Here is a 57,671-nt window from a genome sequence, read left to right on the forward strand (position 1 = left end):
GCGGCTGACCACATCCCACGCCGACATGCGCCGGAAAAACGCCATGGCGATTACGCACCAGAGCATCATTTCCAGCGGCAAACGCCGCTTGCGCAGGGTCGCTACACCTGCCTGCTCGAGTGCCTGCTCGACCAAAGAAGGATCGAGTAAGGCATCCAGTCCCTCGATTGCGCTGGGAGTGGAGGCGATGTTGTGGGTGAGTTCCAGTGCCCGAGCGAGACGCATAAAAAAATCCGATGCCAATACTGGCATCGGATTTTGATTTCTTGCGGCCAAAGGTCAAGCAAGAGGGCTTAACTGATCGGCATTAGCCAGTGGCCGCCCGAAATACATCCCTGGAGAGGATTGCTTACTTGATCTGGATACGCTCGAGCAGGTAGGCCTTGGCGCTGTCGTCGCCGATGCGGGCGGCTTCGTCGGCCAGGCGCAGGGCGCGCTCCAGGTCCTGATTGGCCAGGGCGGCATCGATGCCCTGGCGGTAGTAGGCCTGGGTTTCCGGCAACACCGCCGGCGCAGGAACGCTGGGCAGCTGGTTGCCCATTTCCATGCCCATGCTGCGCGGTGGCACGTAGCTGTTGGCCTGCTGGCCACCAGGCTGGTCCTCGATCAGCACCAGCTTGATGATGCCTTCCGGCACGTGCTTGGCGACCAGGTCGGGAATATTCGGCGGCTGGTTGCCGCGGGCCTTGGCGTAGGCCTTGGCCGGATGCTCGATGATGGTTTTTCCAGCCATCTGCGCGGCGCTGGTATAGAGCACCAGATAGTTCTCGTTGCCGGGGTTGTCCAGGTACAGCCGGTCCACTCGCACGCGGGCATCCAGGCTGTCGCCCTTGAGGCCCTGGGCGGGTACATAGCGGAAGTCTTCCACGCCGAGCAGGCGGGTGGTGTGGAAGCGGCCGTCGAGCAGCATGGCGTTAGGCGCCAGCACGCTATCGCCGGCCTGGCTGTACAGGCGGATCTCGAAGGAGCGGCTGTTTTGCGGCAGTTTGAACGCGCGGAAGAAGCTCTTGCCGCTCTTGAACTCGAAGGCTGGGGCGTGGCGATCGATCACCACGTTGCCGCTGAAGCCGGGTTCCAGCGGGGTGTAGGGCAGGGTATCGAGACCGCTGCAGCAGTTCGGCGCCGCGGCGAGGGCTGCGACCGCCGAATCCTGGGAAATATCGAGGGGCGCGGGTGTCTGGCTCAGGGCATCGACACGGCGCAGGGAGTCGCCGGCGCAGCCTGTCAGCAGCAGTCCGAGCAGTGCGATAGCGGTTGTTCTGAAGTGCGGCATGGTTGTTCCTCTTATTCTGTTCACGCCTGTGAGTCCTGTGCACGATCAGTTACGCTCGGTTGCGCGTGCTGCGTGGGCGAACTCTTTGAAAAAGAGCCCCGGCCTGTTGCAGGTCCGGGGCAAAAACTACTGGAGCAGCGTTTGAAGCATTGACCGGCTAAAGCCCCCGGATGCAACGGGAGGTAGGGTGCGCCGTGCGCACCATTGGCTATAGGCACTTGGCCTGCGAGCACCTGGTGCGCATAGCGCACCCTACGGGACGGTCAGGATTGCGTTACCACCAGGCTTCGGCCTGTACGCCAAAGGTCAGGCCGTTGTCGTCGCCGACCTCGACCGACTCGCTGGCGGCGTTGTACTTGTCGCCGTCCCACATGGCGTAGGTGGCGAACACGCGGATCTGCGGGCGTGCCCAGAAGCTGCTGCCGGCCGACCACTGCTGGGCCAGGGTGATCTTCTTCAGGTCGACGGTGTCGGCGCCATCGGCTTGCGGGTCGATCTGGTCGTAGCCGAACTCCAGGGCGGTGCTCATCACGTTGTCCCACTTGTAGACCGGGCGCACGCCGAAGGACAACCACTCCTGGCCGGAGTCGTTGTCGAAGTCCTTGTTCTCGTAGATCTGCACATACATCATTTCGATGTTGTCGCCGAGCGCCACCACGCCCTGGTTGACCAGGCGCTGCATGTCGCCGTCGCTGTTGCCAGTAGTGTTGCGCCCGCTGGAGCCGATGATGCCGTCGGTGCCGTACTGCAGGGCCAGTTTGTTGAAGCCGCCGAACCAGTTGCCCTGGACGTGCTCCAGGGTGACCATGTGGCCCTTGTTGTCGTTGAAACCCGGGTCTTTCTCCTGCTCGTCGGTCAGGTTGGCCTTGCCGAAGTCGTAGCCGAACTCCAGCTTGCCGTCGGTGTTGAAGGCGATGTCGTTGAGACGGAAGTCGAAGGTGTCGTTGGCCACGTTGGTGCCGGCGCCGGCGCCATCGTAGACCCAGTCGCCATCGGTGTTGCGCATCCAGGCGACATGCGCCTTGGCAAAGCCCAGGTCGATGTTCTCGATACCGGCACCGGGGCCGGAGACATCCCAGTAGTAGTAGTCGTTGATGTGCACGTCATGGCGCTGGTAGTAGCGCTTGCCGGCCCACAGGGTGGAGCCGGGCAGCATGCTCAGGACGTTCTTGCCCTGCACGTTGAACTGGCGGATCGAGCTGGTGCCGTCGCCGAACGGATTGTCCTCGCTGTCGGTGGCTTCCCAGTCGTTCTCCTGGCCGGAGACGTAGGCGATCATGCTGTCGACGTAGAAGCTCTGCTCGCCTTCCTTCCAGACTTCCTGGCCCAGGCCGATCTCCGCATAGGTCTCGCACTCGTTTCCCAGGCGGTACTTGGCCGGGGCGCCGGCGGCCTGGAAGCAGGCCTGGTCGCCGCCACCGGCGGTGGCGCCGATGCCGGAACGCAGGTAGCCATGGAAGTCCACGGCCAGGGCCGGGGTCGCCAGGAGCATGGCGGCGAGCAGGGCGCTGGGGCGGAACAGTTGTGCAGGTTGGATCTTGTTCATCGTGGGACCTTTTTTTGTTGTTGGGTGTTGCCGCTGACTGGATGGCTGCATGCCGAAGGAGGCGTAAGGCGACCGGGTGCTGAGCAGCAGGACTCGGTGGCAGCTGTGCTCAAGAGTCGAGGAAGGTGTTGGGTGGCACATCCTCCCAGCCGATTTTTTTCAAGGAGGAGTGCCGGGGGCGTAGCGCGATTAGCCGGGAGTACTGCGGAAGTGACAGGTTCTACGCCGACGCCCTACGCCCCGAAAAAACCATCGCGGGGAGGTAGGACGCGCGCGCCAGGGACGGCAAGCTGGCGTTGCCGATCCGGGCCGTGCGGCCTTTCATCGCGGCACCACGGCCGCGCAATCGGATGCGCTCAACAACGACAACAATGGAGCATTACGATGAACCGATTCCTGCGCGGCGCCGGGCTGGTCCTGGCGATGACACCGCTGGCCTACCCTTGCAGCAACCTGTTCAAGGCCGCCGAAGCCGGTCCCTTATGGGCGCTCGGCATGCCCCTTCTCGTGGTGGATCTGGCACGCCTGCCTGGCGCCGCCACGTCGCCGAGTCGCCACCCGCGCGGCTGACGCTCCTCTATCCCGATTACCCCGACCGGAGCCATCCATGCCGTTCTCCACCAGGCTTGCCACCCTGCGTTGCGGCTTCCTGCCGCGGCTGTACCTGCTGATCGCTGCGCTGACCCTGTTGCTGGTGCTGCTCGGCGGCAGCAGCCTGGGCGCCATCGCCGACCTGCGGGACAACACCGAGCGCCTCGCACAGACCACCACACGCCTGCAGGCCAGCCAGAATTTCTACAGCGTGCTGCAGGGGCTGACCCAGAACCTCGCCGATGCCCTGGCCGCCGATCAGGCCGCCAGCCTGGACAAGTTCGGCGCCGAACATGGCCGCCGGGCCACCCAGGCGGCCGGCCTGCTCGCCGACCTGCGCGGTTCGGGCCCGGTCGCCGATGCCCCGGCGCTTGCGGCGCTGGAGCAACTGCTGGGGCAACTGGATGACCAGGCCCGGGGGTTGTTGCGGGCCCAGCGTGCGCTGCTGGAACGGGTCGATACGACTGCCGTGGCGCTGCGTGACCTGCAACTGCAACTGTCGCGCTTCAAGCAGGACCTGCTCAGGGTCCAGTTCACCAGCAAGGACGACTACGTGGCCTATTCGGTCAAGCAGTTCATCATTCCCCTGGAGCAGGTCGAGGCGCTGATCTTCGATGCGCTCGGCACCGCGTCGCCGCAGCGCCTGCAAGAAGCCGAGGCCAAGGTCAGGGAGCGCCTGCCGGCGTTGCGCAAGAAGCTCGGCAACGTCCTCGACGACCTCAAGCCGCATCAGGACAGCCGCACCGACTATGCCCATACCTACCTCGGCGAATTCGCCGAGATCGAGGCCAATATCCTGCTCGACGGTCAGGGCACCCTGGCGCGTTACGCTGGCTGGCTGGCCGACAAGCAGCGCAATCGCCAGCGCAAGCGTCAGTTGCAGGAGCTGCAGGAACAGCTGCGCGGGCAGGTCGGCCAGCTGATCCAGGCGGCCGAGCGCGATGCCCAGCAGCAACTGGCCCAGGCCCGCGCCACCTATCAGGACGGCTTCGAGCGCCTGCTGCTGATCGTTGCCCTGTCGCTGGGCATCGCCCTGAGCATGGGTATCTGGCTCAGCCGCACCATGCGCCAGGCGCTGCGCGCGGTGTCCGGTGCACTGAACCGGCTGGCCGAGGGTGACCTGCGCGGCCACTGCGAGTATCGCCACAACGACGAGTTCGGCCGGGTCGCCGCCGACCTCAATCGGGTTGCCGGCAACCTGCGTGACGCCCTGGCCCAGCTGGGCCGCGCCGCCGACCAACAGGACGCGATTGCCCGCGGCAACGCCGCCTCCTGCGCCGACGCGCGCCAGGGCCTGGAGCAGCAGCGCGCGAGCACCGCGACCCTGGCCGCCAGCCTGACCGAACTGGAGTCGAGCTTCGCCGAGGTCGCCCGGCATGCCGGGGACAGCGCCGAGCGGGTCGCCGCTGTCGAGGACTCGGTGAACGGCGGCAGCCGGATCATGACCGCCGCCATCGACAGCACCCAGGAGCTGGCCGAGCAGCTGCAGGGCAGCGTGCGCGAGATCGCCCAGGTCGAGGCGTTCGGCGAGCAGATCGGCCAGATTCTCGCGGTGATCCGCAGCATCGCCGAGCAGACCAACCTGCTCGCGTTGAATGCCGCGATCGAGGCCGCCCGCGCCGGCGAGCAGGGCCGTGGTTTCGCCGTGGTCGCCGACGAGGTGCGCCACCTGGCCCTGCGCACCGCCAGTTCCACCGGCGAGATCCAGCTGCGCATCGAGCGCTTGGCCCAGGGCATCCAGGCGGCGGTGCAATCGGTGGAGCTGAGCCGCCAGCGCATGCAGGCCAACCTGGCTCAGGTCAGCCAGGCCGACGGAGTGATGCAACGGATCCGCGAGCAGGTCGGCGCTATCGCCGGCATGGCCCGGCAGATCAGCCAGGCCACGGCCCAGCAGCAACTGGCGACCGAGGAGGTGGCGCGCAGCATGCACGACATCCACGGGGTGGCCGAAGGCAATATGCAGCGCATCGTCGGCATCAGCGAAACCAGCGTGCGCCAGGCCGAAATGGTCGGTGAGCAGCAGGCGCTGTGCGGGCGTTACCTGACCTGAGCGGTCAACGCTTGGTGCGCATGGCGCACCCTACGGCATCCGGCGCGACCATTATGGGGGCTGCGCTGCGCGCATCAGCAGGTGCTCTCGCGACGGCGCTCGATATGTTCACAAGCTCTGAATGTTCCCGCGTAGGGTGCGCCGTGCGCACCATGGCCTATCCTTGCGGGGCGATCAACGTTGAGGAGACAGGGAATGTCCGACTACCGCCGCGCCCGGGATGCGGGTGCCTGCTATTTCTTCACCCTGGTGACCCACCAGCGCCAGCCACTGCTGACCCAACCGCGGTTACGTGAGGCCCTGCGCCTGGCCATCGTCCAGGTGCGCCAGCGTTATCCGTTCGCCATCCGCGGCTGGGTGCTGCTGCCCGATCATCTGCATTGCCTGTGGCAGATGCCCGAGGGCGATGCCGACTTTGGGCGGCGCTGGTCGATGATCAAGCGGTTGACCAGCCAGGCTTTCCCCAGCGATGGCGCTGTCAGCCTGAGCCGCCACCTGCGCCGCGAGTCTGGGCTGTGGCAGCGGCGCTTCTGGGAACACCACATCCGCGATGACGAGGATTGCCGTCGGCACCTGGATTATCTGCACTGGAATCCGGTGCGCCACGGCCTGGTCGAACGGGTAGTCGATTGGCCCTGGTCGAGCTATCACCGCCTGGTGCGCGAGGGCGTTTATCCGGCGGATTGGGGCGGTGCGGGGGACGACGATAGGGGCGCGTTCGGCGAGTGATCGTGCAAGCCGCGGTGCGCATGGCGCATCCTACGAAATGCTGCGCCTTACAGTCCCGTAGGGTGCGCCGTGCGCACCGGGGTTAAACGCTTATCTGTCGGGCCAACTACCGATCAAGCTGTTGTCGTTGGATGGAGAGGTATGTGGCGAATAACCGCGTAAGTCGCGGTGCGCACGGCGCACCCTACGAAATGCTGCGCTGTTCTGGGATGGCGATGCTTCCGCAGGTTAACCGCCGATCTGCCAGGCCAGGGCCTGTTCCCGTGCCTGCTCAAGCTGCTGCCGCCAGGCAGCCACGGGCTTGTCTTGCAGCAGGTCCAGGCGTTGCAACTCTGTAGCCTGAGCGTCCAGGCAATCTGTCAGCCAATCCAGGCGCTGCAGGGTCAGGGGCGTGCAGGTCTGGCCCTGCAGGTCGTCGTCCAGGTCGCTCCAGTGCGAGCGCCAGGCTTCGCGCAGGTAGAGGCGGGCGAGGTCGTGGCGCAGGGCCTGTTGCCAGTCGCCGATAATGCCATCCAGCCAGGCCAATACGTTGTGACTTGCCCCGCGCCGGGCCAGGGTCTGGCGCAGGTGCTGGTAGCACTCCAGGGCGATGCGTTTTTCCAGCTCCAGGGCGCTGAGGGCGGCGGCGCTGCCCCGGCGTTGTTCCAGGTCGAGTAGGTAGGCGTAGTAGCTGCGGGTTTCGAAGCGTTCGGCGGCGTGGCACTGCGGGGTCAGCAGGCCGTTGCTGTTGCAGGCGCGCAAGGGATCGAAGCGGTACATATAACCGAAGTCGAACAGGCGGATCTGGCCGTCGTCGAGCAGGTTGCCGGGGCACAGGTCCCAGTCGAAGAAGCCCAGTTGCAGCAGCGCCGAGAGGCTGGCGAACAGCTGCAGCAGGCGGCGTTCGTCCCACTCCTGTACGGCCTCGCCGGCGATCCAGGGCGACAGCAGCAGGCCCTGGCGGTAGCTGGCGTACTGGGTGGCGACTATCCCGCTCAGGGCCGTAGTCCAGGCCGGCTGCTGTTTCAGTGCCTGCAGTTCGGCGCGGCGCTGCACTTCGTTGAGAAAGGAGGTCTGGCCGTTGAGGTTCTGCACCTTGCATTGCGCCCGCGCGCGCTTGAGCGTCCAGAGCCTGCCGCCGGCCTCGATCTGGTAGACCTCGGCGGTCAGGCCGCTGGCGAAGTGGCGACGCACCCAGGGGCTGGCAGCCGTGGTCAGCAGCAGTTGTTCGATGGGCAGCGGGCAGCCGGCGGCTTGGCCGACCTGGATGTCCGCGCCGCTGGCGGCGAAGGTCAGTTGGGCTTGCTGGCGTTGTTGTTCTGGGGTCATAGGGGTACCGAGTCGGAAGGGCGGTGCGCACAGCGCACCCTACGAGGTTCGCGTGATCGTAGGGTGCGCCGTGCGCACCAAGGTTTTCACGGGCCTTGAACGATCACCACCTTGTCGTCGCCGAGGCGGCGGGCGAAGGTGTAGGGTTGGCTGGATAACCGTTCGTGGCTGCCGGCACCGATCGCCGGGTGGCGCGCGCGGAACTGGCCGAGGGTGCGCCAGTGTTCGAGCAGGGCGGCGATCTCCGTCTGGTTGTGCGCATCCCAGTTCATCGGCGAGCGGGTGCCCTGCTGCGGGTCGGAGCCGCTCGGCCCGAGGGGGCGGGCGCTTTCGTCGCCGTAGTAGATCTGCACCGCGCCGGGGCTGAGCAGCAGGGCTGCGGCCAGACCCTGTTGGCGCGCCAGATCGTTGTTCCGTTCGGCGAAGAACAGCGAGGTGTCGTGGGACGAGGCGTAGCTCATGAAGTTGTGTCCTGGCGTGCCCTGCAGCAGCCCGGCGTATTCGTCGTAGCCGCTATCGGCCTGGCTCAGGCAGTTGCTGGCCTTGGCCGCCAGCTCGCCCTGGAAGGCGAAGTTGATCAGGGCGTCGAAGCCGTTGCTCTGGTAGACGTTGGTCTGCGGGCCGTGGCCGAACACCTCGCCGACCATCCAGAACGGGCTACCGCTCATGGGATCAAGGGGGTTGGCGGCCGACCAGTCGGCGCGGGCCTGGTCGGCGGCCTGGCGCAGCGCCGCCCAGCTGTCCAGTTCGACATGCTTGACGGTGTCGGCGCGGAAGCCGTCGACGCCGAATTCGCGCACCCAGAAGGTCAGCCATTCCACCAGGTAGTCGCGCACCCGGTAGCCCTCGCGTGGCACCGCGCGGGTATCGGCCTTGCGCAGCAGCAAGGGCGGCAGCGCCACGGCCTGCTGGCTCTCGGTCTTGAAGTCGGGCAGGAACGCCAGCGAGCCCTTGAGCGGATCGACCAGCACGCTGGGCGGCTGATCGTAGTCGGCGATGCCGGCGCGCAACCAGTCCTTGCCCCACCACTGGTTCCAGGCCGGGTGCTGGTAGTCGAGCAGGTTGTGGTAGGCGTGCAGGTTCTCGTAGCCCTCTGGCCGCCACTCGCTCCAGCGTTGCGGCAGGTACGCGGCCATGCCATTGCGCAGGGCGCCGAAGCCGAGTTGCTGCATGTCGGCCAGGGTCGAGTAGCCGGGGTGGTTGAGCACCACATCGAATAGCACGCGGATGCCGCGGGCGTGGGCCTGGGCGATCAGTTCGCGCAGGTCGTCCTCGTTGCCCATATTGGCGTCCAGGCGGGTGAAGTCCAGGGCGTAGTAGCCGTGGTAACCGTAATGGCGGAAGTCGCCCTGATCGCCGCCGCCGACCCAGCCGTGGATCTGCTCATAGGGTGCGCTGATCCACAGGGCGTTGACGCCCAGCTGCTGCAGGTAGTCGAGCCGGCCGGTCAGGCCCTTGAGGTCGCCGCCGTGGAAGGTGCCGATCTCCTGTTCGCCATCCGGCTGGCGACCGTAGCTGTGGTCGTTGCCCGGGTCGCCGTTGGCGAAGCGGTCGGTGAGGGCGAAGTAGACGGTGGCGTTGCGCCAGTCATGGACCGGCTGCACCTGCGCCGCGGCGGCTTCGAGCAACAGCAGGCCGCCGCTGTGTGGCGCCGGAGTCATCTGCACATGGCCGTCTTCGACCCTCGCCACTTGCCCGCTATAGGCATCGCGCAGCTGCTGCCCGTCGGCGAATACCCGGCTGACGTCGACGCTCAGGGGCTGGCCCTGCCAAGCTGTGCAGGTGGCCTGGCCGGCGGTTTGCGCTTTGACCGGCAGCAGACGCAGGTGCGCTTTGTCGCCGTCCTGGAACAGCAGGCGATAGCGCCCGGCTGCCGGCACCTGCAGGCTCAGGTGGCTGTCGGCCTGCCAGGCCTGACGCTGGTAGAGCGCCAGGGGTTGTGCCGGCTGCGCACCGGCGGGACCGCGCAGGGCCAGCCGACCGGCCTGCAGCTCCAGTTCGCTGCGGTAACGCCGCTCGGCTTCGCTGTGCCAGAGCAGCTGCAGTGGCTGCCGGTCGAGCCAGGCCTGCACCTGCGGGGCGGCCAGGGCGAGTGGGCTGAGCAGGCTGAGAAACAGACTGGCAAGCGGCAGTGACGAGCGGCGCATGGACTTCTCCCAGTACGGTTGAACCGCCATTGAAGTCCGTTTTTGCCTGCTGCGGCAGGCTGAGAAAGGGCGGGGCGCATACTTTATTTTCCCTGTGGCTGGCAGACTACGCCCCCGTCTCTACGCCCTCGCGAGCTGCGCCGGAGGAGGATGTGGTGCGTGCGGTTCTGCCCGACGATGCAAGGGCTGCGCGACCATCCACCGGCATGCAGTGGTTGTGGATCAACAATAAGAAGCCACGAGGATACTTCTCCATGAATAAAAAACTGTTTAGTGCTGCCGCCATCGGCCTGGCCGCCACCCTGAGCCTGCCGCTGCCGACCCAGGCGGCCATCGAGGAAGGCAAGCTGGTCATCTGGATCAATGGCGACAAGGGCTACAAAGGCCTGGCCGAGGTCGGTGAGAAGTTCACCGCGGATACCGGGATCGAAGTCGAAGTGGCGCACCCGGATAGCGCCACCGACAAGTTCCAGCAGGCCGCCGCCACCGGCAACGGCCCGGACATCTTCATCTGGGCCCACGACCGCTTCGGCGAGTGGGCGCAGAGCGGGCTGATCTCGCCGATCAATCCGAGTGCCAAGAGCAAGGAGGCCATCGAGGGTTTCGCCTGGGACGCGGTGACCTACCAGGGCAAATTGTGGGGCTACCCCATGGCCGTGGAAGCCATCGGTCTGATCTACAACAAGGCCCTGGTGCCGACCCCGCCGAAAACCTTCGACGAGGTGCTGGCGCTCAACGCCGAGCTGGCCAAGTCAGGCAAGCGCGCGATCCTCTGGGACTACAACAACACCTACTTCACCTGGCCACTGCTGGCGGCCAACGGCGGTTTTGCCTTCGCCGACGTGGACGGCGGCTACGACGTCAGCCAGACCGGGGTCAGTAACGCCGGCGCCAAGCAGGGCGCGGCCGTACTCAAGGAATTGATCGATGCCGGGGTGATGCCCAAGGGCGCCGACTACAGTGTGGCCGAGGCCGCCTTCAACAAGGGCGAGTCGGCGATGTTTATCAGCGGACCCTGGGCCTGGTCGAACATCCACAAGAGCGGTATCGAGTTTGCTGTCGCCCCCATCCCCGCAGTAGGCGAGGCGGTCAGCCGGCCGTTCACCGGGGTGATGGCCGCGACTCTGAATGCCGCCAGCCCCAACCAGGCTCTGGCCGTGGAGTTCCTCGAGAACTACCTGTTGCAGGTCGAGGGCCTGAAGACGGTCAATGCCGATGTGCCCCTGGGGGCGGTGCCGAACAAGGCCTATATGGCCGAGCTGGCCAAGGATCCGCTGATCAAGGCGACCTTCGACAACGCCGCCATGGGCCGGCCGATGCCCAACGTCCCGGAGATGGGGGCGTTCTGGTCGGCCATGGCGCCGGCCTTGACCAACATCACCTCCGGCCGTCAGACCGTGGACGCCGCACTGGATGACGCTGCCAAGCGCATCGTCAAGTAACGACCGCGCCGCCGTTGGCTGATCGCCACCGGCGGCGCGCCGCGAGGCTATAACTAGATGACCATCATGAATCTTTCTGCCGAACTGGCCAGCCCTGCCATGCCCAAGTCTTTCTCCTTGCCGGTGCTGCGCAAGACCCTGCACTGGTCCGTCTGGGGCCTGTTCAACGCTCTGGCGCTGTATCTGGTGGTGGCGCTCTATGCCCAGCAGCAGATCGCCTTCGCCTTGCTCGGGCTGGTGGTCACAGGTATCGCCAGCTACGTGTTCATCAACAAGAAGGCCTATGCCCACCGCTACATCTACCCGGCGCTGGCGGGCATGTTGGTGTTCGTGATCTTCCCGCTGCTGTACACCGTCGGCATCGGCTTTACCAATTACAGCGCGACCAACCTGCTCAGTTTCGAGCAGGTGCAGCGTTATCACCTCAATCAGACCTATCTGGCCGGCGAGCGCTTCGCCTTCAGCCTGCACCCGGATCAGGCCGGCGAGCTGCGCCTGCGGGTGGATCAGGGCGAGCAGGGCGTGTTCGTCTCGCCGCCACTGCAGGGCGATCCGCTGGTCAGCGAGCCGCTGGAACTGCTGCCGGAAAGCGCCGTGAGCCTGGCCGAAGCCCTGCCGCTGCGCGAGGTGATCCAGCGCCGCAGCGAGCTGGAGCAGTGGGTGCTGCGCGGCGCCGAGGGTGAGTTGCTGCGCCTCTATGGCCTGCGCGAGGTGGCGGCGGTCAAGCCGCTGTATCGCCTGCTGGACAATGGCGACTTGCTCAATACCCGCAGCAATGAGCGGCTGGAGGCCGATCAGGGCAGCGGCTTCTATGTCGACAGCCACGGCAGCAAGGTGGCGCCGGGCTTTACCGTGTACGCCGGCTGGAGCAACTTCGCCCGGGTGCTGAGCGAGCCGAGCATTCGCGACCCCTTCCTCGAGATCTTCGTCTGGACCGTGGCTTTCGCCGGTCTCACTGTGCTCTTCACCCTGGCGTTGGGCCTGGTCCTGGCCAGCCTGCTGCAGTGGGACCTGGTGGGCGGCAAGGCGTTCTACCGGGTCATGCTGATCCTGCCCTATGCGGTGCCGGCCTTTATCTCGATCCTGGTGTTCCGCGGTCTGTTCAACCAGAACTTCGGCGAGATCAACCTGATGCTCGACAGCCTGTTCGGCGTGCGCCCGGACTGGTTCAGCGACCCGACCCTGGCGCGCAGCATGATTCTGCTGGTCAACACCTGGCTCGGCTACCCCTACATGCTGCTGCTGTGCATGGGCCTGCTGCAGGCGATCCCGCGCGACCTCTACGAAGCCTCGGCGATGGACGGCGCAACGCCCCTGGACAACCTGCTGAAGATCACCCTGCCGCTGCTGATCAAGCCGCTGGCACCGTTGCTGATCGCCAGCTTCGCCTTCAACTTCAACAACTTCGTCCTGATCACCCTGTTGACCCGGGGCGGCCCGGACATCATCGGCGCGACCACACCGGCCGGCACCACCGACCTGCTGGTCAGCTACACCTACCGCATCGCCTTCCAGGACTCCGGGCAGAACTTCGCCCTGGCGGCGGCCATCGCCACCCTGATCTTCCTGGTGGTCGGCGGCATGGCCTGGCTAAACCTGAAACTGTCGAAAGTGAAAGTCTGAGGATCCGCAGATGGCAATGGTGCAACCCAAATCCGTGAAATACCGCCTGTGGCTGACCCACCTCGGCCTGCTCGGCTTCATCGGCCTGATCGTGTTTCCGCTGCTGATGGTGGTGTCGATCTCCTTTCGCGAGGGCAACTTCGCCACCGGCAGCCTGCTGCCGGATCAGCCGACCCTGGAACACTGGTCGCTGGCCCTGGGCATTCCCTACACCCTGGCCGACGGCAGCGTGGTCAACCCGCCGTTCCCGGTGCTGACCTGGCTGTGGAACTCGCTGAAGATCGCCTTCATCAGCTCGGCGCTGATCCTCATGCTGTCGACCACCAGCGCCTACGCCTTCGCGCGCATGCGCTTCGCCGGCAAGGGGCCGATCCTCAAGGGTATGCTGATCTTCCAGATGTTCCCGCCGGTGCTGTCGCTGGTGGCGATCTACGCCCTGTTCGACCAGCTCGGCCAGTACGCCGGCTGGCTCGGGGTGAACAGCCATGGTGCGGTGATAGTCGCCTCGTTGGGCGGTATGGCCCTGCATATCTGGACCATCAAGGGCTACTTCGAGAGCATCGACGCCTCCCTGGAGGAGGCCGCCATCGTCGACGGCGCCACCACCTGGCAGGCCTTCGTGCACATCCTGCTGCCGATGAGCGTGCCGATCCTGGCGGTGGTGTTCATCCTCGCCTTCATCACCAGCATCACCGAATACCCGATCGCCTCGGTGCTGCTGATGGACGTGGACAAGCTCACCCTGTCGGTCGGCGCCCAGCAGTACCTGTACGAGCAGAACTACCTATGGGGCGACTTCGCCGCCGCCGCGGTGCTCTCCGGCCTGCCGATCACCGCGGTGTTCCTCTACTGCCAGAAGTGGATAGTCGGCGGCCTGACCGCGGGCGGGGTGAAGGGGTAGGGTGTGTGGGGCCGGCTAGGCTGTGCGCACCATCGGGATTGGCACCCTGGCCCTGCTTGCACCCGGATTGTGGTGTCGCGGCACTAATTGGTGCGCACGGCGCACCCTACGGGTTGTGGTCTCGCGGCATCTATCGATGCGCGCCCTACGGGGTTGACCAACCGGCATACCCGCTATCGGGTTTTGCCGGTTTTGTCGTTTTATAGCGCAGGCTTGAGCCTGCAAGTTGCGTAAGATCTGCCGCTACCCGATACAAAGACAATTGACGGGAGTGATTGTATGAATGCTGCATCAGCTCAGCCGCTGCCGCTGATTCCGGCCAAGCTCTGTGCACCGGCCCTGCATCCCGGCCTGCTCGCCCGGCCGCGCTTCGATGAGTGGCTGCAACGCCTGCCCCAGGTGCGCCTGGCGGTGCTGCAGGCCCCCAGCGGTTTCGGCAAGACGGTGCTGGCCAGCCAGTGGGCGGCGGCCTTCGCCGGTGCGGTGGCCTGGGTCAATCTGGATGACAAGGACAACAATCCGCGCCAGTTCGGCCGCTACCTGCTCAACGCCCTGCATGCCCGCCTCGACGGTGGTTGTGCGCAAAGCCTGGCCTGCGCCGAGCGCGGCGAGGAGGGCCTCGACGGCCTGTTCACCCGCCTGCTCGCCGAGTTGCCGGCTGAGCATCAACCGCTGCTGCTGGTGCTCGACGAATTCGAGGTGCTGCACAACCGCGAACTGATCGCGGCACTGCGTTTCTTCCTGCGCAACAGCCCGGAGTGGCTGACCCTGCTGGTGTGCAGCCGCGGCCTGCCCGATCTCGGCGTCGCCGAACTGCGCATCAAGCAGCAATTGCTGGCGCTGGATGCCAGTCAACTGGCCTTCGAGCACGACGAGGTGCAGAGCCTGCTGGAGCTGGGCCTGCCGATCGCCATCAACCGCGAGCAGGTCGAGCGCCTCAACCGGCGCATCGGTGGCTGGCCCTGCGCCTTGCAGTTGGTTCAGCAGGAAGTGCAGACCGGGCGCGGCATGGACCTGTTCCTCGAGAGCCTGCAACTCGGCCATCCCTATATCCGCGACTACCTGCGCGAACAGGTGCTCGCGGGCCTGGACGCGGCGACCCTGGAGTTCCTCCAGGCCACCTGCCTGCTGGAACGCTTCAGCGCGGCCCTGGCCGACCGCCTGACCGAGAGCTGCAACGGCCGCGAGATGCTCGAACGCCTTGAACGTGCCGGCCTGTTTATCCAGGCGGTGGACAGCTTGCGCCAGTGGTTCACCTATCACCCGTTGTTTGCCTGTTTCCTGCAGAACGAGCTGAGCACCCACCAGCCGCAGCGCATCGCCGAGCTGCACCTGCGCGCGGCCGAGGCGTTGCTGGAAGAGCAGATGGCGGAAGAGGCCGGGCGCCATGCGGTACTCGCCCGCGACCCGCAGCGGGTCGGCCAGATCCTGCAGAGCCATGGTCGGCAGTTCTATCGCCAGGGCCGTTTGGCGCTGCTGCAGCGTTGCCTGGAAGTATTGCCGGAAAGCAGCGTGGCCGCCTCGCCGCTGTTCACCCTGCTGCAGGCCTGGGCCACGCAGAATCAGTATCAGAGCGAGCAGGTCGAGCGCTGGTTGCAGGCTGGCGAAGCGGCGCAGAAGGACCAGCACAGCCCCGAGCAGTGGCAGCGGATCGAGGCCGACTACAAGGCGGTGCGCGCCCAGGTGGCGATCTGCCAGGGCAACCAGCAGCAGGCCATGGCCCTGGCCCGCGAGGCGCTGGCCTTCGAGCCGCTGACCATGCGCACCTCGAAGGTCGTGGCGATGTCGGTGCTGGCCGAGGCGCACTTCGTCCAGGGCGAGCTGCAGCAGGCCCAGCAGCAGCACGAGGAAACCGTGCGCCGCGCGCAGCAGATCGATGCCTCGCACCCGGTGTTGTGGAGCCTCGGCCAGCTGTCGGAGATCGCCATCGCCCAGGGCCATCTGCAGAAAGCCTACAACCTGCAGGAGCGGGCGCTGCAGTACATCGAGCAGGAACAGCTGCCGGTGACCCCGATCATGGAATTCATTCACCGCGTGCGCGGCCAGGTGCTGCTCGAATGGCACCACCTCGATGCGGTGGAACAGTGCGCCCTGCAGGGCCTGGAGATCCTCGATGCGGTGGGCGATCACTGGTTCCTGCAGTGTTATGTGCTGCTCGCCCGGGTCGCCCACGCCCGCGGCCAGCAGAGCGTGTGCGCCGACTATATCGGCAAGCTGCAGAGCCTCTTGGCCGGCGACGACTACCATATCGACTGGCTGGCCAATGCCCATGCGGTAATGCTCACCTACTGGGACTCGACCCAGGACAAGGACAGCATCCAGCAGTGGTTGAGCACCGCGCCGCCGCTCAAGCCCGGGGCCAACCACTTTGCCCAGGGCAATGCGCGCAACCATGTGCGGGCTTATCTGGCGCTGAACCAGAGCGAGCGCGCCGTCCCGATCCTGCGCCAGTTGCAGGTGGATGCCGAACGTCACCAGCTGGTGATGGACCAGAACCGCAACCATATCCTCCAGGCCCAGCTGTTCTGGCAACGCGAGGAGCGCCAGACGGCCCTCGATCATCTGCACCAGGCGCTGACCCTGGCCAGCAGCACCGGGGCGATCGGCAGCTTCCTGCGTCTGGGCAAGCCGCTGATCGGCATGCTCAAGGCATTGCAGCACGAACGCCAGCTGGACGAACTGGAAAGCCAGCGCGCCGACCGCCTGATCCAGCTGGCCCAGCAGCAGCGCGATTTCAGCCGGGCGATTCGCATCACCCTGGACGAGGCGGTGATCCAGGACATCATCAATCGTCCCGACGTGCCCGAGCTGATCCGTCACTCGCCACTGACCCGGCGCGAATGGCAGGTGCTCAGCCTGATCCACGCCGGGCTGTCCAACGAGCAGATTTCCGAACATTTGAATGTGGCACCCACCACCATCAAGACCCATATCCGCAGCCTCTACCAGAAGCTCGCCATCACCCAGCGCAGCGAGGCGGTGCAGCTGGCGCGCAGCCTGTTGAGCAAGATCCAGGGCGAGTAGGGCTGATACGAGCCGTAGGGTGCGCCGTGCGCACCATTGTGGTTGGCGTGCGGCCCTCTTTTTGTGCCCGGATTGCGGCGTTGCGGCTTTATTGGTGCGCGCGGCCTGGGCGGCCCCGCGCACCCTACGCGGTCCGCTGGGTAGGGTGCGCCGTGCGCACCAGGCTCCCAGCACGCATGATCGTTGGCAAAAACTCCTCCCCCTCGGCGGGCGCCAGCTACGCCCGCGAAAACCCCGGTGGGGAGGATGTGACGGCCGTCATGCTTGCCTAGAGTGAAGCCGTCATCACGAACATATAAGGCTTTGATGTATGGCTGTTATCCGCAAGGACTGGTGGCGCGGTGGCGTCATCTATCAGGTTTACCCACGCAGTTTCTTCGACAGCAACGACGACGGTGTCGGCGATCTGCCCGGTGTACTGCTCAAGCTCGACTACATCGCCAGCCTGAATGTCGATGCCATCTGGCTGTCGCCGTTCTTCACCTCGCCGATGAAGGATTTCGGTTACGACGTCGCCGACTACCGCGGGGTCGATCCGCTGTTCGGCAGCCTGGAGGATTTCCAGGCGCTGGTCGCCGCCGCCCACGAGCGCGGCCTGCGCATCATCATCGATCAGGTGCTCAACCACTGCTCGGACCAGCATGAGTGGTTCAAGGAGAGCCGCTCCAGCCGCAGCAACGCCAAGGCCGACTGGTTCGTCTGGGCCGAACCCAACCCGGACGGCACGCCGCCGAACAACTGGCTGTCGGTGTTCGGCGGTTCGGCCTGGAGCTGGGACGGTCGGCGCAAGCAGTACTACCTGCACAACTTCCTGGCCAGCCAGCCGGACCTGAATTTCCACTGCGAGGCGGTGCAGCGGCAGTTGCTCGACGATATGCAGTTCTGGCTGGAACTGGGCGTCGACGGCTTCCGCCTGGATGCGGCCAACTTCTATTTCCATGACCAGCAGCTGCGCAGCAATCCGCCCAACCCGGATATCCGCGAAGGCGGCATCGGTGTGCGCGCCGACAACCCCTACGCCTACCAGCGTCACCTGTACGACAAGACCCAGCCGGAAAATCTCGCCTTCCTGCGCCGCCTGCGCGCGCTGATGGATGCTTATCCGGGCACCGCCACGGTGGCGGAAATCGGCTGCGACAACTCCCTGCGCACCATGGCCGCCTACACCGGCGGCGGTAACACCCTGCACATGGCCTATTCCTTCGACCTGCTGACCGCACAGTGCAGCCCGGCGTTCATCCGTCACACGGTGGAGGCCATCGAGCGCGAACTGGGCGACGGCTGGCCCTGCTGGTCGGTGGGCAACCACGACGTGGTGCGGGTGATCAGCCGCTGGGCGCTGGCCGGCGAGGAAAGCCCGGCGCGCGCGCGCATGCTGATGGCCCTGCTGCTGTCGCTGCGTGGCAGCGTCTGCCTGTACCAGGGCGAGGAGCTGGGCCTGGGCGAAGCCGAGTTGGCCTATGAAGACCTGGTCGACCCCTATGGCATCCGCTTCTGGCCGGACTTCAAGGGCCGCGATGGCTGCCGCACGCCGATGCCCTGGACCCGCGCGGGCGACTATGCCGGTTTCTCCGCCCAGCAGCCCTGGTTGCCGCTGGCCGAGAGCCATCGAGCGCTGGCGGTGGACGTGCAGGAGCAGGATGCGCAGTCGATGCTCAACAGCTACCGGCAGTTTCTCGCCTGGCGTCAGCAGCAGCCACTGCTGATCGAAGGCTCGATCGCCATGCGTCATCACGACGACGCCCTGCTGGTGTTCGAGCGACGCCTGGGCGATGACGCCTGGTTGTGTCTGTTCAATATGAGCGCCACGCCGCGCCGCTACGACCTGCCGCTGATGGTCGAGCCCCTGGATGGCGTACCGGCCAGCACTGCCGAGTTTCTCGGCAGCTGGGTAAACTTGCCGGCCCACGGCTTCGGTTTCGCCCGCCTGCTGGGGTGACGGCGATTGCTTTTGTAGGAGCCAGGGGGACGCCTAGTCCTTGCTGGCGATGTTTTTGATCTGCAAGGTTCGCCAGCAAGCTGGCTCCTACGGGTTCCGGCCTGGTCGAAGTGATTCGCCCCGGCCCTGTTCGAGAGAAATCATATGGCTAGTCTCACCCTGCGCAATATCTGCAAGAGCTACGGCGACATCGCGATCACCCGCGATATCGACCTGGACATCGAGGACGGCGAATTCGTGGTCTTTGTCGGCCCCTCCGGCTGCGGCAAGTCGACCCTGCTACGGCTGATCGCCGGCCTCGAGGACATCAGTTCCGGCGACCTGCTGATCGACGGTCAGCGGGTCAACGAGCTGCCACCGATGGAGAGATCGGTGGGCATGGTGTTCCAGTCCTACGCCCTGTATCCGCACATGACCGTGGCCGAGAACATGGCCTTCGGCCTCAAGCTGGCCAAGGTCGACAAGGGCGCGATCCAGCGCAAGGTCGCCGAGGTCTCGCGCATCCTGCAACTCGACCAGTTGCTCGAACGCAAGCCCAAGGATCTCTCCGGCGGCCAGCGCCAGCGCGTGGCCATTGGCCGCACCCTGGTGCGCGAGCCCAAGGTATTCCTGTTCGACGAACCGCTGTCCAACCTCGACGCCTCGCTGCGGGTGCAGATGCGCATCGAGATCTCGCGCCTGCACCAGCGCCTCAAGGCCACCATGGTCTACGTCACCCACGACCAGGTCGAAGCCATGACCATGGCCGACAAGATAGTGGTGCTCAACGCCGGGCAGATCGCCCAGGTCGGCCAGCCGCTGGAGCTCTACCACTACCCGCGCAACCAGTTCGTCGCCGGCTTCCTCGGCTCGCCGCAGATGAACTTCCTCAAGGTCAGGGCGCTTGGCGCCAGCAGCGAAGCGGTGCAGATCGAGATGCCTGGCGGCTACCGCATGCCGGTGCTGGTCGACGGCAGCGGCGTCGAAGTAGGCGAGGAGCTGACCCTGGGCGTGCGCCCGGAGCATTTCGTCGCGGTGGAACAGGCCGATTTTGCCTTCCACGGCGAAGTCAGCGTGGCCGAGCGTCTGGGCGACCACAACCTGATCTACCTGACCCTGGAAGGGGTCGATCACATCATCACCGTACGCAGCGACGGCAACCAGCGGGTTGCGGTCGGACAGACTTTCGCTGCCGGCCTGATGGCCAACCAATGCCACCTGTTCCGCGCCGACGGCCAAGCCTGCCCGCGGCACTACCGCGAACCGGCGATCTACGGCTGAGAGGGGGTTGTCCTCTGGCAGGCCGTTGAAAAACGTAGGTGAGGTAGGCAATAGCTGCAACTGGTCCTGCCGCCACGGGCGATGCTGACCCTGCGCCCAGTCGCCGCGCCAGCGCCCGCTGCGGCCTAGAACGGGAGCGGCTGCTGGACTGGCTCAAGGCCTGTCGAGCGCCGCCTGCTTGCGCCGGTTGCTCCGGCGCATGCGCTTGGCCCGCATCTCGAGCAGCGCATAGCCGAGCCCGGCCAGCACTAACGGCAGCAGGTAATAGATCACCCGGTAGACGATCAGCCCCGCCAGCAGCATGCCGATCGAGGCCTGCTGCTGCAGCAGGGCGATAAACACCACCTCCAGTACACCGAGACCGGCCGGTATATGGGTGATTACCCCGGCGAAGGCGCTGACCAGCAGGGCGCCAAGCACGGCCGGGTAGCCGAGCCGGGCCGGCAGCAGGATGTCCAGCAGCAGGGCCATCAGCGCCCAGTTGCTGGCGCCGAGGGCGACCTGCAGCAGGCCCATGCCCAGCGAGGGTAGATAGACCTCGTGGCTGCGGATCGTCCAGAAGCGCCGGCGCGAGAAGGCACAGAGCAGCAGATAGCCCAGCAGCAGGGTCAGCAGTCCGCCACCGAGCAGGCGCAAGCCGGGGGATGCCAAGTTCCCAGCCCACCGGCGGCACGACCAGGCCGAGGGCCAGGACCACCCCGAGCAGGCCGCTGTAGCCCAACCAGTTGGTCATCAGGCTGAGGGTGAGCACCTTGGTGATCTCGGACGGACGCAGACCAAGCTGCGAGTAGAGGCGAAAGCGCAGACCGATACTGCCGATCCAGGCGCCGAGATTGAGGCTGAATGCGTAACAGACGAAGGTGACCGGCAGGACCTGCCCGAGCGGCAAGTGGTGGCGGGTGTAGGCGCGGCCGATCAGGTCGAAGCAGCTGTATAGCGCGTAGCTGACGGAGGCGATGGCCGCGGCCAGGAGCAAGGTGCTGGTGCGATAGCCGCGCAGCGCCGCGAGCAGTTCCTGCCAGTCCAGGCGGCGGGTGAGGGCGACCAACAGGCCCAGCACCAGGATAAAGAACGCCAGGCCCAGCAGGCGTTTGCCGAGCGCCGGCCAGTCGCGTCTGGCGCTAGAGACGGTGGGCCGGCGGGGTTGCTTGCTCATTGGCGTTCGCGCCGCAGGGTGTCGTTGCGCGCCGCCTTGGCCCGTGCATGGGGCTGCAGCAGGGCGAGTTTCGCGGTGTGCGCCGGCAGCCAGCCGGTCCAGGCCGGAAAGTGGCGCAGCAAGTGGAAACCGAGGAACACCAGCGGCATCCGCCAGAAGGCTCCGCGCGCCAACTGCGCCTGACTGATCGCCTGGCAATGCTCACTGGACAATGCCTGCAGGTGCTCGAACAACTGCCGATTGAAGGTGCGGTCGCGGATGATCAGGTTGGCCTCCAGGTTCAGCGACAGGCTCAGCGGGTCCAGATTGCTGGAGCCGACGGTGGCCCACTCGTCATCGACCAGGGCCACCTTGCCGTGCAGCGGCCGGCTGTCGTACTCGAGGATGCGCACGCCGCCGCGCAGCAGGTAGTCGTAGAGGATCCGCGCGCTGAAGCGGGCGATCGGCATGTCCGGCTGGCCCTGCAGGATCAGCTCGACCCTGACCCCACGTAGCGCCGCGCGGCGAATCTCGCGCAGCAGACGGTAGCCGGGAAAGAAGTAAGCGTTGACGATCAGCAGGCGCTGGCGCGCGCTGCCGATGGCCTGCAGATATTGCCGCTCGATGTCGTTGCGGTGTTCGCGGTTATCGCGGATGACCAGTTGCGACTGGCCCGAGTCTACGCCCGCCCGGGCGGCGGCCTGACTATCCGGCTTGGCTCTGGCCCGTAGCGTCCAGCCGCGCCGCTGGCGCTCGGGCGGCGCCAGCATGGCCAGAACGAACTGCTGGATATCCTGCACCACCGGGCCTTCGACTTCGACGGCGTAATCCTGTTTGGCCTCGGGGCCAAAATCGGCCAGGTGGTCGGCGGAAAAATTGATCCCGCCGACGAAGGCCTGGCGGCCATCGATCACCACCAGTTTGCGGTGCATGCGGCGGAACAGGTTGGTGCGCATGCCCAGCAGACGGGGCTGTGGGTCGAACATATGCACGCGCACACCAGCCTCGCTCATGGCCGTGACGAACGCGCCACTGAGGTCGGCGGAGCCGTAGCCATCCACCGTCAATTCGACGCTGACCCCGCGTTCGGCAGCGGCAATCAGTTCGCCCTGCAACTGGCTGCCGACCTTGTCCTCGAAGAGGATAAAGGTCTCGATCAGCACCTCCCGTTCGGCCGCGCGAATGGCCGCGAACACCCGCGGAAAAAATGCTTCGCCGTTGATCAGCAGGCTCAGGCGGTTGCCCGCGCGCCAGGGGAAGTTCATAGGCGGATCTCCACCGCCAGCGGCAGGTGGTCGGACAGGTGCGACCAGGGACGGGTCGAGAGTATCCGGGGCTCATGGCTGCTGGCGTTGCGTACGTAGATGCGGTCCAGGCGCAGCAGCGGCCAGCGCGCCGGAAAACTCCGGGCGACCCTGCCGTGGGCCCGCTCGAATACTTCGTGTAGGCCGGCCTCGTCCGCCAGCAGGCGCGCGGCGCGCAGCCGCCAATCGTTGAAGTCCCCGGCCACCACCACCGGCGCCTGGGCCGGCAAGCTGTCGAGCAACTTGCAGAGCAGCTGCAGCTGCTGCTGGCGGTGCTGCTCGCGCAGGCCCAGGTGCACGCAGATGGCGTGCAGCTCGCGTTGCGCGGGCAACTGCAGGACGCAGTGGAGCAGGCCGCGGCACTCCGGCCCGGCGATCGAGATGTCGATGTTGCGTTCGCTGACGATGGGGAACTTCGACAGCAGGGCGTTGCCGTGCTCGCCGTCCGGGTAGACCGCATTGCGGCCATAGGCGAAGTCGTTCCACATGCTGTCGGCGAGAAACTCGTACTGCGGCGTCGGCGGCCAGTTGTGCAGGCGCCGCGAGTGGCGCTCATGGGTCCCCAGCACCTCTTGCAGGAACACCACTTCAGCCGAGACGTTGCGCACCGCATCGCGCAGCTCGTGGAGGATGAAGCGGCGGTTGAACAGGGTGAAGCCCTTGTGGGTGTTCACTGTCAAGATCCGCAGGCTGTGCACCGGCTCGGCATGCTCCAGGGGTTGCCCTGCGTTATCGGTTTTCATCTGTCTGCTCCTGGTTGCGCGTCCAGTGGGCGATTCAGTTCGAGCGGCAACAGCGTCCACTCGCCAGGTCGAAGCGGAAGCCATCCACGTGCATCTCCGCGGCCCAGTGGCGCTGCGAGCCGCGTACATTGTGGAGGCCGGCCAGGGCTCGGGGCAGGGTGGCAGAGACTTCGCCGAGGCCGCCGCTCTTGGCCCACTCGAAGGTGATGAAGAGGATATTGCGTCTGCCCGGCTGGAAGCTGTGAAGTTGCAGATTGGGCTTGCCGAGGGCCGGCAGTTCGACTCCGGCGGCTTTATTTTTGCGGCGTTCTGGCCTGGGGTTTGTCGCGAGGAATCTGCCATCGAATCCTCACGTAAACACGTGATCCAGGCAGGAAGCCGAAACGCAGGCGGTGCGCAGATGCCCTCCCGGTTTGCTGTTCGGAAAAGTACCCGAACAAGAGTGGTGGCCCCGAAACGGGACTCGGTGCGTCGTTGAAAAATACGCAAACTCTTGAGTTTCGGACCAGCAGAACAATCGAGTGTTCCCTCCTTGCGAGCAGGGGGCGCTTCATCCAGTCCTCGCTGCGGGGGAGCAATAGCTGAAACTCAACCTACTCATTGACTATAGTCAGCAGCCCGCAGGATGTGCGTCGTCCCTGGTGTGGAGGCGGCCGGCGGGCCGGCCGCAGAGGATAGTCGAGGCCGATGCGACTGCACGACGGCTGGCGAGGCAAGCGGCGTGCGCATGTCACCCGGAAACCGTCCACGGCCGCCCGGGTCTAATCTGACAGGTATAGCCTGCAAGAGGGCCTACGCGATGAAGCGGCGCTATCTGTTATACCTCGGCCTGCTGCTGCCACTGGCCGCCTGCACCCTGCATGTCGATGGGGATCGCGGGTACGCGCCCCCTCCGCACTACGCACCGCCGCCCCAGGTCGAGTGGCGCTGGGATCCCGATCTCGACGTCTATGTGGTGCTCGGTTGGCCGCATCTGTATTACCGGGATCGGGTCTATTATCGCTGGCGCGATCATGATGGCTGGTACTGGTCCGATCGCCATGATGGCGGCTGGAGCAGGGGCAGCAAGCAGTTGCCGCCGGGGCTGAGCAAGAAGTACGGCAAACAGCGGCGTTCCTATGGCGGCGGTGGCGGCTATTAGCCGGTTTGCCAACGGCCTTTGGCCGCTCTCCCGATAGGCGGCGGTGCATCGCGTCTGCAGAGGTTTGCAGTGGTGCTAGCGTTGACATGTGGACGGCGGTTGTTGCGCCGACCCGCGTGGTTCTACTTCCTGCGCCGCGTTTAGCCAGTCATGGAGGTGATCGTCATGGCCCGCACTACAGCTATCAGCCATTACCGCAACATCGGCATAGTGGCGCATGTGGATGCCGGCAAGACCACCACCACCGAGCGGATCCTGTTCTACACCGGGGTCAACTACAAGATGGGCGAGGTGCACGATGGCGCCGCGACCATGGACTGGATGGCGCAGGAGCAGGAGCGCGGCATCACCATCACCTCGGCGGCAACCACGGCGTTCTGGAGCGGCTCGCGCAAGCAGCTGGACAGCTACCGGATCAACATCATCGACACCCCCGGCCACGTCGACTTCACCATCGAGGTGGAGCGTTCGTTGCGCGTGCTGGACGGTGCGGTGGTGGTGTTCAGTGGCGCCGACGGGGTCGAGCCGCAATCGGAGACGGTCTGGCGCCAGGCCGACAAGTACCGGGTGCCGCGCATCGCCTTCGTCAACAAGATGGACCGGGCCGGCGCCGACTTCCTCCGCGTGGTCGCGCAGATCAAGCAGCGCCTGGGCCATACGCCGGTGCCGATCCAGTTGCCGATCGGCCAGGAGGAGGAATTCCGCGGGCAGATCGACCTGATCCGCATGAAGGCCATCTACTGGAGCGCCGAGGACCAGGGCATGAACGGCCGCGAGGAGGAGATTCCGGCCGAGCTGCTGGAGCAGGCGCAACACTGGCGCGCCAACCTGCTCGAGGCCGCTGCCGAGGGCAGCGAGGAACTGCTCGACAAGTACCTGGAGGGTGGCGAGCTGTCGGAGGACGAGATCAAGAACGGCCTGCGCCTGCGTACCCTGTCCTGCGAGGTGGTGCCGGCGGTGTGCGGCTCGGCATTCAAGAACAAGGGCGTGCCGCTGATGCTCGATGCGGTGGTCGAGCTGTTGCCGGCGCCCAGCGAGGTCCCGGCGATCCGCGGCACCCATCCGGACCACCCGGAGCGTGAAGACGAGCGTCATGCCGATGACGACGAGCCCTTCGCGGCGCTGGCATTCAAGATCGCCAGCGACCCCTTCGTCGGTACCCTGACCTTCATCCGCGTATATTCCGGGGTGCTCAGCTCTGGCGATGCGGTGTTCAACTCGGTCAAGGGCAAGAAGGAGCGGGTCGGCCGCATGGTGCAGATGCACGCCAACCATCGCGCCGAGATCAAGGCGGTGTGCGCCGGCGACATCGCCGCGCTGATCGGCATGAAGGACGTCACCACCGGCGATACCCTGTGCGACCTGAACAAACCGATCGTGCTCGAACGCATGGACTTCCCCGAGCCGGTGATCTCCATCGCCGTGGAGCCCAAGACCAAGGCCGACCAGGAGAAGATGGGCGTGGCCCTGGGCCGGCTGGCCCAGGAAGACCCCTCGTTCCGGGTGCGCACCGATGAGGAAACCACCCAGACCATCATCTCCGGCATGGGCGAGTTGCACCTGGACATCATCGTCGACCGCCTGCGCCGCGAGTTCGGCGTCGAGGCCAACACCGGCAAGCCGCAGGTGGCCTATCGCGAGACCATCCGCAATACCTGCGAGATCGAGGGCAAGTTCGTCCGCCAGACCGGCGGGCACGGCCAGTATGGCCACTGCTGGATCCGCTTCGCGCCGGCCGACGAGGGCCAGGAGGGGCTGCAGTTCAGCAACGAGATCGTCGGCGGGGCGATCCCGCGTGAATACATTCCAGCGATCCAGAAAGGCATCGAGGAGCAGATGAAGAACGGCGTGCTCGCCGGTTATCCGTTGCTCGGCCTCAAGGCCGCGGTGTTCGACGGCTCCAGCCATGACGTCGATTCCAGCGAACTGGCCTACAAGATCGCCGCCTCCATGGCCACCAAGCAGCTGTCGCAGCAGGGCGGGGCGGTGCTGCTGGAGCCGGTGATGCGCCTCGAGGTGGTCACGCCCGAGGAATACATGGGCGACATCATGGGCGACCTCAATCGCCGCCGCGGCCTGATCCACGGCACCGAGGAGGCCGTGACGGGACGCATCGTGCGCGCCGAAGTGCCGCTGGGCGAGATGTTCGGCTACGCCACCGATGTGCGTTCGATGTCCCAGGGGCGAGCCAGCTTTTCCATGGAGTTCGCCCGCTACGCCGAGGCGCCGGCGCATATCGCCGCGGCCATCCTCAAGAAGACGGGCTGAAGGCGCCGACAGGCTCCGGCAAGCAAAGTGGCGGGGCAAAAAAAGTCGGGGGCAGTCTGTCGATTCGCCCATGGGGCGTTCGACTACTGGGCAGACGCCACGCCACTGGCCGCGTGGCTTTGTCCCAGCGAGGAGATACGACGATGCGTTTTATGGTGATAGTCAAGGCAACCGCGGATTCCGAGGCCGGGGTGATGCCCAGCGAGGAGCTGCTGGCGGCCATGGGTCGCTACAACGAAGAACTGGCCGAGGCCGGCGTGATGCGCGCCGGCGAGGGCCTGCAGCCCAGCGCCAAGGGCGTGCGGGTGAAATTCTCCGGCGACCAGCGCAGCGTGACCGAAGGCCCTTTCAGCGAAACCAAGGAACTGATCGCCGGTTTCTGGATCTTCCAGGTAGCGTCATTGCAAGCGTGCATCGAGTGGGTCAAGCGCTGCCCCAATCCGATGCCTGGCGAGTCGGAGATCGAGATTCGTCAGATCTTCGAAGCGGAAGACTTTGGCGCCGAATTCACCCCCGAGTTGCGCGAGCAGGAAGCCCGTATTCGCGCGCGCATCGATTCTGAAGACTGAGGAGCGTTCTTATGAAGATCCATGCCTACCTGATGTTCGACGGCCAGTGCGAGGCCGCGTTCAACTTCTACGCCGAGTGCCTGGGTGGCACCCTGGAGATGATGCGCTACGCCGACAGCCCCGAGGATATGCAGGTCCCGGCGGAGTTCCAGCAGCGCATCATGCATGTCTGCCTGACGGTGGGCGACCAGTTGCTGATGGCCTCCGACACCCTGCCGCAGTCTCCGTACGAGGGCATCAAGGGCTGTTCGATCTCGCTGCAGGTGGACAACGTGCCCGAGGCCGAGCGCCTGTACGCCGCGTTGTCTGCTCAGGGTTCGGTGCAGATGGCGCTGCAACAGACCTTCTGGGCCACGCGCTTCGCCATGCTCACCGACCGTTTCGGTGTGTCCTGGATGATCAACTGCGCGGTGGATAGCCAGATGGGTTGAGTTTGCGGGCACATTGGTGCGCGCGGTGCACCCTACGGGGTACGGATCGTAGGGTGCGCCGTGCGCACCGGGCATGACCCGGTGCTGGTGCCAGCAAAGGCTTTGCCTTAGCTGACCAGGGTCAGCGTTGCTTGCGGCTGTTGTTCCGGCTCGGCTACGCCGGCGAGGAATTCATCACCCCAACGGCGGATGTCGTTGTAGCTGACGATATCGAACAGTTCGCGCAACCGTGCCTGGGCTTCGGCCTTGGGCATGTTCAGCGCCAGGTAACAGGTGCTGGCCAGGTCCGCGGTGTCGTGCGGGTTGGTCAGCAGGGCACCCTTGAGTTCGGCGGCGGCACCGGCGAACTCCGAGAGTACCAGCACCCCATGGCCCTCGAGCAGGCCCTGGACGGCGACGAACTCCTTGGCCACCAGGTTGAGACCGTCGCGCAGCGGAGTGATCCACATCACGTCGGCCATGGCGTACCAGGCCACCACCTGCTCGAAGGGGAAGGCGCGGAAGAAGAACTGCACCGGCGTCCAGCCAATGTGGGCGAAGCGCCCGTTGATACGGCCGACGGCTTGTTCGATCTGCGCTTGCAGTTCGTCGTAGACGGTCATCTCGCGCGCGGCTGGCACACAGATGCTCACCAGGGTGACCTTGCCCAGCAGTTCCGGGTTGTCCGTCAGCAGGCGTTCGTAGGCCTGGAGTTTTTCCAGGATGCCCTTGGTGTAGTCGAGGCGTTCCACCGAAAGAATCAGTTTCAGCCCGCTGAGTTCCTTGCGCAGGTTGGCCATCTGCTCCTGGATCTTCGGCTGGTCCAGGGCGCTGCTGATCCGGCCGATATCCAGGCCGACCGGGTGGGCGCCGAGTTTGACGATCCGGCTACCGGTGTCCACCGCGGTGGTCATGCGCTCCAGGCCCACGGCGCAGCCATAGGTGATGAAGCGCGGCGCACAGTTCTGCCGGCTGACGGTTTGCAGCGGGGTGACGCCGCGCGCCACGTCGACGAAATTTTCCACCTGGCGCGGGATGTGAAAGCCGATGTAGTCGCATTGCAGCAGGCTGCCGATGATCTGCTTGCGCCACGGCAGCACGTTGAACACATCCGCCGAGGGAAAGTAGGTGTGGTGGAAGAAGGCGATGCGCAGGTCCGGGCGCAACTCGCGCAGGTAGCCGGGGACCATCCACAGGTTGTAGTCGTGCAGCCAGACGATGGCGCCTTCGGCGGCTTCCAACGCGGTGCGTTCGGCGAAGTCACGGTTGACCTTGAGGAACACCTGCCAGTCGTCTTCGTTGAAGGTGGCGCGCTCCCAGAAGGTGTGCAGGGTCGGCCAGAAGGCTTCCTTGGAGAAGCGCTTGTAGAAGATGTCGACTTCTTCCTTGCTCAGCTTGACCCGCGCGGCCTTGAGCTTGGGGTAGCGCTCGGCGTCCACGCTGGTGTGGATGTCGAATGGCTCGTCGTCGTCCTCATGCACGGCCCAGGCGACCCAGGAACCGGGCCGGCCATCGCCGAAGAAGCTCAGCAGGGAAGGGATGATGCCGTTCGGCGAAGTCGGCCGGCGGCGTTGCAGCTTGCCGTCGACCCGGTGCTCTTCATAGGGCAGGCGGTGGTAGACCATCACCAACTCCGACTTGCCGGGTGCGGCGGTGACCCGTCGTTCGGCGGCGATGCCATGCTCGCCGAGGAAACCGAAGTGGGCGAACGCCTGGAGAATCCCGCCGCAACCCGGGCGGCTGGCATGCAGGGTGCGCGAGTGCTGCTCGGTGGCTTGCAGCAGGCCGGCTTCGGAGTCGCCGACGCAGACACCATTGAAGGTGCCGCTGAGCATGCTCAGGTCGTTGAGGGTGTCGCCGGCGGCCAGCACCTGGTCGTTGTCCAGCTCCAGCCAGTCGACCAGGGCTTGCAGGCTGCTGCCCTTGTTGACGCCCTGGGGCAGGAAGTCCAGGTAGCGTTCGGCCGAGTACAGCAGGTCGCAACCGAGCGCCTGGGCGGCGGCGAGCAGTGCCGAATTGGCGGCCTGCGCGGGCGTGCAGAAGTAGGAGCAGCGGCGCATCTGCGGCACGTCCTGGCGCTCCAGGCCGAAGCCCTCGATGGCGCTGGCGACCTGGCTTTCGCCGGGCCAGAGCGCATCGACCAGGCTTTGCAGCGGCTGGATCGGCTGCAGGCTGTCGCCGTGGGTAAAGCTGGCGCCGACGTCGGAAATGATGAAGTCCGGCTGGGGCAGGGTCGGGTCGGCCAGCAGTGGCAGGACCGACTCCAGGCTGCGGCCGGTGACATAGGCCAGGCGGATTTCCGGGTGGGCGGCGATGGTCTGGTAGAGGCTCAGGCGATCCTCGGGATCGCCGGCGAGAAAGGTTCCATCGAGATCGGTGGCAAGTAACATGCGCAGTCTCCTTATGCAGTTGACGCGCCGACATGGGCCGACGTGCTAAGTGTCGGGCGGACTCGCTTGGCAGCGGCCGCCTCTTCTGTGATGCGGGAGCAGATCGTTCGTTCGGCTCCTACGTTGATTCGGTAATGGGTTCCTCACCGATGTCGTCCGCTGGCGGCGCATCGGGCATCAATTCCAGCACGGTATGGCTGGTGCGCAGCATCGGCATGAAGTGCCCATGCGGCTCGCTGACCAGGTCGCTGACGTGGCGCAAACGGTACAAGGTATAAGCGGCGAGCAAACCGAGGGTGGCGGCGAAGTACAGCGGCAGCGCCTGTGCGCCCAGCTGCTGCATCAGCAGGCCGGCCAGTAGCGGGCCGCACGCAGAACCGATGCCGTTGACCATCAGCAGGCTGCTGGAACCGGCGAGAATTTCATCGCTGTGCAACTGGTCGATCAACTGCGCCACTGCAATCGGGTAGATGGCGAAGGCCAGGCCGCCCCAGACAAAGATCGCCGCGAGCAGCAGGCGTCCGCTGGGCAGCACGCTCATCAGCAGGGCCACCGCCACCGCCAGCGCCACCACCCAGAACAGCACCAGGCGCCGGTCATGCTTGTCGGAATAGATACCGATTGGCCACTGCAGCAGGGCGCCGCCGAGAATCGCACTGCTCATCAACAGGCCGACGCCAGTGGCATCGAAGCCGCTGAGGCTGGCATACACCGGCGCCATGCCCCAGAAAGCCCCCAGGGCCAGGCCGGACAGGCCGGCGGCGGCAATCGCCAAAGGCGCGATACCGACCAGCTGGCGCAGGTTGGTATGCAGGGTTTCCGGCACGCTGGGCTGCGGCTGTCGAGTCAGGGCGATCGGCATCAGCGCCGCGCTGATCAACATCGCCGCGAAGACGAACAGCACGAAATCGCTGGGGTCGGCCAGGTTGAGCAGCTGCTGCGCCGCCGCCAGGGCGCCGAGGTTGACCGCCATGTACAGGGCGAACACCTGGGCGCGTTTGTCGCTGGGCGCCCGGGCGTTGAGCCAGCTCTCGATCACCATGTACAGGCTGACCAGCGCCAGACCATAGAGCACGCGCAGACCCAGCCAGGCCCAGGGGTCGATGATCAGGACGTGGAGCAGGGAGGTGATGGCGGCCAGCGCGGCACAAAAGGCAAACGCACGGATATGCCCAACGCGACGAACCAGCGGAATCGCCAGCCAGGTGCCAAGGAGAAAACCGACGAAGTACCCGGACATGATCAGTCCGAGCATCCCGGCGGAGTAGCCTTCGGCGACGCCACGCAGGGTCAGTAGAGTGTTGAGCAGGCCATTGCCGAGGAGGAGTAAAGCAACCCCACCGAGCAATGAGCTGATAGGGGCAATCAGGGACCACATGGCGAACTACCCTAGGGGACTATGGCCTTGATAGCAAGCAGGAAGCGCGCCATGAATTTTTGGGAGTGTTGTTAATCTTTTGATTTATATGTGAAAAATAGTCTGATGGACGGTCGCTGGTTTTGCTGTTGGCAGAACCCGCACCATCCTGGTGCGTGCTCTGCTCAGAGGCTGTGAAAATATCGAGCGCTACAGTAGGCGAGAGCGCTCAGTGCTGCTCGAGCTGCAGCACTGAGAGCGCGGGCGGAGAGAGCCGGGCTGCCTTGTTGAAGCGTTCGATCATGTCATTCAACTCCTTGCGGTCGCGTCGAATGGCAATATGCCGGTCGGCTGTTTCCACGACACTGCGTGCGTGCGTGATCAACTCGGCTCGGTGATGGGCGCGAGGGTTTTGAAACATCAGGTTCTTGAACGCCTCTAGCAGGTTGGTCAGTACCTGCGGATCGCTTCTGCCATAGGTGCGTATTGGGCCGAAAATCTGCTGGAGTAGTTGGTCCAGTGATAGTTCGAAGAAAAATACACGGGGGGCTTCGCCCGCCAGCGGCGCGGAGTCCAGGTCTGGCAACTGCAGGCGCTTGCAGAACAGCACGCTGAGCATGTCGATAGCGGTGATGGCGGTGCCTGGGTCGTTGATGCCGGGGCTCAGGGCTTTCACCGCAATTTCGGAAATTTGCTGGCAGCCAAATACATAATGCGCGCTGGCGTATTGCTCGACGAAGAAGTTGAAGCAATCGAGCAGTTGCTGGCACAGTTCGTCGTCAACTTTGCGGTCGAGTTTGAGCAGCGGGTGGCCGGGCATGACGAAAAAACCGCGATGGACCAACACGGTCATGCGCAGGTCATTGTCTATCAGCAGCCGGTTGAGTATGTGGATATTGAGCGTCTTGAAATAACCGCTACGTTGCGCATTGACTACCACCCACCCCTGGTCTGCCGGCCAGGAAGGCTGCTCGTTGCCGTCGAGCAGTTCCACGCGGCTGGTGAGCTTCGCAAGCGTGGTGGCGTAGAGGTTGTTGAGGATGTATTCGACTTGGATCGATTGCGAGATGGAACGAATGAAGTGCACGAACAGACCCAGGCAGGCAATAGCCAGCCCCAGCGTGATCAGCACGCCAAGGCTGGGGGCCTGGTGTTGCTCGGTCTGCTCAATGGTGGTGATCAACAGCAGTGCGTAGAGGATGGTTCCGAGGTAAAACCCCAGGGTCTTCTGGTGACTCTTGCTGCTGATCAGGCCTGGGATTACCCGTGGCGATAGGGACGCGGAGGCATTATTGAGCACTACCATGACCATCGAAAAGCTGAACACCATCAATGACAGGATGCCGCCGACCAGGGTGCCAAGAATCAACCGGGCATTGTCGGGGTTACGCACCAGGCCAAAGTCGAACCGCTGTTTGAGCGCCATTAGCCAGGGCTGGTACTCGATGGCCATGTTCAATATGCACAGCAGTAAGAAACCCACGGCTATCAGCGTGGGAAAGAACGCCATGCTGTGAGTGACACGTTGGTAGGTGCGAAAGAGCAGGTTGGCGGGGTGGACCACAGGTTGTCTCGTGCTGACCAAGGGTGGGACAAACTATACAACTATAGCCTCCGCTCACGTGACGCCTACGCTGGCCTGAGTAGCAGGACAGCGAAACTGGTCAGTATCGTAACTATGTTCGCAGCGAGGCGGCTACCGCAGGGTAACCGCTTCGCCATCATGCCGGCGGCATTGAGCAATTAGCTTGAGCAAACTCGGGCAATTGCCTGTGCCAAGGCATCCAGCCGTTCGCTATCCAGGCCAGCGACGTTGGCCCGGCCGCTGCCGACCATATACACGCCGTATTGATCGCGCAGGCGCTGCACCTGCTGGGGCGACAAACCGGTGTAGGAGAACATTCCGCGTTGCTCGGCGATATGCGCGAAGCGCTCGGCCAGGCCGTAGGGGCGCAAGGCCTCGACCAGACCCAGGCGCAGGCCGGCGACCCGCTGGCGCATGGCCTCCAGTTCATCGCGCCACAGCTTTCTGAGTTCGCCGTCGTCGAGGATAGTGGCGACCACCGCGGCGCCGTGGGCTGGTGGCGTCGACCACAGGTTGCGGGCAATGAAGGCCAGTTGGCTGCGCACATCCAGCAGTTTTTCCGCCTCGCTGGTGCAGACGATCAGGGCGCCGGTGCGCTCGCGGTAGAGGCCGAAGTTCTTCGAGCAGGAACTGGTGATCAACAGCTCGGACAGTTCGCTGGCGAACAGGCGCACGGCCCAGGCGTCCTGTTCCAGCCCGTCGCCGAAGCCCTGGTAGGCGAAGTCGATCACCGGCAGCAGTTCGCGCGCCTTGATCACTTCCAGCACGCGGCGCCAGTCGTCCTGAGCTAGGTCGAAGCCGGTGGGGTTATGGCAACAGGCGTGCAGCAGCACCACGTCGCCCTGGGGCAGGTGGCTGAGCGCGGCGATCATCGCCTCGACGTTGAGCCGGTTGTCGGCGCCGACATAGGGGTAATGGCCAACGCGCAGTCCGGCCTCGGCAAAAATGGTTTCATGGATTGGCCAGGTCGGATCGCTCAGCCAGATCCCGCGGCCGGGCAGGCAGTGGCCGATAAAGTCGGCGGCCAGCCGCAACGCACCGGTGCCACCGGGCGTCTGGCTGGCGGCCGCGCGCTGCTCGGCGAGCAAGGGGCTGGCGGCGCCGAGCACCAGCCTGGCCAGGTGGCTGCAGAACAAGGCATCGCCGTGGCCGCCGATATAGCTTTTAGTGGTTTCGCTGTCGACCAGGCGCTGCTCGGCCAGCTTGACCGCCCGCGGGATCGGCGTCAGGCCCTGGGCGTCCTTGTACACGCCGACACCCAGGTCGAGCTTGGCCGGGTTGCGGTCGCTGCGATAGGCCTCCATCAGGCCGAGAATCGGGTCGCCGGGCACCCGGGCGATCTGGGCGAAATGACTCACTTGCGGCCCTCGGCGCCGGCAGCGAGCACATCGGTGCGCGCGGCCATGATGAAGTCGTTGCGGTGCAGACCGCGCATCTCGTGGCTCCACCAGGTCACGGTGACCTTGCCCCACTCGGTGAGCAGGGCCGGGTGGTGGCCGACTTCCTCGGCGATGGCGCCGACCGCGTTGGTGAAGGCCAGGGCGTGGCGGAAGTTCTTGAACTGGAACACCCGCTCCAGCTCCATGTGGTCGTCACGCACTTCGATGTTCCAGTCCGGGATCTCGCGGATCAGCTCGGCCAACTCCTCATCCGAGACTTTCGGGGCGTCGGCGCGGCAGGCTTCGCATTGGGCTTGGGCAAGGCTCATAGGGATTCTCCAGGGCAATGGGTTTACTAAGCGTAGGGAGGGGAAACCGCGAAGCGTTATCCACCCCTCGGGGTAATGGTGAATAAGCTGCACGTGGGTTTTCCCTACGCGGCTTTCGGCGGAAATTTCGGTGCGTGCAGGCCCATCTGCATGGCCTGGTGGACCATGCCCATGATGTCCTGCTGGGCCAGTTCGAACAGATGCTTGAGTTCCGGCAAGACGTAGTACAGCGGTTGCAGGATGTCGATGCGGTAAGGCGTGCGCATGGCCTCGATCGGATCGAATGGCAGGTGCTCGGGCTCTCCGGACAGGCTATAGACGGTCTCTTTCGGCGAGGAGAGGATGCCGCCGCCATAGATCCTGCGACCCTGGCTGGTGTCGACCAAGCCGAACTCGATGGTCAGCCAGTACAGGCGCGCCAGGTACACACGCTCCTCCTTCGTGGCCTTGAGGCCGAGCGTGCCGTAGGTGTGGGTGAACTCGGCGAACCAGGGGTTGGTCAGCAACGGACAGTGGCCGAAGATCTCGTGAAAGATGTCCGGCTCCTGCAGGTAGTCCAGTTCCTCGGGGCTGCGGATAAAGGTGGCCACCGGGAATTGCCGGCTGGCCAGCAGTTCGAAAAAGGTCTGGAAGGGGATCAGCGCCGGCACCCGGGCGACGCGCCAGCCGGTGGCTTTGTGCAACACCCGGTTCACTTCATCGAGTTGGGGAATACGCTCATGGGGCAGGCCGAGCTGTTCGATGCCGTCCAGATACTCCTGGCAGGCGCGACCGTCGACCACCTTGAGTTGCCGGGTGATCAGAGTGTTCCACACCTGATGCTCGGCTTCGCCGTAGTGGATAAAACCACTTGCATCCGGTTGCCGAGCCACATACTGCGTGCTCTTCATTGCTGCCTCCTGCTGGGGCCATTGTTGTTGTGTTGGACTATGGATAACCCAGGTTGCGTGGTTGCGCAGCGCTGAAAGTGGCCGTGTGCTAGGGGGAAGGGCGGGTATTTCGTAAAGAAAAGGTTACGTTGGCGTCGGTGCGGCCAAGTATCGTCTTGCTGCCGAGCTGGCCTGTCACATATTCTTGACGAAAAATAAGGCGGGCCCGTCGATTTTCGAGGCACTGCCGACCAGAGAATGTGCCGAGGCCTGCCATGCGTATCAAGATTCACTGCCAGAACCGGATCGGCATTCTGCGCGACATCCTCAACCTGCTGGTCGATTACGGTATCAACGTCGCCCGCGGCGAGGTCGGTGGCGAGCAGGGCAACGCCATCTATATGCTCTGCCCCAACCTGATCAACCTGCAATTTCAAGCCCTGCGGCCGAAGCTGGAGGCGATCCCCGGGGTGTTCGGGGTCAAGCGGGTCGGCCTGATGCCCAGCGAACGCCGCCATCTGGAGTTGAACGCCTTGCTCGGCGCCCTGGAGTTTCCGGTGTTGTCGATCGACATGGGCGGTTCGATAGTGGCGGCCAATCGCGCCGCCGCGCAGTTGCTTGGCGTGCGCGTCGACGAGGTGCCGGGCATCCCGCTGTCGCGTTACGCCGAAGATTTCGACCTGCCGGAACTGGTCCGCGCCAACAAGTCGCGGATCAACGGCCTGCGGGTCAAGGTCAAGGGCGATGTGTTCCTCGCCGATATCGCGCCGCTGCAGACCGAGCACGACGAGAGCGATGCCCTGGCCGGCGCTGTGCTTACCTTGCACCGCGCCGACCGGGTCGGCGAGCGCATCTACCATGTGCGCAAGCAGGAGCTGCGCGGCTTCGACAGCATCTTCCAGAGCTCGAAAGTCATGGCCGCCGTGGTGCGCGAGGCGCGGCGCATGGCGCCGCTGGATGCGCCGCTGCTGATCGAGGGTGAGACCGGCACCGGCAAGGAGCTGCTGGCGCGCGCCTGCCACCTGGCCAGCCCGCGCGGCCAGTCGCCGTTCATGGCGCTGAACTGCGCCGGGTTGCCGGAATCCATGGCCGAGACCGAGCTGTTCGGCTACGGCCCCGGCGCCTTTGAGGGCGCACGCCCGGAAGGCAAGCTCGGCCTGCTGGAATTGACTGCCGGCGGCACCCTGTTCCTCGACGGCGTCGGCGAGATGAGCCCGCGCCTGCAGGCCAAGCTGCTGCGCTTCCTGCAGGACGGCTGCTTCCGCCGGGTCGGCAGCGACGAGGAGGTGTACCTGGACGTGCGGGTGATCTGCGCCACCCAGGTCGACCTGTCCGAGCTGTGCGCCAAGGGCGAGTTCCGCCAGGACCTCTACCATCGGCTCAACGTGCTGAGCCTGCATATCCCGCCGTTACGCGAGTGCCTGGACGGGCTGGCGCCGCTGGTCGAGCACTTCCTCGACTCGGCCAGCCGGCAGATCGGCTGCCCGCTGCCCAAGCTGGCGCCGCAGGTGCTGGACAAACTCGGCCACTACCACTGGCCGGGCAACGTGCGCCAGCTGGAAAACGTGCTGTTCCAGGCCGTGTCGCTGTGCGAGGGCGGCACGGTCAAGCTCGAACACATCCGCCTGCCGGACTACGGCGCGCCGCAGCCGCTCGGAGAGTTCTCGCTGGAGGGCGGCCTGGACGACATCCTTGGGCGCTTCGAGAAGGCGGTGCTGGAGCGCCTGTATCACGAGCATCCGAGCAGCCGGCAACTGGCCAAGCGCCTCGGCGTGTCGCACACCACCATCGCCAACAAGCTGCGCCAGCATGGGCTGGGAAAGGAATAAAGGATTATCTTCGCGTAGGAGCGGGGGGACGCCTAGTTCCTACAAGTGAGGCCCGCGACTGTCCTACGACCTTGGTGCAATTGCTGACGCGCGTGGCGGAGAGCGAGACTGGTTGTGTTCGGATCCTGCGTGATTTGGATGCAAGCGTTTCTCCATTCCGTTTCGGAATGGCTGGGTAGGCGGCCTTTGGGTCGCCTTTTTTTCGCCTGCAAGCTACCCCGTCGAGCGTTTTGACGGAAGGTCAGCGCCCAGGTTGCAACGGCGCCTGGCGGTTGCTCGTGCAGCTGCTTTACTTGAGTCGCCTACTGTGGCTGCCTTCAGGTACCCGCCGCTGACCCCCGAAACTTTCACGGCCGCCGAGGCATGCTTGCAGCGCCTTTGCGGGCCGTCAGCAGTGCAAGACCATGGTTGTAGAGCGGTAATACCATGGTCGAATGGCCCAAGTAGGGGTATCTGGTTACAAAATGCCCCATAGAAAAACAACTACCCATCGAGGTCTATCCATATGAGTGCTGCGTCCCTCTATCCCGTGCGCCCAGAGGTGGCGGCTCAGTCGTTTACCGACGAAGCTACCTACAAAGCCATGTACCAGCAGTCGGTGATCAACCCCGACGGCTTCTGGCGTGAGCAGGCCCAGCGTCTCGACTGGATCAAACCGTTCAGCAAGGTCAAGCAGACCTCGTTCGACGATCACCATGTCGATATCAAGTGGTTCGCCGACGGTACCCTCAACGTCTCCTACAATTGCCTGGATCGGCACCTGGAGCAGCGCGGCGACGAGATCGCGATCATCTGGGAAGGCGACGATCCGTCCGAGCACAGGAACATCACCTACCGCGAGCTGCACGAGCAAGTATGCAAGCTCGCCAACGCCCTGCGCGGCCAGGACGTGCACCGTGGCGATGTGGTGACTATCTATATGCCGATGATTCCGGAAGCGGTAGTGGCGATGCTCGCCTGTGCCCGTATCGGTGCGATCCATTCGGTGGTGTTCGGCGGCTTCTCCCCCGAGGCGCTGGCCGGGCGCATCATCGACTGCCGATCCAAGGTGGTGATCACTGCCGACGAAGGCCTGCGTGGCGGCAAGAGTATTCCGCTCAAAGCCAACGTCGACGACGCCCTGGCCAACCCGGAAACTGCCAGCGTGCAGAAGATCATCGTGTGCAAGCGCACCGGTGGCGATATCAAGTGGCACCCGCACCGCGACATCTGGTACGAAGACCTGATGGCGGTGGCCGGCAGCGTCTGCGCGCCGAAGGAAATGGGTGCCGAGGAAGCGCTGTTTATCCTCTATACCTCCGGCTCCACCGGCAAGCCCAAGGGCGTGCAGCACACCAGCGCCGGCTACCTGCTGTATGCAGCGCTGACCCACGAGCGGGTGTTCGACTACAAGCCGGGAGAGGTTTTCTGGTGCACCGCCGACGTCGGCTGGGTCACCGGTCACAGCTACAACGTCTACGGTCCGCTGGCCAATGGCGCCACTATCGTGCTGTTCGAGGGCGTGCCGAACTACCCGGACATTACCCGTGTCGCCAAGATCGTCGACAAGCACAAGGTCAATATCCTCTACACCGCACCGACCGCGATCCGCGCCATGATGGCCCAGGGCAAGGCGGCGGTGGAGGGCTTCGACGGCTCCAGCCTGCGCCTGCTCGGTTCGGTCGGCGAGCCGATCAACCCGGAGGCCTGGCACTGGTACTACGAGACCGTCGGCCAGAGTCGCTGCCCGATCGTCGATACCTGGTGGCAAACCGAAACCGGCGCCACCCTGATGAGCCCGTTGCCAGGCGCCCATGCGCTCAAGCCCGGCTCGGCCGCTCGGCCGTTCTTCGGCGTGCAGCCAGCGCTGGTGGACAACATGGGCAACCTGATCGAAGGCGCCGCCGAAGGCAATCTGGTGATCATCGATTCCTGGCCGGGCCAGGCGCGCACCCTGTACGGTGATCACGATCGTTTCGTCGACACCTACTTCAAGACCTTCAAGGGCATGTACTTCACCGGCGACGGTGCCCGCCGCGACGAGGACGGTTACTACTGGATCACCGGCCGGGTCGACGACGTGCTCAACGTCTCCGGGCACCGCATGGGCACCGCCGAAATCGAAAGTGCCATGGTTGCCCACCCGAAAGTGGCGGAAGCCGCAGTGGTCGGCGTGCCGCACGACATCAAGGGTCAGGGCATCTACGTCTACGTCACCCTCAATGGTGGCCAGGAGCCTTCCGAGCAACTGCGTCAGGAATTGAAGAGCTGGGTGCGCAAGGAGATCGGTCCTATCGCCTCGCCGGACGTTATCCAGTGGGCACCCGGTCTGCCGAAGACCCGCTCGGGCAAGATCATGCGCCGCATCCTGCGCAAGATCGCCACCGGCGAATACGATGCGCTCGGCGATATCTCCACCCTGGCCGATCCTGGCGTGGTGCAACACCTCATCGATACTCACCGCGACATGCAGGTCGCCTAACCGGCACCGGCAAACCGCGCCCCGCCTCGGCTACCAACCGAGGCGGGGCGTTATCGTTTGTGGGGATGAGTAAAAGATCCGCGTAGGAGGACAACAGCTGCGCTGTCGCGCAGCAAGCTGAGGGTAATTGTGCCTGTCGGCTTGTGGTACCTGAAGGAGGGGGCGGGCGGCGTTCCGCTTTAGCTGCGATGTTTTTTGTAGGAACTCGAAAGCTTTCGCGGCTAAAGCCCCTCCCACAAGAAAGGTCATAATCCATGAAATCAATGACATATAGGTTGTTTGATAAGTGATCCCCCGTCGTCCAGACGCCGCGCTGTCGCGCAGCAAACTGGGGGCAATTGCGTCTATCGGCTCCTGCAGGTCCGACACTGTCACCGGGTCGGTAACGGCGCGCACGTTTTTGGGCGGCAGGGAAACACTTTGCGTCGATTTTCTGTGTCCTGGATAAACTGGAATGCCCTGCAAGGCCCGTAAGTAAAAGCTTTCGCAAGATATGGCGCGCTAATTGCGTTATTGATCGGTTACCTCTCTATCCTGTCTCGGCATGTTTGCCGGAGGCTGTCAACATGTCCGCGGCACCCGTCCGGGCCTTTTGTAATTACTTGTCGCATTGAAGAAATATCGACTTTCGCCCTGTCGCTAGAATGCCGCACACCCGGCCGGAACTGCTGGTCTCTGCCTGTTAGCCAGCAAAGACGGCGACGTTCTCTACAATTTGTCCATGGCTGGATGCATGTGCGCTCACAGATTACTGCCAGCCGCATCCATTCCCATTCGAAGGAGTCACAAGATGAAGAAGATTGCCCTTCTCGGCGCACTGGCGCTATCCATGCTGTCGCCGCTGGCCATGGCTGATGACAGCAAGCCCCTGCGCATCGGTATCGAAGCGGCTTACCCGCCGTTCGCCTACAAGACTCCCGACGGCGCTATCACCGGCTTCGACTACGACATCGGCAATGCCCTGTGCGAAGAGATGCAGGTCAAGTGCCAGTGGATCGAGCAGGAGTTCGATGGCCTGATCCCGGCGCTGAAAGTGCGCAAGTTCGACGCGGTGCTGTCGTCGATGTCGATCACCGAGGACCGCAAAAAATCCGTGGACTTCACTGGCAAGTACTACGCCACTCCGGCCAAGTTGGCGATGAAGGCCGGCACTGTGATCAAGGATCCGCTGGTCGACCTCAAGGGTAAGAAAGTCGGCGTGCAGCGCTCTTCGGTGTATGACCGCTACGCCACCGACGTGCTCGCTCCGGCCGGCGTCGAAGTGGTGCGCTATGGCTCGCAGAACGAGATCTTCCTCGACCTGACCGCCGGCCGTCTGGACGCCACCCTGGCCGATTCGGTGAACATCGACGATGGTTTTCTCAAGGCCGATGCCGGCAAGGGGTTTGCTTTCACCGGTCCCGATTTCACCGATGTCAAGTATTTCGGTGAGGGCCAGGGCATTGCCGTGCGCAAGGGCGACACGGCGCTCGCCGACAAGTTCAGCGCAGCCATTATGGCGATCCGCGCCAACGGCAAGTACAAGCAAGTGCAGGACAAGTACTTCAGCTTCGACGTCTACGGCGACTGACTGCTGGCAGGCAAGTACTTATCTCCGAGAGTGGCGGCAGCAGGCGGATAGCGCGCTTGCGCCACTTTTCCGTTGTGCTCCTCGGCGCCGCCCGGCGCCTGCATGAGGTACTTGAGCATGCTTGACGGCTACGGCTCGACCATTCTCGAAGGCGCCTGGCTCACCCTGATGCTGGCCCTGTCATCCGTGGCGGTGGCGATTTTTCTAGGCCTGGTCGGTGCGGCATTCCGTCTGTCGCCGGTCAGGTGGCTGGCGCTTCTGGGTGAAACCTACGCCACCGTGATTCGTGGCATTCCCGACCTGGTGCTGATCCTGCTGATTTTCTATGGCGGCCAGGACCTGGTGAATCGGCTGGCGCCGCTGCTGGGTTATGACGAATACATCGATATTAATCCGTTTATCGCCGGCGTCTTCACCATGGGCTTCATCTTCGGCGCCTACCTGTCGGAGACCTTTCGCGGTGCCTTCATGGCCATTCCCAAAGGCCAGAGCGAGGCGGGCGCGGCCTACGGCATGAGTGGCAGCAAGGTGTTCTTTCGCATCCTGGTGCCGCAGATGATCCGTTTCGCCATCCCCGGCTTCACCAACAACTGGCTGGTGCTGACCAAGGCCACCGCGTTGATTTCCGTGGTGGGCCTGCAGGACATGATGTTCAAGGCGAAAAGCGCAGCCGATGCCACCCGTGAGCCGTTTACCTTTTACCTGGCGGTCGGCGCCCTCTATCTGGTGCTGACCAGCGTGTCCCTGCTGGCGCTGCGCTATGTAGAAAAGCGCTACTCGGTCGGCAGCAAGGCCGCCGATCTGTGAGCATGGGAGCGAACGCATGATCTTCGACTACAACGTGATCTGGGAAAACCTGCCGCTGTACTTCGGTGGCGTACTGGTGACCCTCAAGCTGCTCCTGATTTCCCTGGCCTTCGGCCTGGCGCTGGCGATTCCGCTGGGGTTGATGCGGGTGTCCAAGTCGCCGTTGCTGAATTTTCCGGCCTGGCTCTACACCTATGTGATCCGCGGCACGCCGATGCTGGTGCAGTTGTTCCTGATCTACTACGGCCTGGCCCAGTTCGACGTGGTGCGTGAGAGCTTCCTCTGGCCGTATTTTTCCAGCGCGACTTTCTGTGCCTGCCTGGCGTTCGGCATCAACACCAGTGCCTACAGTGCGGAAATCCTTGCCGGCAGCCTCAAGTCGACCGCCCATGGCGAGATCGAGGCGGCCAAGGCCATGGGCATGTCGCGAGCCAAGCTGTACCGGCGCATTCTCCTGCCTTCGGCATTGCGCCGGGCGCTGCCGCAGTACAGCAACGAGGTGATCATGATGCTGCACACCACCAGCCTGGCGTCGATCGTTACCCTGATCGACATCACCGGTGCGGCCCGCACCGTCAGCTCCCAGCATTACCTGCCGTTCGAGGCGTTCATCACCGCCGGGCTGTTCTACCTGTGCCTGACCTTCGTCCTGGTGCGCCTGTTCAAGCACGCCGAGCGCCGCTGGCTGGCTTATCTGGCGCCGCGCAAGGCATGAAGCTTGTGGAAAAACTCCCGCCTACTGCGAACGCCTGGAGGCAGCCTCGCGACGGCGCTCGATATTTTCACAATCTCTGAGGAGGCGAATATGCAACGGATCGATCATGTGTTGCCCTGGACCTGCCCCGGCACGGAGCGGCGTCTAAGCGTATTTCGCTTTGGCAATGGCCCGTGCAAGGCCTATATCCAGGCATCCCTGCATGCCGATGAGCTGCCGGGCATGCGGGTCGCCGTGGAGCTCAAGCGGCGCCTGCGCGAACTCGAAGCCCAGGGCCGCCTGAGCGGCGTCATCGAACTGGTGCCGGTGGCCAATCCGATCGGCCTGGGGCAGTTGTTTCAGGCGACCCAGCAGGGCCGTTTCGAGTTCGCCAGCGGCAAGAATTTCAACCGCGACTTCTTCGCCCTGGCCGAGGCCATTGCCCCGGCCCTGCAAGGCTGCCTGGGCGAGGATGGGCCGGCCAATGTGCGCCTGATCCGCGCGGCGATGCTGGCCGCACTGGAGGTGCTGCCGGCGCCGACGTCCGAGTTGCAGGCCTTGCAGCGCCTGTTGCTCAAACACGCCTGCGATGCCGATGTGGTGCTGGATCTGCACTGCGACTTCGAGGCGCTGGTGCATCTGTACACCCTGCCGCAGCAATGGGCGCAGTTGCGCCCGCTGGCCGCCCGTCTGCAGGCCGGCGCGGTACTGACGACCGAGGACGGCGGCGGCAGTTCGTTCGACGAGTCCTGCTCGCTACCCTGGCTGCGCCTGGCTCGGTATTTCCCCGAGGCAGCTATCCCGCTGGCGTGCCTGGCCGCCACTGTCGAGCTGGGTGGCATGGCCGATACCGGCAAGGAGCAGGCCGCAGTCAGTGCCGAGAGTATTCTGGCGTTTCTCGCCGAACAGGGGCTGATCGCCGGCGATTGGCCGGTAGCGCCCGAAGACTGCTGCGAGGCCACGCCATTCGAGGGCGCCGAATATGCCTGCGCGCCGCATGCCGGAGTTGTGAGTTTTCTGCAACCGGTGGGTGCGCGGGTCAAGGCCGGCGACCCGCTGTTCGAGGTGATCGATCCGCTCAGCGATCGCCACAGCACCGTGTTGGCCTCGACCGACGGTGTGCTCTATGCGCGTGAACGGATGCGTTTTGCCCAGCCCGGCCTGTGGCTGGCCAAGGTCGCCGGTCGTACCCCTATTCGCCAGGGTCGCTTGCTCAGCGACTGATTCAAGAGAGTGGAAACCATGTACAAACTCGAAGTTCAGGATCTGCACAAGCGCTACGGCAGCCACGAAGTGCTCAAGGGCGTGTCCCTGGCGGCCAAGGCTGGCGACGTGATCAGCATCATCGGCTCCAGCGGCTCGGGCAAGAGTACCTTCCTGCGCTGCATCAACCTGCTCGAACAGCCTCACGGCGGCAAGATCCTGCTCAACGGCGAAGAGCTGAAGCTGCTGGCCAACAAGGAAGGCGCGCTCAAGGCCGCCGACCCCAAGCAGTTGCAGCGCATGCGCTCGCGCCTGGCCATGGTGTTCCAGCATTTCAACCTGTGGTCGCACATGAGCGCCCTGGAGAACGTCATGGAAGCGCCGGTGCACGTGCTCGGTATCGCCAAGGCCGAAGCCCGGGAAAAAGCCGAGCATTACCTGAACAAGGTCGGCGTGGCCCATCGCAAGGATGCCTACCCGGCGCACATGTCCGGCGGCGAGCAGCAGCGCGTGGCGATCGCCCGCGCCCTGGCCATGGAGCCGGAAGTGATGCTCTTCGACGAACCGACCTCGGCCCTCGACCCCGAACTGGTCGGTGAGGTGCTCAAGGTCATGCAGGATCTGGCCCAGGAAGGTCGCACCATGGTGGTGGTGACCCACGAAATGGGCTTCGCCCGCGAGGTCTCCAACCAGCTGGTATTCCTCCACAAGGGGCTGGTCGAGGAGCGTGGCGACCCGCGCGAAGTGTTGCTCAATCCACAATCGGAACGCCTCCAGCAGTTCCTCTCTGGTAGCCTTAAGTGAGCGGCATGCCCTTGCCCGTTTACAGAGCCTAAACTGCCCCCATGACTGCCCATCGAATCGGCTTCCTGCTTTGGCCCAACTGCAAACCCCTGACCCTGGCGTTGGCCGAGGAGGCCTTGCGCGTTGCCCAGCGTGTCCACCCGGACGTGGTCTACGAACTCTCGTTCATCCAGGCCGAGCTCCCGGCCGAAGGCGCCTGGCGTCTACCGGGAGAAGCCTGGACGGGCAAGCTGGAGGGTTTGCACAAACTCTTCCTGCTTGCCGACGCGCCCCCCGCGCCCATGCCCCTGGCCTTGTCCAGCGCGCTCAAGCAGCTGGTGCGCAGCGGTTGCGTGATCGGCGCGATATCCGCTGGGGTCTATCCCCTGGCGCAGCTGGGTCTGCTCGACGGTTATCGCGCCGCCGTGCACTGGCGCTGGCAGGACGATTTCAGCGAACGTTTCCCCAAGGTCATCGCCACCAGCCATCTGTTCGACTGGGACCGTGATCGTCTCAGCGCCTGCGGCGGTCTGGCCGTGCTCGACCTGCTGCTGGCCCTGCTGGCCCGCGATCACGGCGCCGAGCTGTCCGGCGCGGTGTCGGAAGAGCTGGTGGTCGAGCGTATTCGCGAGGGCAGCGAGCGCCAGCGCATTCCATTGCAGAACCGCTTGGGCTCCAGCCACCCCAAGCTGACCCAGGCGGTGCTGCTGATGGAGGCGAATATCGAAGAGCCGCTGACCACCGACGAAATCGCCCAGCACGTCTGCGTCTCGCGCCGCCAGCTGGAGCGCATCTTCAAGCAGTATCTGAACCGGGTGCCCAGCCAGTACTACCTGGAGCTGCGCCTGAACAAGGCGCGCCAGTTGCTGATGCAGACCAGCAAGTCGATCATCCAGATCGGCCTGTCCTGCGGCTTCTCCTCCGGCCCGCACTTCTCCAGCGCCTACCGCAACTTCTTCGGCGCCACCCCGCGCGAGGACCGCAACCAGCGGCGCAGCAACAGCCCCTTCGAGCTGACCTCGGCGCCGGTCGAGCGCGGTTGAGCAGCTTCGGCCCGCTCCATGTCATCGATCGGCCCGGTGCGGCAACGGTCATAGAAGTGCGTACTGCGCGGAGCAGTACAGCGTCTCCGGACTGTTCGCTGCGCTCCTGAGTCGGCCCTAGATTGGGCCAGAGCCCCTGCCGATGGCTTATTCCCCTCGGGCCTGATCGACCTGCCGCGGAAACAGCGGATTGCCGCAGCGGTTACAGAAGGCCGCGCCATGCTCGTGGAGATCCTTGGCGCAGCTTGGGCAGTCGTGCCTGAGCTGGTCGCCAACGCGCATGGCGCTGGCCAGCTCTGCGGTAAAAATCCCGGTCGGCACGGCGATGATCGAGTAGCCGGTGATCATGATCAGGGTAGAAAGCGCCTGGCCCAGCGGCGTTCGCGGCACTATGTCGCCGAAACCCACGGTGGTCAGGGTCACCACGGCCCAGTAGATGCCCTTGGGGATACTGGTGAAGCCATGGGCGGGCCCCTCGATCACGTACATCAGGGTGCCGAACACCGTTACCAGGATGGCGATGCTGGCGAAGAACACGATGATCTTCTGCCGGCTGCCGCGCAGCGCCGTGAGCAGGAAGTTGGCCTGGCGCAGGTAGGGGCTCAGCTTGAGTACGCGGAACACCCGCAGCATGCGGATCACCCGGATGATCAGCAGGTACTGGGCGTCGGCGAACAGCAAGGCGAGGATCGCCGGCAGCACCGCCAGCAGGTCGACCAGGCCGTAGAAGCTGAAGGCGTAACGCAGCGGTTTGGGCGAGCAGTACAGGCGCACCACGTACTCGATGGCGAACAGGGCGGTGAAGGCCCATTCCAGATTGAGCAGCAGCTGGCCATAGCGGTCGTGCACATCGCTCAGGCTGTCGAGCATGACCACCACCAGGCTGGCCAGGATGGTCAGCAACAGCCAGCGGTCGAAGCGCTGCCCGGCCGGAGTGTCGGTCTGGAAGATGATGATGTACAGGCGCTGGCGCCAACTTCGGCTGTTTTCCATGGATAGGCCCAGTGGAGTGGGAGCCTGCAGCCTAAGCAGCTCGAAGGGGCGATGGCAAGACGAACGTGCTGGTAGCGAGCCGCAACCGATCCGGCGGCCATCGTTCCTGGCGAGAGCCGTGGTGCGCTCAGGCTGGATTGCGCCGCCGTCAGCGGCTTCGGCACGTCTTGGCTGAGTTGCCCGCCCGCGGGCGGGCAACTGGTGGGCAGCTCAGGACGGCTGGGGCTTGGCTCGGGCGCTATCCGACACCTCGGGCGCAGCGGTTTGCCCTTGTGGGATTGGCCAGGCCTGTGGGTCGATGTTCAGGTCGGGGAACATGCTTGGGTCGAAACTGGGGCTGACGATGCCAGCAGCACGCTGACGTTCGTAGTCGCGCATCAGACGCAGGCCTACCTTGAGCAACAGAAGCAGGGCGATAAGGTTGACCAGGGCGAGCAGGGCCATGGTCAGGTCGGCGAAGGCGAACACTGTGTTGAGATCCTGCAGGGCACCCCAGAGGATCAGGACCAGGGTCAACAGACGGAAGCTTGCAACTGCCACGGGACTGTCCAGACCCATGAAGCTCAGGCTGTTTTCGCCCAGGTAGTAGTTGTAGACCATCGAGGTGAAGCAGAAGCAGAACAACGCCAGACTGACGAAGGCACGCCCCCACTCACCCACGTGCTCAGCCATGGCCGCCTGGGTCAGGGCGATGCCGCCAAGATTGCCGCCTGGCTGGTAGACCTCCGAAAGCAGCACGATCATCGCGGTGCAGCTGCACAGCACCAGGGTGTCGATGAACACGCTGAATGCCTGCACGATGCCCTGGTTGACCGGGTGGGGTACGTCGGCCACGGCGGCCACGTTGGGCGCACTGCCGAGGCCGGCTTCGTTGGAGAACAGGCCGCGCTTGATGCCGTGCAGTATGGCTGCGCCGACACCGCCACCGACGGCCTGTTCCAGGCCGAAAGCACTGTTGAAAATCATCAGCAGTGCCTCGGGAATGCGCTCTACATGGCTGCCCAATACGTACAGGGTCATGAGCAAATAGCCGAGGGCCATGACCGGCACAAGGATTTCGGCGAACCTGGCGATGCGCTGGAGGCCGCCGAAGATGATCGCCGCCAGCAGGCCTGCGATCAGCGCGGCGCAGGCATAAGCCGGCAGACCGAGGGTGTCGTTGAGTGAGGTGGCGATGGTGTATGACTGCAGGGCGCTGAAGCCGAAACCGAAGGTCACCAGCAGCAGGATCGAGAAGACCACCGCCAGCCAGCGCGACTTCAGACCGCGTTCGATATAGAAGGCTGGCCCGCCACGATACAGACCGTTGCTGCCGCGAACCTTGAAGGCTTGCGCCAGGGTGCATTCGAAGAAGCTGGTGGCCATGCCGAGCAGGCCGATCATCCACATCCAGAACACCGCCCCCGGGCCGCCCAGGGTAATGGCGACGGCGACACCGGCGATGTTGCCGGCACCGACCCGGCCGGCGACGCTCAGGGTCAGGGCCTGAAACGAGCTGATCTGTCCTTTCTGGTGTTTGAAGGCACTGCGCAGGATGCCGAACATGGCGGCGAAGTGGCGCAGTTGCACGAAACGGGAGCTGCAGGTGAATAGCACACCGATGGCCACCAGGGTGACGATCAGTACCTTGCCCCAGAGCAAGTCGTTGAGGAAATCAAGCATGGCGAAGCTCTCTGCGATTGGAATTGGGATTGTCGAGGCAGAACGATTCAGCTTTCGGTTGGGCAGGCGCAGGGAACTGCAGGGCGCGGCCGATGGCGTTGCGCTGGCGGGTTCTCGACGACCTGTCGATTCTCGTTATGAGCGGGCGGCAGCCACGAAGGCCTGAAACAGGCGGCTTTCCTCCGGGTTGATACGGTATTCGGGGTGCCATTGCAGGCCCAGGGCGAAGCGCCGGTCGCGGCGTTCCACGGCTTCGATCAGGCCGTCCTCGGAGCGTGCTGCCGGCAGCAGGTTGTCCGGCAGTTGTCGGGCACCCTGGTGGTGTACCGAGTTGACCCGCAGGCGGCTGCAGCCGAGCAGCTGCTGCAACTGACTGTCCGGAGCGATATCTACCGGGTGCCAGGGGTGGTCGTGGGCCGTCGCTTGCATGTGTTCGAGGGCTCCGGGCATGTCGCTGTCGAGATCCTGGTAGAGGCTGCCGCCAGAGGCGACCACTAACAGTTGCATGCCGCCGCAGATGCCCAGCACCGGCATGTCCCGGTCCAGAGCACCGCGCAGCAGGGCCATCTCGAAGGCGGTGCGTGTCGCCTTGGTGCTCACGCTCTGGTGCTGTGTGCTCTGGCTGTAGAGCTCTGGTGGGATGTCGAACATGCCGCCGCTGACGAGCAGGGCATCGATTCGTTCCAGGTAGTCCTGCACCGCCGACAGCTCATGTGGCAGGGCGACCGGCAGGCCGCCGGCGGCACTCACCGCCTCGGCATAATTGACGCGCAGGGCGTACCAGGGGTCGAGCGAGTAGCCACCGCCTTGCGGTTCGACATCCAGGGTGATTCCAATCAGGGGTTTGCGCATGGCGGTTCCTTTCATTGCGGGCGGGCGGCGATCACCAGCATCTCCACCAGTACGTCGGTTGAGGCGAGGTCGGCCTGGGTCGTGGCGCGGGCCGGTGCACTGCCAGCCGGCAGCCAGCGATCCCAGGCCGCGTTCATGGCGGCGAAGTCTCTTTCGATGTCTTTCAGCCAGATCTGGACACTTAACAGGTTGGAGCGATGGCTGCCGGCCTGTTGCAGAAGGCTGTCGATCTTTGCCAGCACCTGTTCGGTCTGGCTGGCGCAGTCACCCTGGCGGTCGTCCGGAACCTGGCCGGACAGGTAGATGAGATCGCCGTGGAGCACGGCGCCACTGAGGCGCGGGGTGCTGGCGATACGCTCGATATGCATGGGAAGCTCCTGTCGATTAGCGAGAGTTGCAGTTGGGAAGACTCAAGCCTTCCAGCGAGATCGGGCTTTTGCGCCCGGAAATCAGGGATGAAAGCACCTGGCCACTGGCACAGGCCAGGGTGAAGCCCAGGCTGCCGTGGCCGCTGTTGAGCCAGAGGTTGGTAAACGCGGTGGCACCGAGCAGCGGCGTACCCTGTGGCGTGCAAGGGCGCAGGCCGGCCCAGGCCTCGGCCTGCTGGTAATTGCCGGCACCAGGAAAAGTGCGCTCGCCCAGGCGGCGCAGGGCGCTGAGACGTCGTGCGTTGGGCTGAGCGTCGCGTGCCCCGATATCGACCATGGCGGCGACCCGTAGCTGGTGACCGAGACGGGCGTAGACCACCTTGTGGTCAAAGTCGGTCACGCTGAGCTCCGGGGCGATGGCATCCGCTGCCAGCGGCAGGGTCAGGCTGTAGCCCTTGAGCGGGTAGATCGGCAGGTGCAGGCCCAGGGTGCGGGCCAGGCTGGCGCTATGATTGCCCGCGGCGAGGACGAAGGCATCGGCGTTGATGGATTCTTCGCCCAGACGTAACGCCTGAATCTTGCCGGCGGCATGTTCGAAGCCGGTCGCCGGGCGCCCGCTGAGGCGGCGATAGCGGCCACTGGCTTGCAGGCGTTGCTCCAGCACCTGGCAGAAGCGCAGACAATCGGCGACTTCATCGCCGGCGCTGTAGATGCCGCCGGCCAGTTGTCTGGCGATGCCCTCTAGTGCAGGCTCCAGTGCCAGGCATTGGGCCGCATCGAGTAGCTGTTGCCCGGATGCTTCGCTCATTTTGCGTGCGGCCTGGTGCAGGCTGCTGCTATTGCGGTAGACCACCAGCTTGCCATTGCTGCGCCAGGCGAAGCCGTCGAGGCCGTCCTGCGCCCGCCATTGCGCCAGGGTCTGCTGGCTGTGCAGGGCCAGGCGCAGCAGGTGGCCGGTATTGCGCTGGTTGACCGAACTGCGACAGGCCGCGAGAAAGCTCAGGCACCAGCGCCATTGCCGCGGCTCCAGGCGCAGCCGAAATTTCAGGGGCGCAGCTTCACCCTGCAACATCCAGGCGAGCGCCTTGAACGGCACCCCCGCATCGGCCAGGGGCGAAACATAGCGATAGCTGAGTTGTCCGCCGTTGGCATGGCTGGTCTCCTGGGCGACCTGTGCATGGCTTTCGCACAGACTAACCTCATGCCCCTCGCGGATCAGTGCATAGGCGGTGGCCAGACCTACTACCCCACCCCCAACTATTGCGACGTGCTTGCTCATCCGTGCCTCCAGGAATGCTCGATGGGCCCAGCTTGCCGCCGCCGGCAGCAGAGATCGAATGAGCAGATGCAATGCCGCCATTACCTCAGGTTATGGGTGCGGGGCGTTATGCTGTGGCTCAGGGCGCCCGACAGGCGTCCTCGAACCCATTACCCGGTGATAGGAGTTTTTCGTGCGACTGCGTCATATCGAAATCTTTCAGGCAATCCTGCAAACCGGCTCGGTAACCGGCGCCGCCAAGCTGCTGAACATCACCCAGCCTGCAGCGACCAAGGCGCTACACCATGCCGAGGCGCAGCTGGGCTTCAGCCTGTTCACTCGGGTTCGCGGGCAGTTGCACCCCACGGCGGAGGCGCGCCTGCTGGAGGCGGCCACAGGCAAGGTATTCGACGACCTGCGAGAGGTGCGCCGCCTGGCAGGCAACCTGCGCGGCCACAGTGATCGCCCCCTGCGCATTGTCACCACGCCGACCCTGGCGCAGAGCCTGCTGCCGGCGAGCATCGCGCAGTGGCGGCGGCGCTACCCGAGGACGCCCTGTACCCTGGCGACTCATCACACCCGGGAGCTGGTCGAGAGCCTGCTGCTGCATGAGGCGGATATCGCTTTCAGTCTGCAAGAGCCCATGCATCCAGCGTTGCGCGGCAAGCCCCTGGCTCAGGGCAGCATGCGGGTGATCGCGGGCCGCGGTCAGTGGAGCGCGGTGCTGGCCGGCAAACCCATGGCCTTGCAGGAGCTGGCGGGCCAGCCACTGATTGCCCTGGACACGCGCGACGGCCTGGGCAGTCAGCTGAGCAGCCAGCTGGATGAAATGGAGGATGCCCCGGTGATTACCACCTACGTGCAGACCTATCAGGTGGCGCGCTCGTTGGTGGAGGCCGGGCTCGGCCTGGCCGTGGTGGATCCCTTCACGGCGCTTGCCCATACCTCGGCGGCCCTGCAAGTGCGCGAGCTGCACCCCTGCATCATGGTGACGTTGTATGCCGTAAGTAGGCTCAGGGATGGCGAGCATCCGGCTGCCAGCGCCCTGATCCGGCAGATGGCGGATCAGGCCAGGCAGTTGCTGGAGCGCTGAGCAGGGTTCAGAGGTTGTGAAAAAATCGAGCGCCGCAGCGGACGTTCGGAGGCGGTCGCAGCAGGCGAGAGTTTTTTCACAAACTCTCAGGTCAGTATTTGCCCCGCGGCGCGCTCGCCTCCACCGCCTGCTGCCAGCATTTGCGGCCGGCCTGAACCAGCCAGCAAGCGAGGATAAAGGGCATGGTCAGCGCCGGCAGACCGAGTGCGTCGAAGCCCGGTTGCAGGAGCAGGGCGAGGCCGATGCCGAGCAGCGGCGCCCAGGGTTGGCGATGCACCTGGCTCAGGGCGATAGCCGCCAGTGTGGCGTTGTAGCCGTATAAGCCGGCGAGGGCGCTGTGCTGGTCCCAGCCCTGCTGCAGCGCCAGGCTCAAGCCGGCGGCGGAGCCGAGCAGGGCCCAGCAGGCGGCGCGGCGATCGGCCAGCAGCAAACCGAGCCACAGGCACAGCCCGGCCAGGGGCTGGTCGAGGAAGATCACCTGGCCCAGACCGCGCAGCGGTGCCAGCAGACCGGTGAACCAATCGAGGCTGTAGGCCGCCGTGGCGGGGTCGTTGTGCAGCTCCAGTTGCAGGGAGGGTGCCAGCCACAACAACAGCCAGCTCAAGGCGACAAAGGGAAAGGTGAAGGCGGGCAGCCACCGGCGCTCGCGCATGCGGCGCATCCAGGGCGCGAGCACCAGGCTGGACAGGCCGGCAGCGAAGATGATCAGCAGTGGCAGCAGTGGCGACCAGCTGAATTGCGAGCTGGCCAGCAGCCCCAGGAGGATGCCGTTGTAGCCGTATAGCCCGGCGTCGATGTCGGCCTGCGGGTAACCACGGCGCTGCGCGGTGAGCATGCTGATCAAGCCGCCGAGCAGGGCGCCGCCGAGCAGATGCGGCGCGCCGATCAGCAGCGCCAGCACCACCAGCAGGCCGCAGCCGGCATGGCTGAGCAGGAATATCTGGCTGAAGCCGCTGAGCAGGGTGCCCATGCCGCGCAGGGCGCGCAGTGGTAGAGACAGCTGGTGCATGTACGGTCGGCCTGAATAAAAAGAGGCGCCGATCAGGGCGCCTGCAAACTGGCAAAGCCAGCGTGGGATTGTTCGGTAGGGTGCGCCGCGCGCACCACAAACCGGATAGGCCGTTGGCAGGAGCGCAGGGCGCATCTTACGCCGCTCACTGCAGGGTTTCGATCCTCAGGCTGTTGGTGCTGCCCGGCTGGCCGAAGGGCTCGCCGGCGGTGATCACCAGGGTGTCGCCGCGCTGGGCCATGCCTTGGGCCTGGGCGATTTCCAGGGCGGTGCTGGTGACTTCTTCGACCTTGTGCAGGCGTTCGTTGACCACCGAGTATACGCCCCAGGCCACGCTCAGGCGACGCGCGGTATGCAGATTCGGGGTCAGACTCAAGATCGGTGCCTTCGGCCGTTCGCGCGAGGCGCGCAGGCTGGAAGCGCCGGATTCGGTGTAATTGACCAGGGCCGCTACCGGCAGGATCGAGCTGATCCGGCGGATCGCGCAACTGATCGCGTCGCTGGCGGTGGCTTCGGCCTGCGGGCGGCCGACGTCGAGCTGGGCCTGGAAGTCCGGGCCGTTTTCCACCTGGCGGATGATCTTGCTCATCATTTGTACCGCTTCCAGCGGGTAGTCACCCGAGGCGGTTTCCGCCGAGAGCATCAGCGCATCGCTGCCTTCGGCCACGGCATTGGCCACGTCGGTGACTTCGGCGCGGGTCGGCGCCGGCGAGAAGCGCATGGATTCGAGCATCTGGGTGGCCACCACCACCGGCTTGCCGAGCTGGCGGCAGGTGCGGATGATCTCCTTCTGGATGCGCGGCACGTTTTCCGCCGGTACTTCCACGCCCAGATCGCCACGGGCGACCATGATCGCGTCGCACAGCTCGGCGATTTCCTTGAGGTGGGTGACCGCCGAGGGCTTCTCGATCTTGGCCATGAGGAAGGCCTTGCCCTGGATCAGCTCACGGGCCTCGAGGATGTCCTCGGGGCGCTGGACGAACGACAGCGCCACCCAGTCGACGCCCAGCTCCAGGCCGAAGGCCAGGTCGCGGCGGTCCTTCTCGGTCAATGGGCTGAGTTGCAGTACCGCCTCGGGCACGTTGACGCCTTTGCGATCCGACAGCTCGCCGCCGGCGATCACCTCGGTAAGCACCGCATCGGCTTGTTTGCTGGTCACCTGCAGGCGCAGGCGACCGTCGTCGAGCAGCAGGCTCATCCCAGGCTGCAGGGCTTCGATGATTTCCGGGTGGGGCAGGTTGACCCGGCGGGCGTCGCCCGGGGTGCTGTCCAGGTCCAGGCGAAAGGCTTGGCCGCGCTGCAGATCGACCTTGCCGGCGGCAAAGCGGCCGACCCGCAGTTTCGGCCCTTGCAGGTCCATGAGGATGCCGATCGGCGTGTTCAGCTGCTGCTCCACTTCGCGCACCCAGGCGTAGCGCTGGGCGTGGTCGGCGTGTTCGCCGTGGCTGAAGTTGAGGCGGAACAGATTGACCCCGGCCTCGACCAGTTGGCGGATATCGTGGATGCCTGCGACGGCCGGGCCGAGGGTGGCGAGGATTTTCACTTTTTTATCTGGAGTCATTGGGCTGGGCTCTCGAGAATCAGGATGGCGCGGAAATCGTTGACGTTGGTACGGGTTGGGCCGGTGATGATCAGCGCGTCCAGCGCGGCGAAGTAGCCGTAGCCGTTGTTGTCATGCAGTTCGTCGCCGGCGCTCAGGCCTAGTTGGGCGGCGCGGGCATAGCTGTCCGGGGTCATCAGCGCGCCGGCGTTGTCTTCCGAGCCGTCGATGCCGTCGGTGTCGCCGGCCAGGGCGTAGACCCCGGGCAGGCCCTTGAGGCTGTCGGTAAGGCTCAGGAGGAATTCGGCGTTGCGCCCGCCGCGGCCGTTGCCGCGCACGGTGACCGTGGTCTCGCCGCCGGAGAGGATCACGCAGGGCGCCTGGATCGGCTGGCCGTGCAGGGCCACCTGGCGGGCGATGCCGGCGTGGACCTTGGCCACCTCGCGCGACTCGCCCTCCAGGTCGCCGAGGATCAGCGCCGGCAGGCCGGCGGCGCGGGCCTTGGCGGCAGCGGCCTCGAGCGATTGCTGGGGGGTGGCGATCAGCTGGAAGTGGCTGCGGGCCAGGCAGGGATCGCCGGGCTTGACCGTCTCCGAGCGCGGGTCCTGCAGCCAGGCGCGCACCTTGGCCGGGATCTCGATCTGGTAGCGGGTGAGGATCGCCAGGGCCTCGGCCGAGGTGGTCGGATCGGCCACGGTTGGCCCGGAGGCGATCACCGTGGCCTCGTCGCCGGGCACGTCGGAGATCGCGTAGGTGTAGACGCTGGCCGGCCAGCAGGCCTTGGCCAGGCGGCCGCCCTTGATTGCCGAGAGGTGCTTGCGCACGCAGTTCATCTCGCCAATCGAAGCGCCGGATTTGAGTAGCGCCTTGTTGATCGCCTGTTTGTCGGCCAGGGTAATGCCATCGGCCGGCAGGGCCAGCAGCGAGGAGCCGCCGCCGGAGAGCAGGAAGATCACCCGGTCGCTTTCCGTCAGGTTGCTGACCAGCTCCAGCACGCGGCGGGCGACCCGTTCGCCGGCGTCGTCCGGTACCGGGTGAGCGGCCTCCACCACCTCGATCTTGCTGCAGTTGGCGCCGTGCTCGTAACGGGTCACCACCAGGCCGGAGACTTCACCCTGCCACTCGTGCTCGATCACTTCAGCCATGGCCGCGGCGGCCTTGCCGGCGCCGATGACAATGACCCGGCCACTGCGGTCGTCAGGCAGGTAGTCGGCCAGCACCTGGCGCGGGTGGGCGGCGTCGATGGCGGCGGCGAACAGCTCGCGCAGCAGAGACGTTGGATGGAAAGACGGATCGATGGACATGGCGATCTCTCTGGTTATGACTGGAGCAACGTCGATTCTAGTGCGCAGCGCCCGCCTTGCAGACGCTGCGCACTAGAATCGACCCACCCGGCAGGCAGGCCGTGACACCGCCTGCCGGGCAGATCGAAAGGGGCTCAGGCACAGCCCCCGTAGGTTGGTGTTGAGCGAAGCGATACCCAACATGGAGCGCTCAGCGCTCCCCACAATGGCATGCGTTGGCCGGTTCTTTGAACCGGTTGTTGGGTATCGCAGGCTCAACCCAACCTACGGGCACTCGGCCTGAGTTTGCGGTCACTCCTCGCGGATCGAGAAATTGGCCATGTGCTCCAGGCCCTTGATCAGCGCCGAGTGGTCCCAGTTGCTGCCGCCGATGGCCGCGCAGGTGCTGAACACCTGCTGGGCGTTGGCGGTGTTGGGCAGGTTAAGGCCCAGCTCGCGGGCGCCGGACAGGGCCAGGTTGAGGTCCTTCTGGTGCAGGCTGATGCGGAAGCCCGGGTCGAAGGTGCCCTTGATCATACGCTCGCCGTGCACTTCGAGGATCTTCGAACCGGCGAAACCGCCCATCAGCGCTTCGCGCACCTTGGCCGGGTCGGCACCGTTCCTGGCGGCGAACAGCAGGGCTTCGGCGACGGCCTGGATGTTCAGGGCGACGATGATCTGGTTGGCTACCTTGGCGGTCTGACCGTCACCATTGCCGCCGACGCGGGTGATGTTCTTGCCCATCGCCTGGAACAGGGGCAGGGCGCGCTCGAAGGCTTGTTCACTGCCGCCGACCATGATGCTCAGCGTGGCCGCTTTAGCGCCGACTTCACCGCCGGAAACCGGTGCATCGAGGTAGTCAGCGCCAGTCGCCTTGATCTTGTCGGCGAAGGTTTTGGTCGCGCTCGGCGAGATCGAGCTCATGTCAATCACGATTTTGTTCGGGCCGACGCCTTCGGCGATACCTGCGCTGCGAAACAGCACGTCTTCAACGTGTGGGGTGTCCGGCACCATGACGATGATGAACTCGGCTTCCTGCGCGACTTCTTTCGGGCTGGCCAGGGCGATTGCGCCTGCCGCTAACAAGTCAGCAGGTGCTGGGTCGTGGTGAGTCGAGAGGAACAGTTGGTGACCTGCTTTCTGCAGGTTTTCAGCCATGGGCTTGCCCATGATGCCGGTACCGATAAATCCGATTTTAGCCATGAGAGTGCTCCTTAAATCGCGTTGTGCGCTTTCATCCAGCCGAGGCCGGCAGCGGTGGTGGTGGCTGGCTTGTATTCACAGCCGATCCAGCCCTGGTAGCCGATGCGGTCCAGGTGCTCGAAGAGGAAGCGGTAGTTGATCTCGCCAGTACCCGGCTCGTGACGGCCCGGGTTGTCGGCCAGTTGCACGTGATTGATCAGCGCCAGGTTGCTTTCCAGGGTGCGGGCCAGATCCCCTTCCATGATTTGCATGTGGTAGATGTCGTACTGCAGGAACAGGTTGCTGCTGCCGACCTTGTCGCGAATCTCAAGGGCCTGGCGGGTGTTGCTCAGGTAGAAGCCGGGGATGTCGCGGGTGTTGATCATTTCCATGACCAGCTTGATCCCGGCCTGTTCCAGCTTGTCGGCGGCGAATTTCAGGTTGTCGACGAAGCACTGCTCGACGGTCGCGCAGTCGAAGCCCTGTGGGCGAATGCCGGCCAGGCAGTTGATCTGCGTATTACCCAGAACCTTGGCGTAGGCGATGGCCTGGTCGACGCCGGCACGGAATTCCTCGACCCGATCCGGGTGGCAGGCGATACCGCGCTCGCCCTTGCCCCAGTCGCCGGCCGGCAGGTTGAACAGCACCTGGGTCAGGCCGTTGGCGTCCAGGCGGGTCTTGATCGCCTCGGCCGGGAAATCATAGGGGAACAGGTACTCGACACCGCTG

Annotated in this window: 45 protein-coding genes and 2 pseudogenes (1 of these 47 running past the window's edge); 23 read left to right on the forward strand and 24 right to left on the reverse strand. The window is 64.8% G+C overall.

The annotated features are described in order from the left end of the window. The 3 genes from BM315_RS06700 to BM315_RS06710 all read right to left on the reverse strand — a co-directional run. The coding region (locus BM315_RS06700) for a transposase domain-containing protein (protein ID WP_170862170.1) at positions 1-225 on the reverse strand (225 nt) is incomplete at its 3' end. Between the two features lie 124 nt (positions 226-349). Then, a complete protein-coding gene (locus tag BM315_RS06705; protein ID WP_090499108.1) occupies positions 350-1,273 on the reverse strand; it encodes a MalM family protein in 924 nt (307 codons plus the stop codon). A 274-nt stretch (positions 1,274-1,547) separates the two neighbouring features. Then, on the reverse strand, positions 1,548-2,819 hold the full coding sequence (locus tag BM315_RS06710; protein ID WP_090499110.1) for a maltoporin: 1,272 nt from the start codon (positions 2,817-2,819) through the stop codon (positions 1,548-1,550). A gap of 384 nt (positions 2,820-3,203) precedes the next feature. Here BM315_RS06710 and BM315_RS06715 point away from each other — a divergent pair, with 384 nt between their 5' ends. The 4 genes and pseudogenes from BM315_RS06715 (at position 3,204) to BM315_RS06725 (ending at position 6,189) form a co-directional block, all read left to right on the forward strand. Continuing rightward, on the forward strand, positions 3,204-3,389 hold the full coding sequence (locus BM315_RS06715) for a hypothetical protein (protein WP_090499111.1): 186 nt from the start codon (positions 3,204-3,206) through the stop codon (positions 3,387-3,389). Positions 3,390-4,449: 1,060 nt separating this feature from the next. After that, positions 4,450-4,605: pseudogene (locus BM315_RS25415) on the forward strand (HAMP domain-containing protein); the annotation flags it as partial. A gap of 129 nt (positions 4,606-4,734) precedes the next feature. Further along, positions 4,735-5,460: a methyl-accepting chemotaxis protein gene (locus tag BM315_RS25420; protein WP_425287772.1), complete on the forward strand. Its 726-nt coding sequence runs from the start codon at positions 4,735-4,737 to the stop codon at positions 5,458-5,460. A gap of 195 nt (positions 5,461-5,655) precedes the next feature. Continuing rightward, the gene (locus BM315_RS06725; RefSeq protein ID WP_090499115.1) at positions 5,656-6,189 is read left to right on the forward strand and encodes an REP-associated tyrosine transposase; all 534 of its coding nucleotides are present in this window, start codon (positions 5,656-5,658) and stop codon (positions 6,187-6,189) included. 228 nt (positions 6,190-6,417) lie between these two features. On the opposite strand, the gene BM315_RS06730 is transcribed toward BM315_RS06725, so the two are convergent. Both BM315_RS06730 and BM315_RS06735 read right to left on the reverse strand, forming a co-directional pair. Next, a complete protein-coding gene (locus BM315_RS06730; RefSeq protein WP_090499117.1) occupies positions 6,418-7,497 on the reverse strand; it encodes a protein kinase family protein in 1,080 nt (359 codons plus the stop codon). Positions 7,498-7,583: 86 nt separating this feature from the next. After that, on the reverse strand, positions 7,584-9,644 hold the full coding sequence (locus BM315_RS06735; RefSeq protein ID WP_090499119.1) for an alpha-amylase: 2,061 nt from the start codon (positions 9,642-9,644) through the stop codon (positions 7,584-7,586). A 254-nt stretch (positions 9,645-9,898) separates the two neighbouring features. On the opposite strand from BM315_RS06735, the gene malE reads away from it, so the two are divergent. The 6 genes from malE to malK all read left to right on the forward strand — a co-directional run bounded on the left by malE (position 9,899) and on the right by malK (position 19,833). After that, a complete protein-coding gene (malE, locus tag BM315_RS06740) occupies positions 9,899-11,086 on the forward strand; it encodes a maltose/maltodextrin ABC transporter substrate-binding protein MalE (protein WP_090499121.1) in 1,188 nt (395 codons plus the stop codon). Positions 11,087-11,152: 66 nt separating this feature from the next. Next, positions 11,153-12,709 (forward strand): maltose ABC transporter permease MalF, encoded by a 1,557-nt coding sequence (gene malF / locus BM315_RS06745; RefSeq protein ID WP_170862171.1) that lies wholly within the window; start codon positions 11,153-11,155, stop codon positions 12,707-12,709. Between the two features lie 10 nt (positions 12,710-12,719). Continuing rightward, complete coding sequence (gene malG / locus BM315_RS06750) at positions 12,720-13,610, forward strand: maltose ABC transporter permease MalG (RefSeq protein WP_090499125.1); 891 nt, start codon at positions 12,720-12,722, stop codon at positions 13,608-13,610. Positions 13,611-13,889: 279 nt separating this feature from the next. Continuing rightward, positions 13,890-16,634 carry an HTH-type transcriptional regulator MalT gene (gene malT / locus BM315_RS06755; RefSeq protein WP_090499127.1) on the forward strand — a complete coding sequence of 915 codons (2,745 nt, stop codon included), beginning with the start codon at positions 13,890-13,892 and terminating at the stop codon, positions 16,632-16,634. Between the two features lie 310 nt (positions 16,635-16,944). After that, complete coding sequence (locus BM315_RS06760) at positions 16,945-18,573, forward strand: alpha-glucosidase (RefSeq protein WP_090499128.1); 1,629 nt, start codon at positions 16,945-16,947, stop codon at positions 18,571-18,573. A 144-nt stretch (positions 18,574-18,717) separates the two neighbouring features. After that, the gene (gene malK, locus BM315_RS06765; protein ID WP_090499130.1) at positions 18,718-19,833 is read left to right on the forward strand and encodes a maltose/maltodextrin ABC transporter ATP-binding protein MalK; all 1,116 of its coding nucleotides are present in this window, start codon (positions 18,718-18,720) and stop codon (positions 19,831-19,833) included. 153 nt (positions 19,834-19,986) lie between these two features. Here the strand turns inward: malK and BM315_RS06770 are convergent. From BM315_RS06770 to BM315_RS06780, 3 genes and pseudogenes are all read right to left on the reverse strand, one after another. After that, positions 19,987-20,989 (reverse strand): annotated as a pseudogene (locus BM315_RS06770) (putative bifunctional lysylphosphatidylglycerol flippase/synthetase). Beyond that, positions 20,986-22,233, reverse strand: coding sequence for a cardiolipin synthase ClsB (gene clsB, locus BM315_RS06775; protein ID WP_090499132.1), 1,248 nt, complete (start codon positions 22,231-22,233; stop codon positions 20,986-20,988). Before clsB ends, BM315_RS06770 begins: the two are co-directional and overlap by 4 nt. Continuing rightward, positions 22,230-23,015 carry an endonuclease/exonuclease/phosphatase family protein gene (locus BM315_RS06780; RefSeq protein ID WP_090499134.1) on the reverse strand — a complete coding sequence of 262 codons (786 nt, stop codon included), beginning with the start codon at positions 23,013-23,015 and terminating at the stop codon, positions 22,230-22,232. The genes clsB and BM315_RS06780 overlap by 4 nt, the downstream gene beginning before the upstream one ends. Before the next feature lie 799 nt (positions 23,016-23,814). On the opposite strand from BM315_RS06780, the gene BM315_RS06790 reads away from it, so the two are divergent. The 4 genes from BM315_RS06790 to BM315_RS06805 all read left to right on the forward strand — a co-directional run bounded on the left by BM315_RS06790 (position 23,815) and on the right by BM315_RS06805 (position 27,424). Continuing rightward, positions 23,815-24,156 carry a hypothetical protein gene (locus BM315_RS06790; RefSeq protein ID WP_090499138.1) on the forward strand — a complete coding sequence of 114 codons (342 nt, stop codon included), beginning with the start codon at positions 23,815-23,817 and terminating at the stop codon, positions 24,154-24,156. Between the two features lie 165 nt (positions 24,157-24,321). Then, positions 24,322-26,424: an elongation factor G gene (gene fusA, locus BM315_RS06795; protein WP_090499140.1), complete on the forward strand. Its 2,103-nt coding sequence runs from the start codon at positions 24,322-24,324 to the stop codon at positions 26,422-26,424. Between the two features lie 143 nt (positions 26,425-26,567). Beyond that, positions 26,568-26,993 carry a YciI family protein gene (locus BM315_RS06800; protein ID WP_090499142.1) on the forward strand — a complete coding sequence of 142 codons (426 nt, stop codon included), beginning with the start codon at positions 26,568-26,570 and terminating at the stop codon, positions 26,991-26,993. Between the two features lie 11 nt (positions 26,994-27,004). Beyond that, positions 27,005-27,424 (forward strand): VOC family protein, encoded by a 420-nt coding sequence (locus BM315_RS06805; RefSeq protein ID WP_090499144.1) that lies wholly within the window; start codon positions 27,005-27,007, stop codon positions 27,422-27,424. 107 nt (positions 27,425-27,531) lie between these two features. On the opposite strand, the gene ggpS is transcribed toward BM315_RS06805, so the two are convergent. The 6 genes from ggpS to phhA all read right to left on the reverse strand — a co-directional run bounded on the left by ggpS (position 27,532) and on the right by phhA (position 35,333). Next, a complete protein-coding gene (gene ggpS, locus BM315_RS06810; RefSeq protein WP_090499146.1) occupies positions 27,532-29,793 on the reverse strand; it encodes a glucosylglycerol-phosphate synthase in 2,262 nt (753 codons plus the stop codon). A 118-nt stretch (positions 29,794-29,911) separates the two neighbouring features. After that, positions 29,912-31,171, reverse strand: a complete 1,260-nt coding sequence (locus BM315_RS06815; protein ID WP_090499148.1) for an MFS transporter — start codon at positions 31,169-31,171, stop codon at positions 29,912-29,914. 208 nt (positions 31,172-31,379) lie between these two features. Next, the gene (locus BM315_RS06820; protein WP_090499150.1) at positions 31,380-32,714 is read right to left on the reverse strand and encodes a DUF2254 domain-containing protein; all 1,335 of its coding nucleotides are present in this window, start codon (positions 32,712-32,714) and stop codon (positions 31,380-31,382) included. A gap of 179 nt (positions 32,715-32,893) precedes the next feature. Continuing rightward, complete coding sequence (locus BM315_RS06825) at positions 32,894-34,093, reverse strand: amino acid aminotransferase (protein ID WP_090499153.1); 1,200 nt, start codon at positions 34,091-34,093, stop codon at positions 32,894-32,896. Beyond that, positions 34,090-34,443 carry a 4a-hydroxytetrahydrobiopterin dehydratase gene (locus BM315_RS06830; RefSeq protein WP_090499155.1) on the reverse strand — a complete coding sequence of 118 codons (354 nt, stop codon included), beginning with the start codon at positions 34,441-34,443 and terminating at the stop codon, positions 34,090-34,092. Before BM315_RS06830 ends, BM315_RS06825 begins: the two co-directional genes overlap by 4 nt. A gap of 104 nt (positions 34,444-34,547) precedes the next feature. Then, complete coding sequence (gene phhA / locus BM315_RS06835) at positions 34,548-35,333, reverse strand: phenylalanine 4-monooxygenase (RefSeq protein WP_090499157.1); 786 nt, start codon at positions 35,331-35,333, stop codon at positions 34,548-34,550. A 254-nt stretch (positions 35,334-35,587) separates the two neighbouring features. On the opposite strand from phhA, the gene BM315_RS06840 reads away from it, so the two are divergent. From BM315_RS06840 to argR, 8 genes are all read left to right on the forward strand, one after another. Next, a complete protein-coding gene (locus BM315_RS06840) occupies positions 35,588-37,141 on the forward strand; it encodes a sigma-54-dependent transcriptional regulator (RefSeq protein ID WP_090499159.1) in 1,554 nt (517 codons plus the stop codon). A 505-nt stretch (positions 37,142-37,646) separates the two neighbouring features. After that, entirely contained in the window at positions 37,647-39,602 is a 1,956-nt protein-coding gene (acs, locus tag BM315_RS06845) for an acetate--CoA ligase (RefSeq protein ID WP_090499161.1), read from the forward strand. A gap of 790 nt (positions 39,603-40,392) precedes the next feature. Beyond that, positions 40,393-41,172, forward strand: a complete 780-nt coding sequence (locus BM315_RS06850) for an ABC transporter substrate-binding protein (protein WP_090499164.1) — start codon at positions 40,393-40,395, stop codon at positions 41,170-41,172. A gap of 117 nt (positions 41,173-41,289) precedes the next feature. After that, the gene (locus BM315_RS06855) at positions 41,290-41,979 is read left to right on the forward strand and encodes an ABC transporter permease (protein WP_090499166.1); all 690 of its coding nucleotides are present in this window, start codon (positions 41,290-41,292) and stop codon (positions 41,977-41,979) included. Between the two features lie 16 nt (positions 41,980-41,995). Further along, entirely contained in the window at positions 41,996-42,694 is a 699-nt protein-coding gene (locus BM315_RS06860) for an ABC transporter permease (RefSeq protein WP_090499168.1), read from the forward strand. Positions 42,695-42,784: 90 nt separating this feature from the next. Further along, positions 42,785-43,897, forward strand: a complete 1,113-nt coding sequence (locus tag BM315_RS06865; RefSeq protein ID WP_090499170.1) for a succinylglutamate desuccinylase/aspartoacylase family protein — start codon at positions 42,785-42,787, stop codon at positions 43,895-43,897. Positions 43,898-43,915: 18 nt separating this feature from the next. Then, the gene (locus BM315_RS06870; protein WP_090499172.1) at positions 43,916-44,680 is read left to right on the forward strand and encodes an ABC transporter ATP-binding protein; all 765 of its coding nucleotides are present in this window, start codon (positions 43,916-43,918) and stop codon (positions 44,678-44,680) included. A gap of 41 nt (positions 44,681-44,721) precedes the next feature. Beyond that, positions 44,722-45,702 carry a transcriptional regulator ArgR gene (argR, locus tag BM315_RS06875; protein ID WP_090499174.1) on the forward strand — a complete coding sequence of 327 codons (981 nt, stop codon included), beginning with the start codon at positions 44,722-44,724 and terminating at the stop codon, positions 45,700-45,702. A gap of 147 nt (positions 45,703-45,849) precedes the next feature. On the opposite strand, the gene BM315_RS06880 is transcribed toward argR, so the two are convergent. The 5 genes from BM315_RS06880 to BM315_RS06900 all read right to left on the reverse strand — a co-directional run bounded on the left by BM315_RS06880 (position 45,850) and on the right by BM315_RS06900 (position 50,856). Then, positions 45,850-46,695 (reverse strand): ion transporter, encoded by an 846-nt coding sequence (locus tag BM315_RS06880; RefSeq protein WP_090499177.1) that lies wholly within the window; start codon positions 46,693-46,695, stop codon positions 45,850-45,852. A 210-nt stretch (positions 46,696-46,905) separates the two neighbouring features. Then, entirely contained in the window at positions 46,906-48,357 is a 1,452-nt protein-coding gene (locus BM315_RS06885; protein WP_090499180.1) for an alanine/glycine:cation symporter family protein, read from the reverse strand. Positions 48,358-48,492: 135 nt separating this feature from the next. Continuing rightward, positions 48,493-49,209, reverse strand: a complete 717-nt coding sequence (locus tag BM315_RS06890; RefSeq protein ID WP_090499182.1) for a gamma-glutamyl-gamma-aminobutyrate hydrolase family protein — start codon at positions 49,207-49,209, stop codon at positions 48,493-48,495. An 11-nt stretch (positions 49,210-49,220) separates the two neighbouring features. After that, positions 49,221-49,577, reverse strand: a complete 357-nt coding sequence (locus BM315_RS06895; RefSeq protein ID WP_090499184.1) for a RidA family protein — start codon at positions 49,575-49,577, stop codon at positions 49,221-49,223. Between the two features lie 16 nt (positions 49,578-49,593). Further along, positions 49,594-50,856, reverse strand: a complete 1,263-nt coding sequence (locus tag BM315_RS06900; RefSeq protein WP_090499187.1) for a D-amino acid dehydrogenase — start codon at positions 50,854-50,856, stop codon at positions 49,594-49,596. Positions 50,857-51,028: 172 nt separating this feature from the next. On the opposite strand from BM315_RS06900, the gene BM315_RS06905 reads away from it, so the two are divergent. Then, positions 51,029-51,928, forward strand: a complete 900-nt coding sequence (locus BM315_RS06905; protein ID WP_090499189.1) for a LysR family transcriptional regulator — start codon at positions 51,029-51,031, stop codon at positions 51,926-51,928. A 91-nt stretch (positions 51,929-52,019) separates the two neighbouring features. Here BM315_RS06905 and BM315_RS06910 read toward each other — a convergent pair whose 3' ends face one another. The 5 genes from BM315_RS06910 to hyi all read right to left on the reverse strand — a co-directional run. After that, positions 52,020-52,937, reverse strand: coding sequence for an urea transporter (locus tag BM315_RS06910; RefSeq protein ID WP_090499191.1), 918 nt, complete (start codon positions 52,935-52,937; stop codon positions 52,020-52,022). A gap of 145 nt (positions 52,938-53,082) precedes the next feature. Then, positions 53,083-54,498: a pyruvate kinase gene (gene pyk, locus BM315_RS06915; protein ID WP_090499193.1), complete on the reverse strand. Its 1,416-nt coding sequence runs from the start codon at positions 54,496-54,498 to the stop codon at positions 53,083-53,085. Then, entirely contained in the window at positions 54,495-55,781 is a 1,287-nt protein-coding gene (locus BM315_RS06920; RefSeq protein WP_090499195.1) for a glycerate kinase type-2 family protein, read from the reverse strand. The genes pyk and BM315_RS06920 overlap by 4 nt, the downstream gene beginning before the upstream one ends. Positions 55,782-56,072: 291 nt before the next feature. Next, complete coding sequence (locus BM315_RS06925) at positions 56,073-56,963, reverse strand: 2-hydroxy-3-oxopropionate reductase (protein WP_090499197.1); 891 nt, start codon at positions 56,961-56,963, stop codon at positions 56,073-56,075. A gap of 11 nt (positions 56,964-56,974) precedes the next feature. Further along, positions 56,975-57,671, reverse strand: the 3' portion of a protein-coding gene (gene hyi / locus BM315_RS06930) for a hydroxypyruvate isomerase (protein ID WP_090499199.1). Its footprint extends 86 nt past the window's final position; only the last 697 of its 783 coding nucleotides appear in the window; its start codon lies beyond the right edge, outside the window; its stop codon occupies positions 56,975-56,977.

It is taken from the genome of Pseudomonas borbori, assembly GCF_900115555.1.
GTDB lineage: Bacteria > Pseudomonadota > Gammaproteobacteria > Pseudomonadales > Pseudomonadaceae > Aquipseudomonas > Aquipseudomonas borbori.

Excerpts from the sequence above, each read along its gene's own strand:
- BM315_RS06705 (WP_090499108.1), bottom strand. The coding sequence starts at position 1,273 with ATGCCGCACTTCAGAACAACCGCTATCGCACTGCTCGGACTGCTGCTG.
- BM315_RS06710 (WP_090499110.1), bottom strand. The coding sequence starts at position 2,819 with ATGAACAAGATCCAACCTGCACAACTGTTCCGCCCCAGCGCCCTGCTC.
- BM315_RS06715 (WP_090499111.1), top strand. The coding sequence starts at position 3,204 with ATGAACCGATTCCTGCGCGGCGCCGGGCTGGTCCTGGCGATGACACCG.
- BM315_RS06725 (WP_090499115.1), top strand. The coding sequence starts at position 5,656 with ATGTCCGACTACCGCCGCGCCCGGGATGCGGGTGCCTGCTATTTCTTC.
- BM315_RS06730 (WP_090499117.1), bottom strand. The coding sequence starts at position 7,497 with ATGACCCCAGAACAACAACGCCAGCAAGCCCAACTGACCTTCGCCGCC.
- BM315_RS06735 (WP_090499119.1), bottom strand. The coding sequence starts at position 9,644 with ATGCGCCGCTCGTCACTGCCGCTTGCCAGTCTGTTTCTCAGCCTGCTC.
- malE (WP_090499121.1), top strand. The coding sequence starts at position 9,899 with ATGAATAAAAAACTGTTTAGTGCTGCCGCCATCGGCCTGGCCGCCACC.
- malF (WP_170862171.1), top strand. The coding sequence starts at position 11,153 with ATGAATCTTTCTGCCGAACTGGCCAGCCCTGCCATGCCCAAGTCTTTC.
- malG (WP_090499125.1), top strand. The coding sequence starts at position 12,720 with ATGGCAATGGTGCAACCCAAATCCGTGAAATACCGCCTGTGGCTGACC.
- malT (WP_090499127.1), top strand. The coding sequence starts at position 13,890 with ATGAATGCTGCATCAGCTCAGCCGCTGCCGCTGATTCCGGCCAAGCTC.
- BM315_RS06760 (WP_090499128.1), top strand. The coding sequence starts at position 16,945 with ATGGCTGTTATCCGCAAGGACTGGTGGCGCGGTGGCGTCATCTATCAG.
- malK (WP_090499130.1), top strand. The coding sequence starts at position 18,718 with ATGGCTAGTCTCACCCTGCGCAATATCTGCAAGAGCTACGGCGACATC.
- clsB (WP_090499132.1), bottom strand. The coding sequence starts at position 22,233 with ATGAACTTCCCCTGGCGCGCGGGCAACCGCCTGAGCCTGCTGATCAAC.
- BM315_RS06780 (WP_090499134.1), bottom strand. The coding sequence starts at position 23,015 with ATGAAAACCGATAACGCAGGGCAACCCCTGGAGCATGCCGAGCCGGTG.
- BM315_RS06790 (WP_090499138.1), top strand. The coding sequence starts at position 23,815 with ATGAAGCGGCGCTATCTGTTATACCTCGGCCTGCTGCTGCCACTGGCC.
- fusA (WP_090499140.1), top strand. The coding sequence starts at position 24,322 with ATGGCCCGCACTACAGCTATCAGCCATTACCGCAACATCGGCATAGTG.
- BM315_RS06800 (WP_090499142.1), top strand. The coding sequence starts at position 26,568 with ATGCGTTTTATGGTGATAGTCAAGGCAACCGCGGATTCCGAGGCCGGG.
- BM315_RS06805 (WP_090499144.1), top strand. The coding sequence starts at position 27,005 with ATGAAGATCCATGCCTACCTGATGTTCGACGGCCAGTGCGAGGCCGCG.
- ggpS (WP_090499146.1), bottom strand. The coding sequence starts at position 29,793 with ATGTTACTTGCCACCGATCTCGATGGAACCTTTCTCGCCGGCGATCCC.
- BM315_RS06815 (WP_090499148.1), bottom strand. The coding sequence starts at position 31,171 with ATGTGGTCCCTGATTGCCCCTATCAGCTCATTGCTCGGTGGGGTTGCT.
- BM315_RS06830 (WP_090499155.1), bottom strand. The coding sequence starts at position 34,443 with ATGAGCCTTGCCCAAGCCCAATGCGAAGCCTGCCGCGCCGACGCCCCG.
- phhA (WP_090499157.1), bottom strand. The coding sequence starts at position 35,333 with ATGAAGAGCACGCAGTATGTGGCTCGGCAACCGGATGCAAGTGGTTTT.
- BM315_RS06840 (WP_090499159.1), top strand. The coding sequence starts at position 35,588 with ATGCGTATCAAGATTCACTGCCAGAACCGGATCGGCATTCTGCGCGAC.
- acs (WP_090499161.1), top strand. The coding sequence starts at position 37,647 with ATGAGTGCTGCGTCCCTCTATCCCGTGCGCCCAGAGGTGGCGGCTCAG.
- BM315_RS06850 (WP_090499164.1), top strand. The coding sequence starts at position 40,393 with ATGAAGAAGATTGCCCTTCTCGGCGCACTGGCGCTATCCATGCTGTCG.
- BM315_RS06855 (WP_090499166.1), top strand. The coding sequence starts at position 41,290 with ATGCTTGACGGCTACGGCTCGACCATTCTCGAAGGCGCCTGGCTCACC.
- BM315_RS06860 (WP_090499168.1), top strand. The coding sequence starts at position 41,996 with ATGATCTTCGACTACAACGTGATCTGGGAAAACCTGCCGCTGTACTTC.
- BM315_RS06865 (WP_090499170.1), top strand. The coding sequence starts at position 42,785 with ATGCAACGGATCGATCATGTGTTGCCCTGGACCTGCCCCGGCACGGAG.
- BM315_RS06870 (WP_090499172.1), top strand. The coding sequence starts at position 43,916 with ATGTACAAACTCGAAGTTCAGGATCTGCACAAGCGCTACGGCAGCCAC.
- argR (WP_090499174.1), top strand. The coding sequence starts at position 44,722 with ATGACTGCCCATCGAATCGGCTTCCTGCTTTGGCCCAACTGCAAACCC.
- BM315_RS06880 (WP_090499177.1), bottom strand. The coding sequence starts at position 46,695 with ATGGAAAACAGCCGAAGTTGGCGCCAGCGCCTGTACATCATCATCTTC.
- BM315_RS06885 (WP_090499180.1), bottom strand. The coding sequence starts at position 48,357 with ATGCTTGATTTCCTCAACGACTTGCTCTGGGGCAAGGTACTGATCGTC.
- BM315_RS06890 (WP_090499182.1), bottom strand. The coding sequence starts at position 49,209 with ATGCGCAAACCCCTGATTGGAATCACCCTGGATGTCGAACCGCAAGGC.
- BM315_RS06895 (WP_090499184.1), bottom strand. The coding sequence starts at position 49,577 with ATGCATATCGAGCGTATCGCCAGCACCCCGCGCCTCAGTGGCGCCGTG.
- BM315_RS06900 (WP_090499187.1), bottom strand. The coding sequence starts at position 50,856 with ATGAGCAAGCACGTCGCAATAGTTGGGGGTGGGGTAGTAGGTCTGGCC.
- BM315_RS06910 (WP_090499191.1), bottom strand. The coding sequence starts at position 52,937 with ATGCACCAGCTGTCTCTACCACTGCGCGCCCTGCGCGGCATGGGCACC.
- pyk (WP_090499193.1), bottom strand. The coding sequence starts at position 54,498 with ATGACTCCAGATAAAAAAGTGAAAATCCTCGCCACCCTCGGCCCGGCC.
- BM315_RS06920 (WP_090499195.1), bottom strand. The coding sequence starts at position 55,781 with ATGTCCATCGATCCGTCTTTCCATCCAACGTCTCTGCTGCGCGAGCTG.
- BM315_RS06925 (WP_090499197.1), bottom strand. The coding sequence starts at position 56,963 with ATGGCTAAAATCGGATTTATCGGTACCGGCATCATGGGCAAGCCCATG.